Origin of the sequence: Stenotrophomonas testudinis (assembly GCF_024499815.1) — a bacterium.
Lineage (GTDB): Bacteria > Pseudomonadota > Gammaproteobacteria > Xanthomonadales > Xanthomonadaceae > Stenotrophomonas.
In genome coordinates this window covers 1-54804 of sequence record NZ_JAMOKY010000025.1, presented here as the reverse complement: position 1 = coordinate 54804, position 54804 = coordinate 1, and the positions used below count along the sequence as shown (strand labels likewise).

General features: G+C 61.7%; 44 protein-coding genes and 1 pseudogene. 18 read left to right on the top strand and 27 right to left on the bottom strand.

What is annotated here, in order from left to right; translation table 11 throughout:
* Positions 1-232 precede the first annotated feature (232 nt).
* Entirely contained in the window at positions 233-1375 is a 1143-nt protein-coding gene (locus tag NQ204_RS13750) for a YncE family protein (RefSeq protein ID WP_256644165.1), read from the bottom strand.
* A 165-nt stretch (positions 1376-1540) separates the two neighbouring features.
* Positions 1541-2467 carry an XVIPCD domain-containing protein gene (locus NQ204_RS13745; protein ID WP_256644164.1) on the bottom strand — a complete coding sequence of 309 codons (927 nt, stop codon included), beginning with the start codon at positions 2465-2467 and terminating at the stop codon, positions 1541-1543.
* Positions 2468-2767: 300 nt separating this feature from the next.
* Here NQ204_RS13745 and NQ204_RS13740 point away from each other — a divergent pair, with 300 nt between their 5' ends.
* Both NQ204_RS13740 and NQ204_RS13735 read left to right on the top strand, forming a co-directional pair.
* Positions 2768-3079 carry an energy transducer TonB gene (locus NQ204_RS13740; RefSeq protein ID WP_256644163.1) on the top strand — a complete coding sequence of 104 codons (312 nt, stop codon included), beginning with the start codon at positions 2768-2770 and terminating at the stop codon, positions 3077-3079.
* 424 nt (positions 3080-3503) lie between these two features.
* Entirely contained in the window at positions 3504-3683 is a 180-nt protein-coding gene (locus tag NQ204_RS13735) for a hypothetical protein (protein WP_256644162.1), read from the top strand.
* 2 nt (positions 3684-3685) lie between these two features.
* Here NQ204_RS13735 and NQ204_RS13730 read toward each other — a convergent pair whose 3' ends face one another.
* From NQ204_RS13730 to NQ204_RS19685, 7 genes are all read right to left on the bottom strand, one after another.
* Positions 3686-5320 (bottom strand): hypothetical protein, encoded by a 1635-nt coding sequence (locus tag NQ204_RS13730; RefSeq protein ID WP_256644161.1) that lies wholly within the window; start codon positions 5318-5320, stop codon positions 3686-3688.
* Positions 5321-5381: 61 nt separating this feature from the next.
* Positions 5382-6482 carry a hypothetical protein gene (locus tag NQ204_RS13725; protein ID WP_256644160.1) on the bottom strand — a complete coding sequence of 367 codons (1101 nt, stop codon included), beginning with the start codon at positions 6480-6482 and terminating at the stop codon, positions 5382-5384.
* Between the two features lie 55 nt (positions 6483-6537).
* Positions 6538-7584, bottom strand: coding sequence for a helix-turn-helix transcriptional regulator (locus tag NQ204_RS13720; protein ID WP_256644159.1), 1047 nt, complete (start codon positions 7582-7584; stop codon positions 6538-6540).
* Positions 7585-8041: 457 nt separating this feature from the next.
* Positions 8042-10690 carry a DEAD/DEAH box helicase gene (locus NQ204_RS13715; protein ID WP_256644158.1) on the bottom strand — a complete coding sequence of 883 codons (2649 nt, stop codon included), beginning with the start codon at positions 10688-10690 and terminating at the stop codon, positions 8042-8044.
* Positions 10687-12717, bottom strand: coding sequence for a hypothetical protein (locus NQ204_RS13710; RefSeq protein WP_256644157.1), 2031 nt, complete (start codon positions 12715-12717; stop codon positions 10687-10689). Before NQ204_RS13710 ends, NQ204_RS13715 begins: the two co-directional genes overlap by 4 nt.
* Positions 12714-14033, bottom strand: a complete 1320-nt coding sequence (locus NQ204_RS13705; RefSeq protein WP_256644156.1) for a hypothetical protein — start codon at positions 14031-14033, stop codon at positions 12714-12716. The genes NQ204_RS13710 and NQ204_RS13705 overlap by 4 nt, the downstream gene beginning before the upstream one ends.
* Before the next feature lie 211 nt (positions 14034-14244).
* Positions 14245-14988: an XVIPCD domain-containing protein gene (locus tag NQ204_RS19685; RefSeq protein WP_488192364.1), complete on the bottom strand. Its 744-nt coding sequence runs from the start codon at positions 14986-14988 to the stop codon at positions 14245-14247.
* Between the two features lie 83 nt (positions 14989-15071).
* Here NQ204_RS19685 and NQ204_RS13695 point away from each other — a divergent pair, with 83 nt between their 5' ends.
* The 4 genes from NQ204_RS13695 to NQ204_RS13680 all read left to right on the top strand — a co-directional run bounded on the left by NQ204_RS13695 (position 15072) and on the right by NQ204_RS13680 (position 19607).
* The gene (locus tag NQ204_RS13695; RefSeq protein WP_256644155.1) at positions 15072-15833 is read left to right on the top strand and encodes a hypothetical protein; all 762 of its coding nucleotides are present in this window, start codon (positions 15072-15074) and stop codon (positions 15831-15833) included.
* A 37-nt stretch (positions 15834-15870) separates the two neighbouring features.
* Positions 15871-17256, top strand: a complete 1386-nt coding sequence (locus NQ204_RS13690) for an NAD-dependent succinate-semialdehyde dehydrogenase (protein WP_256644154.1) — start codon at positions 15871-15873, stop codon at positions 17254-17256.
* Positions 17253-18671 carry a dihydrolipoyl dehydrogenase gene (locus tag NQ204_RS13685; RefSeq protein WP_256644153.1) on the top strand — a complete coding sequence of 473 codons (1419 nt, stop codon included), beginning with the start codon at positions 17253-17255 and terminating at the stop codon, positions 18669-18671. Before NQ204_RS13690 ends, NQ204_RS13685 begins: the two co-directional genes overlap by 4 nt.
* 69 nt (positions 18672-18740) lie before the next feature.
* Positions 18741-19607 (top strand): hypothetical protein, encoded by an 867-nt coding sequence (locus tag NQ204_RS13680; RefSeq protein ID WP_256644152.1) that lies wholly within the window; start codon positions 18741-18743, stop codon positions 19605-19607.
* Between the two features lie 16 nt (positions 19608-19623).
* On the opposite strand, the gene NQ204_RS13675 is transcribed toward NQ204_RS13680, so the two are convergent.
* From NQ204_RS13675 to NQ204_RS13665, 3 genes are all read right to left on the bottom strand, one after another.
* A complete protein-coding gene (locus NQ204_RS13675; RefSeq protein ID WP_256644151.1) occupies positions 19624-23061 on the bottom strand; it encodes an XVIPCD domain-containing protein in 3438 nt (1145 codons plus the stop codon).
* A gap of 38 nt (positions 23062-23099) precedes the next feature.
* Positions 23100-23729 carry an imm11 family protein gene (locus NQ204_RS13670; protein ID WP_256644150.1) on the bottom strand — a complete coding sequence of 210 codons (630 nt, stop codon included), beginning with the start codon at positions 23727-23729 and terminating at the stop codon, positions 23100-23102.
* A gap of 84 nt (positions 23730-23813) precedes the next feature.
* Positions 23814-24194 (bottom strand): hypothetical protein, encoded by a 381-nt coding sequence (locus NQ204_RS13665; protein WP_256644149.1) that lies wholly within the window; start codon positions 24192-24194, stop codon positions 23814-23816.
* Positions 24195-24357: 163 nt separating this feature from the next.
* On the opposite strand from NQ204_RS13665, the gene NQ204_RS13660 reads away from it, so the two are divergent.
* The gene (locus tag NQ204_RS13660; RefSeq protein ID WP_256644148.1) at positions 24358-24573 is read left to right on the top strand and encodes a hypothetical protein; all 216 of its coding nucleotides are present in this window, start codon (positions 24358-24360) and stop codon (positions 24571-24573) included.
* 78 nt (positions 24574-24651) lie between these two features.
* Here NQ204_RS13660 and NQ204_RS13655 read toward each other — a convergent pair whose 3' ends face one another.
* From NQ204_RS13655 to NQ204_RS13635, 5 genes are all read right to left on the bottom strand, one after another.
* A complete protein-coding gene (locus NQ204_RS13655; protein ID WP_256644147.1) occupies positions 24652-25290 on the bottom strand; it encodes an imm11 family protein in 639 nt (212 codons plus the stop codon).
* 286 nt (positions 25291-25576) lie between these two features.
* Complete coding sequence (locus tag NQ204_RS13650) at positions 25577-26221, bottom strand: imm11 family protein (protein WP_256644146.1); 645 nt, start codon at positions 26219-26221, stop codon at positions 25577-25579.
* 63 nt (positions 26222-26284) lie between these two features.
* Entirely contained in the window at positions 26285-26935 is a 651-nt protein-coding gene (locus NQ204_RS13645; protein ID WP_256644145.1) for a DUF1629 domain-containing protein, read from the bottom strand.
* Positions 26936-26986: 51 nt separating this feature from the next.
* Complete coding sequence (locus NQ204_RS13640) at positions 26987-27616, bottom strand: DUF1629 domain-containing protein (protein WP_256644144.1); 630 nt, start codon at positions 27614-27616, stop codon at positions 26987-26989.
* A gap of 52 nt (positions 27617-27668) precedes the next feature.
* The gene (locus NQ204_RS13635) at positions 27669-28310 is read right to left on the bottom strand and encodes a DUF1629 domain-containing protein (protein ID WP_256644143.1); all 642 of its coding nucleotides are present in this window, start codon (positions 28308-28310) and stop codon (positions 27669-27671) included.
* A 106-nt stretch (positions 28311-28416) separates the two neighbouring features.
* On the opposite strand from NQ204_RS13635, the gene NQ204_RS13630 reads away from it, so the two are divergent.
* The 3 genes from NQ204_RS13630 (at position 28417) to NQ204_RS13620 (ending at position 30305) form a co-directional block, all read left to right on the top strand.
* The gene (locus NQ204_RS13630) at positions 28417-28632 is read left to right on the top strand and encodes a hypothetical protein (RefSeq protein ID WP_207776468.1); all 216 of its coding nucleotides are present in this window, start codon (positions 28417-28419) and stop codon (positions 28630-28632) included.
* 482 nt (positions 28633-29114) lie between these two features.
* Positions 29115-29483: a hypothetical protein gene (locus NQ204_RS13625; protein WP_116863335.1), complete on the top strand. Its 369-nt coding sequence runs from the start codon at positions 29115-29117 to the stop codon at positions 29481-29483.
* A 45-nt stretch (positions 29484-29528) separates the two neighbouring features.
* Positions 29529-30305, top strand: coding sequence for a hypothetical protein (locus tag NQ204_RS13620; protein ID WP_256644142.1), 777 nt, complete (start codon positions 29529-29531; stop codon positions 30303-30305).
* Between the two features lie 224 nt (positions 30306-30529).
* Here the strand turns inward: NQ204_RS13620 and NQ204_RS13615 are convergent, their stop codons facing one another.
* Genes NQ204_RS13615 through NQ204_RS13600 form a run of 4 tightly spaced genes read right to left on the bottom strand, consistent with a single transcriptional unit; the run spans position 30530 to position 37738 of the window.
* Complete coding sequence (locus NQ204_RS13615) at positions 30530-32575, bottom strand: AIPR family protein (RefSeq protein ID WP_256644141.1); 2046 nt, start codon at positions 32573-32575, stop codon at positions 30530-30532.
* A 20-nt stretch (positions 32576-32595) separates the two neighbouring features.
* The gene (locus tag NQ204_RS13610; RefSeq protein ID WP_256644140.1) at positions 32596-33546 is read right to left on the bottom strand and encodes a PD-(D/E)XK motif protein; all 951 of its coding nucleotides are present in this window, start codon (positions 33544-33546) and stop codon (positions 32596-32598) included.
* The gene (locus NQ204_RS13605) at positions 33539-36223 is read right to left on the bottom strand and encodes a Z1 domain-containing protein (protein ID WP_256644139.1); all 2685 of its coding nucleotides are present in this window, start codon (positions 36221-36223) and stop codon (positions 33539-33541) included. Before NQ204_RS13605 ends, NQ204_RS13610 begins: the two co-directional genes overlap by 8 nt.
* Positions 36224-36232: 9 nt before the next feature.
* The gene (locus tag NQ204_RS13600; RefSeq protein ID WP_256644138.1) at positions 36233-37738 is read right to left on the bottom strand and encodes an ATP-binding protein; all 1506 of its coding nucleotides are present in this window, start codon (positions 37736-37738) and stop codon (positions 36233-36235) included.
* Between the two features lie 319 nt (positions 37739-38057).
* On the opposite strand from NQ204_RS13600, the gene NQ204_RS13595 reads away from it, so the two are divergent.
* Positions 38058-39572 (top strand): DNA cytosine methyltransferase, encoded by a 1515-nt coding sequence (locus tag NQ204_RS13595; RefSeq protein ID WP_256644137.1) that lies wholly within the window; start codon positions 38058-38060, stop codon positions 39570-39572.
* On the opposite strand, the gene NQ204_RS13590 is transcribed toward NQ204_RS13595, so the two are convergent.
* From NQ204_RS13590 to aceE, 3 genes are all read right to left on the bottom strand, one after another.
* Positions 39551-40012, bottom strand: a complete 462-nt coding sequence (locus tag NQ204_RS13590; RefSeq protein ID WP_256644136.1) for a very short patch repair endonuclease — start codon at positions 40010-40012, stop codon at positions 39551-39553. The two genes, NQ204_RS13595 and NQ204_RS13590, sit on opposite strands and share 22 nt — an antisense overlap.
* Positions 40013-40533: 521 nt before the next feature.
* Positions 40534-41886 (bottom strand): reverse transcriptase domain-containing protein, encoded by a 1353-nt coding sequence (locus tag NQ204_RS13585; protein ID WP_256644135.1) that lies wholly within the window; start codon positions 41884-41886, stop codon positions 40534-40536.
* A gap of 365 nt (positions 41887-42251) precedes the next feature.
* The gene (gene aceE / locus NQ204_RS13580; RefSeq protein WP_256644134.1) at positions 42252-44939 is read right to left on the bottom strand and encodes a pyruvate dehydrogenase (acetyl-transferring), homodimeric type; all 2688 of its coding nucleotides are present in this window, start codon (positions 44937-44939) and stop codon (positions 42252-42254) included.
* Positions 44940-45575: 636 nt separating this feature from the next.
* Here aceE and NQ204_RS13575 point away from each other — a divergent pair.
* From NQ204_RS13575 to NQ204_RS13560, 4 genes and pseudogenes are all read left to right on the top strand, one after another.
* Positions 45576-46142: a PadR family transcriptional regulator gene (locus NQ204_RS13575; protein ID WP_116863328.1), complete on the top strand. Its 567-nt coding sequence runs from the start codon at positions 45576-45578 to the stop codon at positions 46140-46142.
* 66 nt (positions 46143-46208) lie between these two features.
* On the top strand, positions 46209-47006 hold the full coding sequence (locus tag NQ204_RS13570; RefSeq protein ID WP_116863327.1) for a siderophore-interacting protein: 798 nt from the start codon (positions 46209-46211) through the stop codon (positions 47004-47006).
* Positions 47007-47147: 141 nt separating this feature from the next.
* Positions 47148-47285: pseudogene (locus NQ204_RS13565) on the top strand (SIP domain-containing protein); the annotation flags it as partial.
* Between the two features lie 173 nt (positions 47286-47458).
* A complete protein-coding gene (locus tag NQ204_RS13560; protein WP_108767534.1) occupies positions 47459-47860 on the top strand; it encodes a hypothetical protein in 402 nt (133 codons plus the stop codon).
* Positions 47861-48016: 156 nt separating this feature from the next.
* Here the strand turns inward: NQ204_RS13560 and NQ204_RS13555 are convergent, their stop codons facing one another.
* Together NQ204_RS13555 and NQ204_RS13550 are read right to left on the bottom strand one after the other, a co-directional pair.
* Complete coding sequence (locus NQ204_RS13555; RefSeq protein WP_116863326.1) at positions 48017-48724, bottom strand: YceI family protein; 708 nt, start codon at positions 48722-48724, stop codon at positions 48017-48019.
* Between the two features lie 83 nt (positions 48725-48807).
* Positions 48808-49398, bottom strand: a complete 591-nt coding sequence (locus NQ204_RS13550) for a malonic semialdehyde reductase (protein WP_256644133.1) — start codon at positions 49396-49398, stop codon at positions 48808-48810.
* Positions 49399-49524: 126 nt separating this feature from the next.
* Between NQ204_RS13550 and NQ204_RS13545 the strand changes: the two genes are divergently transcribed.
* The 3 genes from NQ204_RS13545 to NQ204_RS13535 all read left to right on the top strand — a co-directional run bounded on the left by NQ204_RS13545 (position 49525) and on the right by NQ204_RS13535 (position 51728).
* On the top strand, positions 49525-50484 hold the full coding sequence (locus tag NQ204_RS13545) for a mitochondrial fission ELM1 family protein (RefSeq protein ID WP_116863324.1): 960 nt from the start codon (positions 49525-49527) through the stop codon (positions 50482-50484).
* 113 nt (positions 50485-50597) lie between these two features.
* Positions 50598-51089 (top strand): hypothetical protein, encoded by a 492-nt coding sequence (locus NQ204_RS13540; protein WP_116863323.1) that lies wholly within the window; start codon positions 50598-50600, stop codon positions 51087-51089.
* An 84-nt stretch (positions 51090-51173) separates the two neighbouring features.
* Positions 51174-51728 (top strand): queuosine precursor transporter, encoded by a 555-nt coding sequence (locus tag NQ204_RS13535; protein WP_116863322.1) that lies wholly within the window; start codon positions 51174-51176, stop codon positions 51726-51728.
* Positions 51729-51824: 96 nt separating this feature from the next.
* Here the strand turns inward: NQ204_RS13535 and glnE are convergent, their stop codons facing one another.
* A complete protein-coding gene (glnE, locus tag NQ204_RS13530; RefSeq protein WP_256644132.1) occupies positions 51825-54620 on the bottom strand; it encodes a bifunctional [glutamate--ammonia ligase]-adenylyl-L-tyrosine phosphorylase/[glutamate--ammonia-ligase] adenylyltransferase in 2796 nt (931 codons plus the stop codon).
* Between the last annotated feature and the right edge of the window lie 184 nt (positions 54621-54804).

The following is a 54804-nucleotide window of genomic DNA, read 5'->3' as shown; positions in this document are numbered from 1 at the left end:
AGACCTAGAGCCGAACGGTCGTCCGCGCCGGGCTCTCGGCACCTAAGGTGCCAGAGTCGGAAGAGATAAGAGCCGAGCCCATGCTCGGTTCATGCTGTCAGCCAATGGGTACGCCTTCACCAACCGTCTTGGTCGACCGAAGCCGCTGCAACGGCAAAAGAAAAAGGCAGGGTCTGCACCCTGCCTTTTCAAGCGAACAGCCGCCGGACATGGCCCGGCGCTACCGCTCACATTACAGCTGGATGCGCGCCACGCTCTCTTCCGAGCCCTTGGCATCCTTCTCGCCGTTCTTGATGCTCACGAACAGCACGTTGTTCTTCGCATCCAGCGCCAGGCTGTTCGGGTGGGTCGGCACCGCATAGGTGGCCACCTTCTTGTAGCTGGCGCTGTCATAGGCGGTCACCGTGCCGCCTTCGCGGTTGGTCACGTACAGGCGCTTGCGCGGTGCATCCAGCAGGATGCCCAGCGGGCCGGCATCGGTGGGGATGCTCGCCAGTTCCTTGCCGGTGCTGCGGTCGAGCACCAGCACGCGCTGGCCCGGGTGCTTGCTGACGAAGCCCTCGCTGCTCTTGGTCACGTAGTTGCGGATCATCTCCGAGCCCTGGTCGGTCACGAACAGGCGCTTGCCGTCCGGGTCCAGCGCGATGTTCATCGGCTGCTCGGCGGCGATCTTGTGCTGGGCCACCACCTTCTTCGAATCGGTGCCCACCACCACCAGGTCGGCCAGCAGGTTGCTGGTGTAGACGCGCTTGTTGGCCGCATCCAGCGCCAGGCCCGGTGCCTTGGCCTTGCCCAGGCCCGGGATGGTGTCGATCAGCTTCAGCGTGGTGGTATCCACCACGAACAGCACGCTGCCCTCGCCGGAATGGCCGGTGACGTACAGACGGTTGGCGGCGCTGTCGACCACCAGCTCACGCAGGTCATGGGTGTAGCCGGCCTTGCCGTCCTTGCCCACCTTCTTTTCCATCAGCTGCACGGTGCCGATGGCCTTGTTGTTGGCGGTGTCGACCACGGTCACCGAGGTGTCCACGGTGTTGCCCACGTACAGGCGGTTGTGCGCGTCATCCAGCACCACGCCGAAGCCCTTGCGCTCCAGCGGAATGCGGGCCTGCACGGCCAGCGTGGCCGGGTCCAGGCGCAGCACCTGGGCCGGGCCGGCGTTGTCGCCGAAGCCACCGGACGAGGCCACGAACACGGCGTTCTGGGTGGGGCTGTAGGCCAGCTCGTACAGGCCCTGGGCGATGGCCTGGCGCTGCACCGAGGTGCTGGCCGCGGTTGCAGCGGTCGCGTTATCGGCAAATGCCGCCGGGGCGCCGACGCTGAGCGAGATGGCAACGGCCAGTGCGGCCGAGCGGAAAACGGAAAGACGGGGCATGCGAGCATCCTTGAAAGGGCACGGGAGGGTGTCCTGGCTCGCTGGGCCGTTCTGCGACGGCCCGCCCCGCACCTGTCTGCGCGGGGTGGGCTGGCTGGGTTGCGGGGCAATGGTAGCAGCTGGGGGCTGTTGCGTCCGCCCACGCGTGCGTGGCGGCTGCCCGCGTTATTGCTCCTTCAGCCGTAGCGAATCGGCCACATCCGTCTGCGCTGCCACCTCGGTAGGGATGCTGGCGCGGCGATGCGCAGGGTCGTCACGGTCGCCCTGCACGATGAAGATGCTCTCGGCCGCATGCGCATCGCGGGTCGATCGGCTCAACAGCACGTGGTCCACACGCGAGAGATTGTTCTGCTTGGCCAGCACCAGCAGGCTGGCGCTGATGCGCTGGCTGCTGTCATCGAACGTGCGGCCATGCGCGGCATCCAACTCGGCCACCTTCTGGATCAGCTGCGCGAACAGCCGGTGGTCCGGATGCGAGGGATCCAGCAGCGTGCCGGCCACTTCCATCGGGCTCGGCGGCGGCTCGCCTTCAGCGCGGTCGCCCTGGCGGTGATGCTCGGCCTCCCGCTCGGGCATCGGGTGATGGCTTTCGGCATTCAGATCGCTGTCGGGAAACGGTGCCGCAATGCACTGGATTTCCGGCAGGTTGAACAGCACCGCGAACTCGCCCAGATCACTACCGCCATCCAGCGGCGTGGGCAGCGGGTGCAGGCCCGCGTAGTTCAGCGCGGCCCAGACGAAGTCGCTGCAACGGTTGATGGTGGCCGGGCGGTCGACATCAAATTCAAACTCGGCCGGTTCCTCGGCGAAGTCACGCAGGCAGCCGTAATGCTCGGCGGTGATTTCGAGGGTGCGGCTGTAATACGGGTCCACGTGCTCGTCCGCATCGTCGTGGCGCACCTGGGCGTACTGCACGCCCTTCGCGGTTTCACCGGGTGGCAGCCGCGGCGGCGCGAAGCCGTAGCTGTGGGTGTCCTCGCCCTCGGCAACCTGCAGATACATCTGCCCGCGCGGGGAGATGCCTCCGCTCTTCAGCGGGGTGCCCGGCGCAGCCAGGAAAACGGTCACCGTGTAGCGTGTTGCCTGCTCCATGCGTGCTCAGCCTTGTTGGGTACTGCGGTTCTGGCTGGATGATGGCATAGGTGGGTTGAGGGGCAGGTGGAGAGGCCGGCGTGGCCCGAGGCGGCTTGCTGAATGTGTGAACCAAGGAGCATTAATGGCCGCCGCCTGCCCACCCGAACGAACTCAAACGGTTGCCGCGTATAGTTGTCGGGTCGCTGTCGACACAGCTTCCATCGATGGCCCGCAATTACCAGATGGCACCACGCGCTCCTTCTTACGCTTGCCTTGGGCACCCACGCTTCCGCAGCCGTCGCAGAGCCGCAGTTATCGGTGGACACCTTCATCCACGCCAGCGATAACCCTGGCAACGCGCCGCAGCAGCCGCCTGCCACGGTCCATGCGCCACCGCCGCGCACGCCCCCTGACAGCGTATGGGACAAACCTGTAGAGGTCGTGGTGATCGCCGACGTAGCGAGCACCGGGCACGTTGCGGCCGTAAACGTCGTCACCTCCAGCCGGCAGCGGGAGATCGACCGGGCAGCGCTTGAAGCGGTAAGGCAATGGCAGTTTGAGCCCACGCGTGTGGATGGTGAGGCGGTACCGGTCCGGGTTCGCATGCGGGTTAGGTTTGCCCGGCACTGAAGTCGGCTTCAGGCGACGGGCGTCCAGCAGTACTCAGCGCCACATCCAGCTTCCTCAGCCTTCTTGTGAACTGCGCCTATGGCCGGATGACGGCATTGGTTCACTTAGGAGATCGCCAGCACGTGGTACTGCGACACCCAACGTCGCAGCGTCAATCAAAATGAGGCTGTATGGAACGATCTGAGGCAGGGACGCCTCGCCCTTTGGACTGAAGAGGAAGCGTGATGTTCAAGATCATTGGTGCCGCCGTCGTTTACGGATTCGCGCTCTATGGGCTGGGTCACTGGCTGACCGAAATGCAGGATTCACGCAGTGCCGACTACGAATCGCGCTGAGAACCACCATCTGATGACTGCGACTGCAGGAATCGGCAAGCGTTCACGTTGATGTCGACAAAGTCGTCCCACGACATGACCGTTGCATAGTGAAGCTGGAACTGCTGATCGACCCGACAGATGTCGGGTCGATCGTCGTATATCCCGCACTCTCTGGCCACCTCGCAGTAATGCCGGCATACGCCGTCACCGCGATCCAGATATCGCGTCTGCGCTGCCATGTGAACCTGCCGGCAACACAGACCGCAACCCGTGCAGGGGAACGGTGAAGTCACGTCTTTGCCAGCCCGGACAACCAAGCCCGTGTGGTCGCTGCATTGCCGACCTGGAACGGAAGTTCAATACCTCGGCGCTCGATCTCGATTGCCAGCACCAGCGAACGCTCGAACTCTGCGTTGCATGCTGTCAGGTCCGCGGCAAACGCCACCATCGCGCAAGGGTCTACATTCAACTCAAGCGCGGCCAGTTCCATCAGGTAAGTATCGAGCCGTCGATTGGCCTCAACCAGGTCAGCCAAGGTCTGAACGTGGGCGCTCCGTGCCATGAAGTCCCACAGCTTCGCGGCCAGCGGGCTATGCAGAAGCGTCCAGGTCAACCCTAGCGTCACAACGCCGCTGATCAGCGCCGCGACGAACGAGGTCAGAGGGCCACCCACGACGGGGGTCGCTGCCAACGGCCCAAGCTGAGCCAGTACCAGAGAGGCTGCAACGGCACCGGCGCCAACGGTCAACGCCGCGAGGGCTTCCCGCTTCTGATCAACATCCCCCAATTTGCCAGGGTTGATGCACATGATCTTGATGGACTTGACCAGGGCCCCCCACATCTCGCGGATGATCTTGGCCGCATTCTTTGCAGAGCGAGCGAAGATGTTGATGACCGTGGTCGTGATACTGGCAGCAACGCCACCAAGGAACGCGTCACCAAACTCAGTGATGAAGTCACGGAACCGCCGCTGCACTCTCCGCCAGATACCGTGCAGCAGTGCGCTCACTCTGCGGAGAAAGCGCTCAAACGTGAAACTGCGCTTCAAGCCCTTGAGTGCAGACGGCAGCTTTGCTCGCAGCTCAAACCATACTTCGCTCGCAATCAAGCCCAGAACCTGCCTCAATCCCATGCGCAGCCCAACGTTCGCAGACGCATAAGCCGTACTCTTGAGGAAACGACTCCCGGTGTAGTACGCGATATTTACTTCACGCTCGTACTTCTCACGCGCTTCCTCATCACGCTTCCGCATTCCATCGTGGTCAATCTCCTTCAATGTCTCCGTCCGCTTCTCCACTTTGGCGATGCCTGCTTCCAGGGTGCGCGCCTGATGCTGCTGCTCAGGAGTATCGCGCGGCATTGTGGCAAGCTCACGCTTCCAGGAAGCGATCTTCAGTTCATTGCTCTTGATTGTATTGGTGACATCTACAAGAAAGGCATCAACTGGCTTCGCGCCCTTGGACGCGTTGATGGTTTCATGGGTGGACTGCAGGTTGCTCGAGCGATTGGCAAGCTCCACACCATCGAGGCCCGCCAGCACCCTACCTGCATCATGGTGCACCTCTTTGGCCGCGATGACGTGGTCCAACGCGCGTTTGTCATCGGCCCGCATGGTCGTTCCGCGATACGGGTCGTTCAACTCTCCAGCCAGGTGACTCGCTTTATCCGAAGCGCCCTGTCGTTTGTAGTTGGAATGCGTGTGATACGCGGTCGAATCGTAGTCGCCCCGTTCGTCGTACCGCTGCTTCTCAGCATCGGAGGCGTAATGCCCCTGGCGTGCATTGTGAATGGTGTCCACGTCCCCGCCCTGTTTGTCCTGTAGCAGCAGGAAGTCGAGGCCGAAACTGGTGACCAAACTGTTGACGACCGTCTTTTCCAACTGGGGCATCCAGTCGAAGTCGTGGTCTGCATAAGATCTGTGCATGGCGCCATCCAGACAGGCGAAGGTATGAGGTGGCGGATGGAGCGCATCCGCCACAATGGAATTACTGAACGTTGAAGCGCATGGCGCTGTTTCGGCCTTCGGCCAGTGCAGCGTCAACCCCAGTGTCATTCAGGATCATCGAGCCATCCGCATCGGTTTCCATCTGCGGAACGCCATCAGAGCTGACGACCACGTCGCCGTCCTTCATCTTCACCTTGAACAGCGGCGTGGAGATGATGTCCGTCAGGATCGCCGCGACGGCATAGCCATTGCCAATCGCAAGCATGATCTCGTCTTCAAACTTCGCCAGCTCTTCATCGACGTTGCGACCCAGTCGCTTGAGGCTACTGATGAGGCCATCCATGCCCTCAAGAGTGTCGAGGTAGCGCTCAAAGCTGACGCGGATTTCCTCAAGGGCAGCCTTGACCTTGCGCGCGCAGATCTCGGTCTTAGCCAGTGATGCCGAAGCTGCCTCAAGCTTGCGCACGGCATTGTCGGCCTCAATGCTGGCCTGCTTGGCATTCTGCAAGGCCTTTTCGCCGTGGCTGTCATACGCCCAGCCGGCAATGGCCAGGATTGGCGCCGCTACAGCCGCCCCGAGGATTGCCGTACCACCCGCAATCCCCAGACCACCAGCAGCCAGAGACCCACCGCCGATTGCAGCCAAGGTAGCGTTGGTTGCAGCAACGCCAGCCAAGCTGGAAATGGCAGTGCCCGTAGACGCTGCAGCGAAGGTCATGACGCCGCCGTACACGGCAAATCCGGCGGCGACGCCACCCGCTCCTGCACCGGCAATGCTGCCCAGAACGCCAACGGCCGAGTAGGCGTAGGCCTCGATTTTCTGCAAGGTATGGCGCGGCAGCTTGACCTCAAGCTTCAGCTCGCGACTCTGGTTCAACTGCTGCAGAAGTGCCGCCGACAGCGTGGAGAAGCGCTCAAACTCCTTGCCGATGCTGAGCTCAATGTTACCGAGCGACTCAAGCGAATCGAGGGTCTTCTTCTCCTGACGATCGAACTGGTCGCGACGAACCTGGTATCGCGCCCGCGCTGCATCGGCGATGTCGTCCGACTCACTGTGCTTCTTGTACCCGTCGTAAGCCTTCTTTGCGCCGACAGATGCGGCCGCAGCGACGCCGAGACCGATGAGAATTGGGATGGGCATGTCCGTATTTCCTGGCAGTGTTGATGTTGGGTGGTACAGCGAAAACTAAAGTCAGCTAGCTGCCGGCTGGCAGGTATGACGCGGCGGCGTCCCGCACGCGCAGTGCGATTCGGTTGCGCAGCGTTTCGGGTTCGATCACGCGAATGCGGTCCGCTTGAGCAAGAATCCAAGCGACCATCTCCTGGTCATCACGCACATCCACACGCAAGCGCTGCCAGTCGGTGCCCTCCACAGCCTGCAGCTGCTGCTCGGGCCCCAAGGGCGTCTCCGCGAGGGCCCAGGCAAGCTGGGGGTGGACGTCAGCGTGTAGCGTTGCCGCCCCGTCCCCGATTCGGGGGCTGAAAGCAGCAGACTTGAGATAGACGTCCATGTCGAATCCACGATCGTCTGCCCGTTCCTCCAGGACTTCGACCCCGAGAATCCGGTGAAGGGCGTAGTGGCGGAAGTCGTCAAAGCGTTCCACGCGGGCAATCAAGTAGCTCGTTGCACCTCGGGACGCAAGGCCCCCTGGGTGAAGCGTCAAGTCAATTGGCTGACCTTTTGCGCGGCTGAGGTATTGCACCTGCAGCACTTGGCCGGAGAGCAGCCCGGTCGCAACTCTATCCCAAGTCTCGGGAGAAACCTGAGCAGGCAACAGTGCTTTCACCGGCGGCACGACCCTGACGCGTCGTGACCATTGCGACAGGCCGTTGTGATCCATCGCCTGCAGAAGGGCCCGTGACTCGTTGAAGTGCGGCTCCAGAAGGTCGAGGACGGTTGGCGGGAGCATGTGGCGAAGATGTTCCTCGGCCATGTTCATTGCCAGCGCCGCAGCAGGGCTTATGGAAGGAACGGTGGTCTGAGCGCCTGCCGCGAAGGACCAACGATAGGGACGCAGGCGCCTTACGGCCTCGTCGCTGTCTTCAGAGCTGCAGACCAGCTGAAAGAGCGTGCTGAGCTTTCCCGTGAGGTCACGCTGCAGGGAGCGCAGGTTGATATCGAAGCCCTCGGCCCACAGAGCGTCGCGCAACTCCACCGTCGAAATGCTGCGCGGATGACGGGGAATCAGCCGGAGCAGGACGAGATTCCGTGCGAGCGGATCCTTGATTGCGCGTTGGGTCATCGGTTCGTACTGGGCCCGACTTGAGTCGATGCCCCCTGTGGGGAGTGGGAATAGCCTGCGGGTAGCACGCGACAAACGGTGTCGCCTGACGCCGATCAGATCGACGAAGCTGAGGATTCCGCAAGTAATGCTTAGTGAGAGACGCGGGGCTCATGAAAGGGGACGCCACGCAGGGGCGTCCGCTGCAGCACCGGCAGGCAGCAATAGAGATGCGTTGGCCATTGCGGCGCAGATATGCGCTCCCACGCAAAAGCGCTTCCCGAAACTGGAAATGTCCCTTCCATGCACAGCCCCCCTGTGGGCCATTCCATTTTCGCTAGAGTTTACGTCAACAATGCTTCTGGATGAGCAACTCGGAACTAGGAATATTTGCAACCTCCGAGAACTTTGGTCGCAGCTAAAGATCCTGCTTGCGGCGCCGATATGGCGCACCGGTCACTCCAGTCGTTGCCCGCACCTATGGACGTGAGCGGCGCGCCCGCGTCGGCGAGAAGCAAGGTGCTGCCTTTGTGACTCGCTCACGTAGCGCAGCACCCACCAGATTCTCGCTGTCATACTCTGGCAGGATCTCGCCATGTAACTGCGAGCGCAGTGTCTGCCACCTGGACTGCAGGACGGCCCACTGGCGCTCATCGTACGTGCCTTGAAACACCACGGGTAGAACCCGGATTCGCGGCATCTCCCCAGCCACCTCGCGCCTTGCTATCGCCTTTGCAAGCAGCTGTTGCCACAGGCTGCCCATTCGGTCCACCCGGCCAATCTGCTGTTCGACCACGGCCGGATTCCATTCCAGATGCAGCAGCACCACGGTGCGGCAGGCGAGGTGCAGATTCAAGCCTTCGCGCCCAACCTGCGACTGGGCAATCAGCACCCGAGGGTTCGCGGTCTCGCGATTGAAGGCCAGCTGCAGCAACCGGCGGCTACCTGCCGCCGTACCGCCATTCATCTGGCGCGCGAACGTACCGTGCTGGTGGGAATAATCGTCGCGGAGCTGTTCAAATGTTGCGCTCCATGCCTTTTCTCCAAGAGAGAACTCATCCGTTTCCGAATCAGAGTCGTCATTCAGCGGATCCAGATTTGCCGCGGCATGCATGAGCTCAGCAAAGGCATCAGCTAATTCTCTGGCGGACACGTCCTCGACGTTACCGCCCAGATGCTCATCCAATGCGCGCGCCACCACAGCCAGCATTCCAGTGCTGGAAGATGCGTCGTCATCCGCAGCACATTCATCCCCCAGCATCTTCAGCGGCACAGCAAAGCGCGCCCTCAGCAGTGGCGACAGAGTGGCAACTCCCTTCTTGAGCTCACCCAGCAGGCTGCTTCGAAAGCGCTGCCGACTATTCTCCAAGTCCCTGTATCCTCGCTGCAACTTCTGGTCAATTGCCTCCAGATCAGCCTCGCATTGGTAGAGCTGCCTGTGCGCCACCTGCACCGCCGCGCGATCATTGGCATGGACAAGACTCTGTGCCCACGGTTCCCCGTCGGCCAGAGCACGCAACATCGCTCGAGCATTGAGCAGATGCTCCAACGCATGCATCGGCGCGCGGTAGTGACCGAACACCAGCACTTTCTCATGCTTGGCCACGGCCTCAATTGCCTCAACAGCCGCCAGCAAGGCGGGATGGGTATAGGCGGCCCCACCTTCCGGGGCCGCCTGGCTCACCGCATTTTGTAGAACCTTCTTCCACCAATCGGCACGTGCACTTCGCTTTGCTCGGGTGTTGTCGTCGTCAAGCTCTGAAGACAGGGCTTCCGAGTTCAACGGCTCATTATCTTTTGCAGCATCAATGAGGCCACTGATGCCGTGACCGTTCCCCACGGTGAGGCGTTGCCGCTTTGCCGTGCTGTCAGAGACTCGGGTTGAGGTGAATGACAACGCTTCAGCCGCGCACACCGCGCGCATCCACGGCAGCGACATGGTCGCTGGGTCCATCACCACCTTGATCGGACGGATCTCCCGATAGTCCTGTCCAGCGGGTCCGACATGCTTCAAGAAGCTCTGAACAGATGCATCCTCTCGCTTGTCGCGGCGCAGCAGGTAGGGATCGAGCGCGCTGCGATAGGCCTCGGCGGCGGCAAGGTATGCCTGCTCATGGCCTTCGTTCAGAGGCGCCCTACGCAGGGTCTGTACGCTGGCTACATACTGATTGATGACGTCCATGGGCGGGCTGCCAACACCGATGCGCTGCAGGCTCTGCTTCCATTGCGATGCATCAAGCTCGACCGGGGTAGCCGTCATGGCGAGGCAGCGCGCAGACCTGCTACGCAGCAGAACGTTGTTCAGCAGCGAAGACAACAGGCTGTCCTCGCTGCGACTCTTGTGTGCCTCATCAACAATCACCAGATCGAACGCACCCAAGCCCACCCCGCTCACTCGATCCAGATTCGTGCGGAAAGCCGCCTGTTTGGAGTATGTCCCACCATTGGTCGTGCGAACCCATACATCGTGGTCCTTGGCGACATTTTTCAGCACCGTCCGAGCGGACGAGCCTGAACCGTTCCGCCTGAGGCTTGCAACGATCGCATCGGCAGCGCGGCATACCCATGCGAAGTGCTGATGCTTTGCTTGTGTAGCACTGAATGGCCCATGGCCTCGGGGCTTGGCTCCATGTCGTTCCTCACTGTAGCGGGCCAGTGTTTCTGGCAGCAGGCTCCACCGGTAGGAAGAGTCCTGGCTTGAACTCCACCGATTGAAGCTATGCGACAACAGCAGCAGCGGCTCCTGTAGCCAGCCCCCCTGGCCTCCGTGCTCATCCCAGCCACGCAGGAACTGCCAATAGCTTCGCAGCAGCGCCGGAGGCTGTGGCACAGCCAACGCGAACTCCCGTCGCCACTGCTCATCCAAGCCAGGGGGCGCCACAACAACCACTCGTCCCCCGGCGGCAATAACGCACTGCGCCAATGCGACGGCGATCCGGGTTTTTCCCATTCCCACTTCGTCGGCAAGAATTGCGCCATTGTTCCGCAGGCGTACGCACAACGAGCGCAACGCATCGCGCTGTCCATCAATGAGCGCCAACCTCTTTCCCGCTTCCGAATCGGGACTGTCGAGGAGGATCTCGGCCTGCCGGGCCACTTCGTCCCAGTCCATCATTCTGCGCTTCATGCCAGTCCCTCCAGCGGAGCCAGCCCACGGGTTCCCCACGCATCAGCCACCGCGTCAAGCGCGGCCTCGTAGCGCAACCCCTGCTCGCTATCGCCGCTTTCGGCATAGCTGGGACGGAAAGGCGCCGCGTAGAGTGGTGACAGTGGATCCAACCCCAGGGCCACAAACTGCGCAACTACTTGGCTTTGGCTGGTCTGGCACAAGGTCTGCTGGAGCCTCTGGCACCAGCGTGCCCATTCGGCGGAGTGCATCTTTACCTGGCGCCCAGCGATACGTTCCAACAAACCCATCATCTGGCGAATGGCGCTGTCGTCGCCGCCCGTGGCTGGTGTGGCCGGGGTGCGCGGCGCTCCTTTTTTCTTCTCGTTTGCGGGGGGCGGATCGCCCAGCCCATCCTCGTCATCATCCCCTTCCGGGTCGAGCATGTCAGGGAAGGCAAGCAACTGGCTTTCAGCATGATCCAGACTCAGCGCAGCCAGTGGCACGGCCGCAACCCGGCCATCAGCATCCACCACAGGAATCATCGCCTCACGTGTGAGGTCGGCTTCACTCCAGCGTATGCGCACCATCCGCGGCATCTGACCAGTCCATGCGAAACCACCCGCCACGCGCGTGCAGGAGTTGCCATCCTCATCAATCAACTCAATGGCCACCGCCACGTCATCGTCCTGCGGCGGCAACTGCAGGCTGCCATCGCCCTTGCACTGAAGGAAGGCCACAGGTGGTGCGAAGTGTTCGCCCGCCGGCGGCTGCCACGGCTCGCCGGCCGACAGCCCGGGGGCATCTGCATCCATCCGCGCGCCAGCGATAGGCAGCGCGTCCTGTAGGTCAAGAGCCAGCTTTGAGCGCCCGCCCCAGCTCGCCTCGCTGGCAAACAGAACCATGCCGGCCTCGGCATTACCCCCTTCCGGAGACATGCGCAACATCATTCCGGCAGGTGTCAGATTGCCAGAGCCCAGATATACCCATGCATGCGAGAAATGGGAGCCACTCCGATCCTTACGTGCAGCTGCCATGAACTTTGCGTGTAACGCCCGCCGCTCGTAGCCCTCACCCAGCGCACTGGAGACCTGCGCCGCGTGCACGGTCATGGGATGTTGCGCGTGCACCTCCAGGTGCGCAATCGAGTGCGCAATGGCCTGGCAAGCGAATGGATTCACATGCAGTTCTACGCGTGCACTCGGGCTAAGCAACTGCTCATCTTTCAATCGTTCTACGATTTTCAGGGGCACGCTGGCGCACGCGAATGCACCGTTCCCGCCGATGGGTCTGACAGCCTCGAAGAAGCCCGAGCCCATCACCAGGCGGGTTGCCTTGGGCTTGTCGTGAGCAGCAACCGCGTTGACGATGCTGTCGAACAGACTGCTCGATCGGTTGTGAATGAACCGCGGCGTGTATCCGTCTTTTGGGATCTTCCTGGACGAGCAGCTGCTTATCCAGCCCGCCAACGTCGACGCGGCGTTACCGGCGTACATGGGCGGCGGGGCTTCCAGCAGTCGCGCGTCATGCAGGTCGATCAGCCAGCGCAGCCATTGGCGCGCAGCGGAGATGTCCATGCACTCTTGAGCAAGCGCGGGCCCCAACGACTCGCTGTCAACGTCCACCAGACAGGCGAGGTCCAGGCTCTCCTCTGCGGTCTGGCGGGTCCAGTTGCCGGTTGAGACAATCAACCGCACGTGCCACTTGCTCACATCGGTCCGGTGGCGGAACCCAAGCAGTGCAACCTTGGCGTGGAGCAGCCTGAATGGAAGGGCGTTCCTGCTCTCACTTCGTAGTGCCAGATGGGTCAGTCCGGGCACGGCGGTCGGCAGCAGCGCCGGCTGCCTTGGGTCCAGCATGAGCGCAAGGCGCACTTCGCCGCTGGCTTCACGTTGGGGCTTGCTCTGGCCGGTAAAGCGGAATGCCGCTTCGTTGAGGAAGCTGGCGTCGGCAGAGTAGCCACAGATCCAGCCGAATTCGCCTGTATGACCGTCAGGTGCCTCGAAGTGCTTCAGCAGCGAGGGACGTGGGGGTATTTTCTTGCTCACTGTGCCTCCGCCTGGTTCTGCTTCCGGGATGCGATCAGCGCACCCAGCTTGGCGTCAAGATCAAGCCGCAACAGGTAGAGGTTCTCGATGCGGTAGGACACGCCCATGGGCAGTGGCAATCCATTGCGACCGGTCTTGGCAACATCTTCATCAGCGCCCTGCTCGCCCTTCTCCACTGCCGGCGGGTGGCCACTGTAGGCTGGACCGGGGCGAGCACAGTCGTCCACCAAACACAGAACCTGATCGTCACGTTGCAGCAGCACGCGCAGGACACTGGCATCTGCGGCCACGCACGCGCTGCAGAAACGGTTGGCGTCTTCGTCATGATGCTTGAGCGAAAGAAACGCCGCTGCGATTGCCGCCAAGACGTGCAACGCCTGCTTCACTTCGCCTCGTAATGGTTCGTCCATCGACATGGAACGACGCTTCCGCGATTCCAAATCGCGCTCAACCGCATCCAGCACGGCCACTGCAGCATCGCGTACTTCGATGAGCTTGGCGCCAGCGCGGAGGTCCTGCCAGTGCTGGGCATCCAACTCTTCGGGCCCGATCGAGTTGGCCAGTGATTCAAAACTGGTGGGCTTATTGTGCAGCCGGCCCACCCATTGCCAGGCCGCTCGCCTGCGCTCCCGCCCTTGATCGTCAAGCGATGCCCCCTGCAGCAAGGCGCTGCGCAGCTGGCTCCGGGCATCCTTGTCCAATGCCCTCAGGGGGTTGAGCGCTTCCACGAAGCCTTCGCTCTTCCAGCTGAGCTCGCTACCCCTGACCCAGTAGCACAGGTGGTCGATCAGATCGTTCTGGCCAACCGTGATATGCCCGATGCTGGATTCCAGGAACGCGTCAGCATCCACCCCCCGCCTGAACCCGCTGAAACGAGCACTGTCAGAGGTTGCCAGACCCAGCGAGGGCAAGGCCTGAGCGGTTGACATGCGCATGGGCTGTGAAACGTAGTATCTGGACTGACTCGCACGCTGGAAGGTCGGCGCCGTTCCATCGCGTGAGAGCTTGTTACGCCCCCGCATGCGCCAGTCTTCGCTCCACTTGTTCGTGCGATAGCCGACGCTACAGGCCACGGCTTCAATGGCATTGGCGACTTGAATGTGTGTCTGGTTGACGTTCCATACCTTGAGCCGTTCAACCACAGCCATTGCCAATACGTTGTAAAGCACCTGCCGGCCATACCAAACGCCACCTAGGCCCGGCACGGCCAGCTCATTGAACCGGCGTACGGCCCGGCCGAGCCCTAGCGTGCGGGTACGGCGATTGCTGGGCACTCTGTCGGGGCCAAGCAGGCCCCAAGTACTTCCTGTCTTCATTCGTTCGTCCTTGAATCTGCAGGTCACGTGGCATCACGCTACGTTATCGGATTGCCGCGTCAGTTCTTGAGCGCCCCAGCCACGAACGCCAGGCCTGCTTGCCACCGGCCATCGCGAGGCCGGCACTAATGTCTGCCTACTCGTCCAGGTGCAATCCGCCCCGCATGACACGCAACGTGGGGTAGCAGCTGCAAGAGTACTTGCGTGCCGCTTAGCCCCCTCCGCTCGCAGCCCGTATCTGAATCTCATGCTGCACGCGCTGGTCGTCCAGCTGCTGCTCCATCTGGTTGGCTACCGCACGCTGCTGCGCTTCCCGGCTGACCACATCAAACTGCTGCATCGATTCTTCCGCTGACGTCTGCGCAGCCACTCCCGTGGGCATGCTCGCGCGATGGTGTGCCGGGTCTGCAGGCTCCCCCTGCACCAGGAACAACGTATGGCCTGCAGGATGCTCAGCGGTGGCATTGCTGACCAGCACGTGGTCCACCCGCTCCAGGTCGTTGTCCTTGGCCAGCACGGTCAGGCTGGCGGCCATGCGCTCGCTGGTGTGGTCAAAGCTTCGGCCATGTTTCGCATCCAGCGCCTCGATGCCCTGGCGGACCTGCTGATACAGGGCATGGTCGGGATGATCTGGCTGTGCTGGACCAAACACGGCGTCCACAGGATGCGGCGTGGCGACCTTGGCATCCGTCCGTGGCTCAGCCTTCGCCAGCGCCCCATCTTCGGCGGCGGCATTCGATTGGACGGCGTCCTTACTGCGCTGGCTCTTCGAGCTGATCCACAGGCTCCACAGCTTTGTTCTGCGCAGCGGGTGCTTGGACCGGATGCTGGCGAGCTGGCGCGAAGCTGCTTGCCAAGCGACTGCGATGAGGTCCGGATGGAACCGGCAGACACACCCGGCATCCACAACACAGCGTGATGCCCCGCCCCTAACAACCCCATCACCCGCTTTCACGCCGCTGCAATAGCCGCCTCCGCACGATCAGAGCCCCCACCCAACCACCGCGACGGCCACCGCAGCCGCGCCCTCTGATCCCGATGCAGCAACTCGCCAATGATTTCTGGAACCTGCGCGGCACCTTCAAGGTGGCCGGCCTGCTCGACGTCGGCACGCAGCTCTCCGTGGTGCGCCGTAGCAATGGCCGCTTCCTCGTGCTGGACAGTTACACCCCCACTGAGACCCAGCGCCAGGCCCTGCTGGGCCTGACCGCCGGCGGCACGCTGGTGGACGCCATCATCAACGTGCACCCGTTCCACACTCTGCACTGCGAGCCTCTGCACCAGCTGCTGCCGGCTGCGCGCCTGATCGGCACGCGTCGTCACCTGCAACAGGCACCGCACCTGCCGTGGGATCCGCACGTGATCGAAGACGTGGAGACCCAGGCCGACTTCGCCGATGACCTCGATTTCACCGTTCCCGCCGGCCTGGAGCTGGTACCGGCCGACGACAACGTGCATGCCAGCTCGGTCCTGGTCCGTCACCGCCGCAGCGGCATCGTCCATGTTGACGACACCCTCAGCGTGCTGGCCGCGCCGGGCACCCTCGGCAAATGGTTGCCGCAGTCCGGTTTGAAGTTCCACCCCACGCTGTCGCGCGCACTGCAGCCCCGGGCCGGCGCCGCAGACGCGTTCGAGCGCTGGGCGCGCGCATTGGCCGAGCGCTGGGCCGGCACCCCGTATGTCTGCGCGGCCCATTCGGCCGTGCGCGAACTGCCCGCCGATGGCTGGCGCGATGAAGTGCTCAAGGCCTTGCACCACGTGCAGGGCAAATTGCGCCGCCATCGTCACCGCTACGGCTGAAACCCCCTCCATTCCCTCCCCCAAGGCAAACTTCCCCATGAGCGACCACCCGATCAAGACAATCAACCCGCTGACCGAACAGGTGCTGCACACCTACGCCTACATGTCCGACGCCCAGGCAGCAGACACCGTGAAGGCCTCCCACGAAGCGTTCCTGCAGTGGCGCCTGCGCAGCCTGGAAGAACGCGCTGAAGTGATGTCCGCCATCGCTCGCAAGCTGGAGGAGAAGAAGGAAGCGTTTGCCCAGCTGATGACCGACGAGGTCGGCAAGCTGATCGGTGACAGCCGCAGCGAAGTGGACCTGTGCGTGGCCATCTGCAAGTACACCGCCGAGCAGGGCCCCAAGGTGTTGGCCGATGAAGAGCGCCCTTCGGCCAATGGCGCCGGCATCGTCACCCACCAGCCCATCGGCGTGGTGTACGGCATCCAGCCGTGGAACTTCCCGGCCTACCAGGCTGTGCGCTATTCCATTGCCAGCCTGATGGCGGGTAATGGCGTGCTGCTCAAGCACGCTGAAAGCTGCACCGGCAGCGGCCTGTTCCTGCGCGACCTGTACGAGGAGGCCGGCCTGCCTAAGGGTCTGTTCGGCGTCCTGCTCATCAGCCACGACCAGTCCGATGCCATCATCGACCACGACCTGGTGCGCGCGGTCACCCTCACCGGTAGCGAAAAGGCAGGCCGCACCGTGGCCGAGAAGGCTGGCAAGGCACTGAAGAAGACCATGCTCGAACTTGGCTCCAACGATGCCTATCTGGTGCTGGACGATGCCGACCTGGAGCTGGCAGTGAAGACCTGCGTAAAGGGTCGCCTGTTCAACAACGGCCAGACCTGCGTCAATGCCAAGCGCTTCATCGTGACCGAAAAGAACTACGACGCCTTCGTCGAGGCCTACGCCAAGCAGTTTGCAGCGATCCGCATGGGCGATCCCAACGATTCAGACACCCAGCTGGGCCCGATGGTGTCCAAGGCCCAGCGGGACACCCTGCACGAGCAGGTCAGCAAGAGCGTGGCCCAGGGCGCCCGCCTGGTGGTCGGTGGCGAGATCCCTGACCGGACCGGCGCTTTCTACCCGGCCACGGTGCTGGCTGACGTTGCCCCGGGCCAGGTCGCCTATGAGGACGAGCTGTTTGGACCCGCCGCGGCCATCATCAAGGCCAAGGACGATGATGACGCCATGCGCATCGCCAACGACAGCCGCTATGGCCTGGGCGGCGGCATCTTCAGCCGTGATGTGAAGCGCGCCCGCGAGCTGGCGACCACCTACTTCGATACCGGCATGGTGTGCATCAACGGCTTCAACGTGGCCGGCCCCACCCTGCCCTTCGGCGGCGTGAAAGCCTCCGGCTACGGCCGCGAACATGGCCCCGAGGGCTTGAAGGAATTCGTCAACGTCAAAGCCATCACCCTGCCGGCGGCCCAATGAGCACGCCCCTGCACTGTGATGTGGCGGTGATCGGCGCCGGCACGGCCGGCTTGGCAGCAGAGCGGGCCGCGCGCCGTAATGGCGCGTCCACGTTGCTGATCGATCCGCACTTCAGCGGCACTACCTGCGCCAACGTCGGTTGCATGCCCTCCAAGCTGTTGCTGGCGGCCGCCACGCAGGCCGAGCACGTGCGCCGTTCAGACCTGTTCGGCATCCACGTGGACGGCATGACCATTGATGACGCGGCAGTGATGCGCCGCGTGCGCGAGGAGCGCGATCGTTTTGCAGCGCTTACCCGCAAGCAGATCGACAAGCTCGACCCAGCCACGCGGCTGACCGGTCGTGCGCGGTTTGCCGGGCCGACCACGCTGGAACTGGAGGACGGCCGACGTATCGAGGCACGCGCCATTGTCATTGCTACCGGTTCCGCGCCTGCCCTGCCGCCGCCGTTTGAAGCGCTGGGCGACCGCGTGCTGACCAACGAAAGCCTGTTCGAATTGGAGCAGCTCCCCAAGCGTGTCGCGGTAGTGGGCACCGGCTCGCTGGGGCTGGAATTTGCCCAGGCCCTGGCCCGGCTGGGCGTGCAGGTCACCCTGCTGGGCAAGGAGACGACGCTGGCCAAGGTGCGTTGCCCGCGCGTGCGCGATGCACTGCTGGCCGTGCTGAAGCGCGACATCGAGGTCCACCTCGGCGTGGACGTGCAGCCCGAACGGTCCGATGAGGGCGTGCATGTGCGCTGGAGCGGCAAAGACCAGGCCGATGGCAGCGTGAAGGTGGACTTCGTCGTCGCCGCACTGGGCCGTCCGCCCAACCTGGATGACCTGGCCCTGGACAAAGCACAACTGGCGTTGGACAAACACGGCGTGCCCTGCCACGACCGCGAGACGATGCGCTGTGGTGACAGCGCCGTATTCATGGCGGGCGACGCCGCCGCCGACCTGCCCCTGCTGCATGAGGCATCGAGCGACGGCGCCATTGCCGGCCGCAACGCCGCGGCGATGCCAGCGAAGATCACGGTGAAGCGTCACGTGCCGCTGAGCATCACCTTTACCGATCCGCCGGTTGCCACCATCGGCCAGTCTGAAGAAGAAGGCGCCGTAACGGGAACCTCCGATTTTGACGACCAAGGCCGGGCACGGGTGGAGGGGGTCAACGAGGGCACCCTGACCCTGTATGCGGCAGCACCCGAGGGCAAGCTGATTGGTGCAGACCTGGTGGCGCCTGCAGGCGAGCACCTGGCCCACCTGCTGGCGTGGGCGGTTGAGACAGGCTGCACCGCGAGCCGACTGCTGGAACTGCCGTTCTACCACCCGACCATGGAGGAAGGGTTGAAGCAGGCCCTGCGCAGCATCTGCGCGGCAACGCCGATTGCGCTGCCGGCTGACCATGATGCGGGGGCGCCATCGGGGGGGTGATGCGTCCAACCAGCGCGTCAACCGCGGGTTGGCTATATTTGCCCATGTCATGAGCAATGGATTGACCCCATGAACATCGCTCCATTTGGCCTCCGCTGTGCCATTGCGGCAGCGCTGGCACTGAGCGCCACTGGGTGTATCAATTCCCCCTCGGTGGAATCGCCAAGCAAGGAGGCTGGAATGCCGGAAGATCCCAACGTGCGCCGCACGATCAAAGGGCACACCTACACCACTGAACCTGTGGAGGCCACCGTCGGACCCCACCGTTTCATGTTCCCCGCCAACTACTACGACAACCAGATCGGCCCCTACTTCGATGGCAGCGTTGGCCTGACGCTGCTTTGGCCAGACCTGGGCCCCGCGTTACCAGGCACCCGCCCGGATCGTTCGATGGAAGACTTCCAGCGCTCCGTGGTCATTGGCCTACAGCATATTGATCGCACCCCAATCAGGGGCCTGCTGGAGCGCTACACCAGTACGGAGCAGACATCGACGCCGACGTCCGTGCTGCGCAATGACCCGACCGAACGGCTTGACCTGCGGATACCCCAACCAGAGCGCTTCGGCTTGGTGCCCTATGCAATCAACGACGCCTTGATGCCGGCGTTCCAGAAAGCGCTGGAGCAGGAGACCCAAATGCCCCAGCCCCGCAATCTGCGCATGGAGAAGGACTGGTACGTCGCTCGAAATGGCGAAGGCGAACTGACGACATTCATCGAATGCGAAAGTGAAGCCCACTTCCCTGACGGCCTCACCCTCTCCGGCAATCGCCTACGCGACACGGAAGACGGCCGAGTAGCCGGCTGCACCCATTATTTCGTTGATGTTGAAGACAGCATCGCGATCACGGCAACGTATCCGCGCGTCATCCTGAAAGACTGGAAGAAGATCGAGTCTGCTGTGCGAACTTCCCTGTCCCGATACAAGAAATCATGAGCCTTGGGGTGGGCCATCAGTAACCACCGCTCGCAGCCCGTATCTGAATCCCCTGCTGCACGCGCTGGTCTTCCAGCTGCTGTTCCATCTGGTTCGCCACCGCACGCTGCTGCGCTTCCCGGCTGACCACGTCGAACTGTTGCGCCGATTCTTCCACTGACGTCTGAGCAGCCACTTCCGTCGGCATGCTTGCGCGGTGGTGTGCCGGGTCTGCTGGCTCCCCCTGCACCACAAACATCGCGTGCCCTGCAGGATGCTCGGCGGTGGCTTTGCTGACCAGGACGTGGTCTACCCGCTCCAGGTCGTTGTCCTTGGCAAGCACAGTCAGGCTGGCGACCATGCGCTCGCTGGTGTGGTCGAAGTTTCGGTTATGTTTCGCATCCAGCGCCTCGATGCCCTGACGGACCTGGTGGTACAGGGCATGGTCGGGGTGGCCCGGCTGGGCGGGACCGAACAGGGCATCCGCAGGAGGCGGCGTGGCGGCCTGGGTATCCGTCCGTGGCTCAGCCCTCGTCGGAGCCTCCTCCTCGGCGGCTGCAATGGATGGGACTGCATCGTCGTGCTGCGCTGTCTCCGCCGGCCGCTCATCCACAGGCTCCGCGGTTCTGTTCTGGGCCACAGGTGCCTCGGCCATAGCCTCGTGCACAGGCGCGGCTGGTGGTATCGACTGTTCCTCAAGAGCGTGCTCGACAGCCGGCACAGGAGTCGGCTGCGGCGGGGGCTCAGGCGCCACTGGAGGCGTGCGCGGACGCTCAGGCTCATGGCTGTCGTGGGTTCGGGTTTCCTCTGCATTCTGTGCATGTGCGTGATGAGGAGCGTCATTCCGTTCAACGCCAATTTCAGCAGGTGGCTCATGCAGTGTTCGCGCTGCGGGCGCCGCAGGCGGTTCAGCCACTTCCCGCGCACGCTCCTGCGCTTCGGCCTGCTGCAGCTCCGGCTCACGCGGTGGCTCGGGCTCGCGACGCAGCTCGCGCGGCCCCTCCCGCCGGGAAATTTCAGGGGTCTCGCGCTCGGCCGCAGGCGCGGGCACCGCCACAGGCGGCACGGCTGGGGCAATGGCCTCTGAGGGACCAGGCACACGGGTCTGGACCTGCTCGCGCTGGGCGTCTGCCAGCGCTTCGCCGGCCTGCGTAGCAACCGGGGCACCCCGTTGAATCTGCTGGGCCGCCGCCAATGCGGCCTGGCCAGCATCCACCGTGGCTGCGCCTTGCCGGTTGGCTTCCTGCATTGCCTGTTGATAGGCCTCCTGCTCGCGCGGCGACAATGCTGCAATACGCAACTCGGGCGAATCAGGCACCGGGGCCTGCTGGGCGGCACGCTCGCGCACTTCCCGCCACGCCGCCCGCAGCTCCTCGGTGGTCGTCGTCGCCACCGGATGGGCAACACCATCGGCGCCCACTTGGTAATGGGTAATCGCACGGGACTCGCCCGCATTACCCTCAACCGCAGGCGCAAGCTGCTGCATCGTCGCGCCGGTGATGCCGTGCTGGGCGCGCGTGCGCGCCGTCGCCAGCTCGATGGCCTCCATCCACTGCGGGGAGGGCGAGATGCCAGCAGAGGCGTAGCCATGCCGCACCTCGTTCCGGTTCATCTCGGCATTCGTAGGTGCGGGGCGTGCTTCAAGCGCGGCGAGGGTGCGGTCGAGAACCTCAATCGACGGCTGCTGGATCTTGCGCGTTGCCTCCAGTTCCAGCGCCATGTTGCCCTGTGCTACGCGCCCCTCGTGGGACCACGTTCCCGCTTCGTCGCGCTGGTAGAGCACGTTGTCCGAACCAAGAATGGCGTCCGGCCGCGCGCGCGCCGCTTCGACCGCATCGGGCACCAAAGGCACAAAGTCGCTTGCACGCGTGGCGGCACGATTCTCCAGGTAACTTGCTGCGATCGCCGCCTTGCCATGGGCGATGTTGTCCTCGATGCGCTGCACGGCCTGCTGGTTCAGCTCTGCAGCGCGTTCGGGTGTCGCTGTCTGGGTTTCGTAGATGCCGCGATCATTTGCACCGACCACATCGGTCTTGATCTGGCGGGTCCACTGTTGGGTCTGAGCATCGCGGTGCCAGTTTGGGTTACCGAAGCCATTTCCTTCATCGCCGCGGGCAGGAAGGTTGAAAGGATCCTGAGGTGCCGGCGCATCCTTCAGTGCCAGCTCTACTGCGCTGACGCTGGCCTTCGCACCCAGTTCGCGCGCCTTTTCATAGCTGGCGCCGACACTGTGCTCGGTGGCAACCCCAGGGCCGGTAGCCGAGTCCTCCATCCTGGCCTGGCGCTGCCAGTTGTTGCCGTCAAACCTCCACTGCACGCCGGCATTGTCTTTCTGGTGATACACCGCGCGGTTGTCGAGCAGGTCGGCCCCCTTGTCGAATGCCTTGCTCATGAACAACGCATCAGCCGCGACCACCGCCGCCGGCACGAAGCTGGACGTGCCGATCACGGAGGCGGTTGCCATGCCTCCGAGCCAGCCACCGCCACTGCGTGCAACCGCGTGGTTGAATTCGGACTGGGCGGCCGTGCCGTTGCCCTGCTGCAGGTGCTCGGATATACGGCGCGTGGTGAGGATGGCATCCGCGCCGGAGGCGAGCAGGCCGCCGGAACGCACCAGTTGGCTGGCGGAGGCTTCGCCGATGAGGAGGTCCATGGTTACGAAGCCGCGCTGCGAGACGGGCTTGTACTGCGTTGGAGATGGCGCAGTCAGATCGTAGATTCCTCCCCGCGCGGGCCCGATGGATGGCAGATCATCCACTAAGGCGTGCCTAACGCGCGCGTTGGTCGCATCCGACAATGTTAGGCGCCCCGCCTGTTCTGCCTCTGATATCGCCAGGCGCATCTCCATTCTGCCTGCCACTTCGCGTGCAAACGCGTCCCGCTCACCCGGGCCGGCAACCAGGTTCCTGGGGCTGCTCTGAATTTCTTCAATGATTCGCGCTACACGCGGATCGGAATGAATGACTGCCGCCCATTCCGACTCCATAGGCGCCATTGATCGCAGCGCCTTGAACTGTTCCGCGTTATCCATGCGGTACTGCGCGTGGCTGGATATCGTCCGGCTGTTGATCGCATTAGCTTGCTCTGCAGTCATCCCGTCCGGCGTGGTAGCAAACGCATCTCCATTTATAAGAGCGAGTTTGACGGTGTCGCGAAAATCAATTACCTGCTCCGCGACAGTCCGCAGCGCTGCAGCATCCTTTCTTTTTACTGCAGCAGTGCCTGCCGGACTATCCAGGATGTCATTCAGCACGTAATTTATTTCTTTCGTATAGGAACTTCTCGTCCGACCTCGATGTGGAGAAGTATCGAGGTCATCCGCGAGCTCACCTTCAAACGGAAGGTAGAGACGATTGAGCGACTCATCCTTGGCCAGGTATCCCGCCTCGACAAGCTTCTTGACGAGAGGATGATCCCTGAACACCACCTGCTCAAAAACATGATGGCTTTGTAGGATTGGGTTTTTTGCAGGCATCGGATTCCGTTCCCAAGAGGACGATGATTGCTTTTGAACTAGTAGCCCGCAGCGTCTTCAATCCACACACCGCGCGGATTGGTCACCGTCCCGAATCCATGCTCGATGAGCGCGTCGCGAAGCACTCTATCGCAGTAGATCCGACTACCCGAATGGATATCCATGAACACATGTATGCCAGCAACTTCCGTTGCTTTGAAGGACAACTTGCCACCACCGGAGAGGCTGTAGTACTTGCCATTCTGGTAGCCATCAAGAATCTTCACGCTTGAGGCATCCTCGTCAATCGCGTCCAGAATTCTTGTCACCTCACACAGGTAGTGCGGCTCGCCCTCTGATCCATCCTCTAGCTGGAAGGCGCACTTCGCGAAGGCGAATCCTTCTGCATCTACTTTCTCCATTACATCCTTAAGGGGTTGAGAGACCAACCAGTAGCCGTTGAACCCGCCTTGCAGATCCAATGGCATGTCACCAACCTGGCTATCGAAGCGAAGCTTCGGAACAACACTCAGTGATGCAAGCCCGCCAATTTCAGAGGGCTCGCTCATGTAGGTCGGCCAAGGGATTTCCTCCTCATTGTCCAACTCAACCCCGTGGCCACGGCCAGACGCCCCCATGTCCGGTCCGAGCACGTAGAAGCAACCTTTAGGCGGGTCAACTTTATTCATGTGTTCCTCATTCATTTTCTTCTTTCACTGCTGTTTTAGCTCAGGCAATCATTGCCAGGAACGTGTTCGCTTACTACAGCGCCCCTACACAGCCAACATCAGGTCCCCATTGATCAGCGCCACCTTTACGGTATCCCGCAGCCTGAGCACCGCTTCCAGAGCACGGGCCGTTGCAGCAGGATCACCCCGCATCGCGCCTTGACCGTCAGGCGACAGCTCGATCATGGACAGCTGCTCCACCATCCCCATCGTGTAGGACTCAAGCGGCTTGGCAGCGTACTGCGAACAGCCCAGCTTGGCCGCCAGCTCCCTGTCGAGCGGAAGATAGAGCCTGTTCTCGGGAGCATTGACCTCGAACTCGCCCACCGCGTGGAGCTGCTGCAGCAGGCCACTCTGCGAAAAAATCGTGGGATCGATGATCAGTTGCAGGTCAAACAGCCCGTCATTGTCTTCATTGGCAGCCATGGCGTTCCCTCGCTGTGGGTGTGATGCATCCGTTGCGGTAAGTTCTACGCCGGTCCGCGCCTACGGGCAATCAGAACCCTGTGAATTGCCTCACAGGTTTGGAGTTCCGTCCCAGCCCATGAGGCACCCCCACGTCATCCTCCCCTTCCCCCAGGAGGATGACATGACCACGATCGACGCAGAGTGGCTGGAAGACTTTGACCGCGCCCTGCTGAGCCTGTTTGCCATCAGCCACGGCGAGGCCGGCATGGATGCCTACATGCTGGGCTGCTATGCCGATCTGGAACCGCGCGAAGCAGCCATGGCCTACGGCAACGACTACGACCTGGCCCGCACGCCGTTGCTGTGGCCGGTGCCGGGATTGGTGCTGCACAATTAAGTAGTGACGCAATCTGAACACTTCCAACGTAGGCAATGCAAACGCCAAGCCCCCTCCTGCTTGCCAACTACTTGTCAGCTAGATATCCGACGCATCAATGAACCACAGGCCATCCGCACCGCTGTCGACGGCTATGCCAGCTGCAGCGACCGCTTCCCGGAGAATCTGATCGCAGAACACTGTTCCGGTGTAGGGAGTCCTGAACACGTGCGCAGCACCCAGCTTGTTGCGGTCGAATGTAATGCTGGCACCGCCGCCCAAGTCGTAGAATTTTCCATTTATGAATTCTTCTGACGTATCTATCAGAAGAGTAGAGGCGGCTTCATCAAGCGCGTCTATTACCGAAACGACAGTGCAGAGATAACGCGCTTCACCTTTGACACCGCCTTCTACCAAGTAGTGAACCTCAGCAAAGGCGAAGGCTCCGGGGTCGGTAGACCTCATGACGTCATGGAGCCGCTTCGAAACCAGCCAGTACCCACTGAATCCCGGCTCGAGATCTTTCGGGGGCGGGCCATCGCTTGGGTCAAACTTCAAGCAAGGAACCTGTCTCAGTGGCGGAATGCCTCCCTCTTCAGGCAGCAAAACAAGTCGGGGCGGTGAAAGGAGACGGTCAAGATTAGTGAACGCAACGCCACAGCGTGGCCCGCTGACTGTACCTGCTTCGAGGAGGAAGAATTCCCCGCGGCGGGGTCCCTTCTTTGAAGTCGGCTCCATGCTCTGTCCAAGTCCCTCCAGCTGCAGATTCCGAAGGAGAGCATACCCCTCCCTCCGCCGCGATCAAGCTGACAACTCGCCATGTGGATGGTCAGCTCTCCTGGGATGTTGGATTCTCTGTAATTCCTACGTTGGTCCCGCGCTATGCGGACTGGCGCCCAAAGGCAACCAAACGCCCGGAGAAGTTCAATTGGCGAGGTCAGAAAGATGTGGGTGCTTCAAATGTTAGACACATTTGCCCTACTCGCTCCTTGCCCAACTTCACGAAACTGAAGGTCTTCAACGATCAAATGCGAGCAGCATCAATGAGCCGAACACCTCGCGCGGCGCTGCCAAAGCCAAACCCTGACGCGATCAGCGCATCTCGCAGCACTCTGTCGCAGAAGACGTCTGCGGTGTAGGGCGTCATGAACACATGCGCCGTCCCAACGACGCTTGAATCGAAGGCCAAACGAGCACCACCCGAAACACTGTAGTGCTTGCCATTCGGGTATCCCTCTGTCAGAACCTTGACCTCTGAGCAGGCCAGATCAATCGCATCGATCACCCTGGTCACCTCGCAGAAGTAGTGTGGCGGCGCCTGCGTCCCGTCCTCAAGATGGAAATCGCACTCAGCGAAGGCGAAACCATCGGGATCTGCAGATTGAAAGAGTTGCTTCAGAGGTTCGGAGACAAGCCAGTAATCGGTAATGCCGCTCTGCAGATCCTTCGGCATTTCGCCTAGCCGAGGGTCATACCGAAGGCGCGGCATCACTCTCAGGCTTGCAAGCCCGCCGCTCTCTGGGGGTGTACTCAATCCGACAGGAGGCGGTATGTCTTCTCCATTCTCGACCTCGACGCCATGCCCACGGCCGCCGCTTCTGAAGTCAAAGCGAAGAATGTAGAACTGGCCCAGCGCTGGTGATTTCTCGTGCATCTGTTCGAACCCCATACGAAAGCACATCCCAACAGCTTGATTTACGGTCCCCAGAAGCCACCTCCAGGCGGATCCACTCTACTCATGTTGGTCTCCATGGCTGCTCACCACATCGTGGAACCACAGCCCATTCGACACACCCTGCTCGACTATCCCCGCCGCCTCCACCGCCTCCTTGAAAGCGCGATCGCAGAAAACACCTTCGTAGTAGGGCAGGCGAAACACGTGAGCGCCGGCAACAACGTCCTGCTTGAACGCCAGCCGCACATCGCCAGTCAGGCCGTAGTACTTACCCTCCTCATAGTCATCACTGACGATGATCTTCAGCTGAGAAGCCTGCTCGTCCAGGGCATCAATCGTCCGTACAACGTCGCAGAGGAAGTGAGGTTCACCCATCGCGCCATCGGCCAATCGGTAGTCGGTTTCCATGAACACGAATGCGCCCGCATCCACGTCCTCCATCACGCCACGGAGCCGCGCGGATACGAGCCAGTAACCGCTCATGCCCGCCTCAAGATTCTCGGGCGGCCACCCCTCGCTTGGCTTGTAGACCAATCTAGTAATCTCGCGCAGCGGCGGGAAGCCTCCGCTATCAGGGCGAAGCAGGAATGCCGGCGGCGTTTTCAGTAATGACTCGTTCTCGAACACAACGCCATGCCCCTTCCCAAGGCGGCGTGCGTCCGGTCGCAGCTCGAAGAACTCGCCTCGTTTTGGAGCATTGGCTGTCATCAAATTCCGCGTCCTTCAACCCACGAAGCGTCTCTTTTCAAACCAGCACCACTACACATCTGCAGCGTCGACGAACCACAGGCCACGCGAGCTACCTGCCCCGCCGATGCCTCTCTGGCGCACCTCGTCCCTCAGGCGTCGGCTGCAGAATACGAGTCCACCGGAGTACGGCGTGCGGAACACCTCAGCTTGGCCAATAGCGTCCCGCTTGAACGTGAGGCTTGCCCCGCCGGCGAGGTTGTAGAACTTGCCGCCGACATAGTCGCTGTCGCGGATGATGCGAAGACGTGAAGCCTCCTCATCCAAGGCGTCGATCTGTCGGGTGACTTCGCAGAGGAAGTAGGTCGGCCCTTCGCTGCCGTCGGCCAAGCGGTAGTCACATTCCACAAACTCGAAGCCTTCGGGATCGATGTCGGCGAATGCTTCGCGCAGGCGCTCCGAGACCAGCCAGTAGCCGCTCATCCCGCCTTCAAGGTCCTCAGGGAGGCTGCCCTTCCTTGGCGAGTGCCGCAGGCGGGGGCTCTCTGCCAACTCGGGAAATCCGCCGCCCTCGGGCCGCAGGATCAGCCGAGGCCGGGTGCGAAGCGTCGTGATGTTCTCGAATACGACGCCGTGCCCCTTCCCGCCTCGGGTGGTATCCGGCATCAGCAGGAAGAACTGCTCGCGCACAATGTGACTCATGTTTGGTAGCTCCATGCTGCGGATCCAGTGTTGGACGCCTGCTTCACCATGATCAGATGGCCGCCGCGTCGATCGTCGTGATACCACTGGTTCGCGCGTCGGCGGGAATCCCAGACGCGCGCAGGGTATCCACGAAGCAGCGGTCAACAACGACAAACGTACTGAATGGCGTCAGGAACACGTGCGCATCCATCAACACCTCTGGCCTGAAGGCCAAGCTCGCGCCTCCGCCAATGGAGTGGAACTTTCCGTTGGCGAAATCGTCGCCCACCTCGATATCAAGCCGGGAGCGGACTTCGTCGAGCGCATCGAGCTCGCGCACCACATCGCACAGGGAGTGCTCCGGGCCGGGGGAGCCATTGGCCAGAAGAATGTCGCACTCCGCAAACTTGAATGCGCCGGGGTCCACAGCTTCCATTGCCTGGCGCAGTCGCTGCGATACGAACCAGTAGCCGCCGAAGCCTCCTTCCAGGTCGCGAGGAGTGGGCCCGTTGCGAGAGTCGAAGATGATGCGGGGGCGCTCGCGCAAGTTGGGAGATCCCCCGCCATCCGGCCGTAGGATGAGGCGGGGCGGGGTCAGCAATGCCTGGATGTTGTCGAATTTCGCGCCCCGGAATGGACGGTTGCTTTCGAGATCGGGGGCGAAGATGAAGAATTCGCCTGCCACCGGTCCCGCTGTCTCTTTGGACTCCATCGCCTATCTCCTTGGCACGGCTGCAGTGCTGCCCGGACAGCTTACCTCCCGTCCCAGCCCATGAGACACCCCCACGTCATCCTCCCCTCCCCCCAGGAGGATGACCATGACCCCGATCGACGCCGAGTGGCTGGAAGACTTTGACCACGCCCTGCTGAGCCTGTTTGCCACCACCCGCCGCGAAGCCGGCATAAATGCCTACCTGCTGGGCTGCTATGCCGATCTGGAACCGCGCGAGGCAGTCATGGCCTACGGCAACGACTACGACCTGGCCCGCACGCCGTTGCTGTGGCCGGTGCCGGGATTGGTGCTGCACAGTTAAGCAGTGACGCAATCGCCCCGCTTTCTGCGAAGGCAGCGAGAATCGGCTGTCGCAATTGGAACGACGCGCTGCTGCAAACCGTGCATTTCCAGGCGTGTTCGGGCGGTTACTTAACACCGCCCGAAACCATTGCACCGCAAAGCATTCGCGCTGTGTCTCGCATGCAACAATGCCGTAAGCGTCAACACCTGCGGCCTCCCAGCGCTGCGGTTTCTTGGCATCTCGCAACCGTGCGAGTACACCTTGGCATTGCCACCTGACACGGGTGGCGCGGGCGTCGAAAACCCGTGTATGTGCCAGTTGTTTACGCTTGTCAGCCGGCGTCACCTTCGTGTGGCGCCGGCTGGCAATCCGTTCGCGTTCCATGGCGGGCGGTGCGTGGGGGTCTTCGGACCCGCCGGTTTGGCACATATCGGTTTTCGAGCCACGCATCGTCCGCCACCTTCATCGGTGGCTGCTGTCTTCCTGCACGGAGCACTGCCATGAGCGCAACGAAACTCCCTGATCTGCACACCCAGCGCGATCCGGCCAACACCGATCACGAGGATGACCTCACGACCGATCCCAACGGGTTTGTCGCCACCCTGCGCCGCATTGGCGCGGGCGCTGCCGCAGACGGCCAGCCGTGGCACGAACGCAACCTGAGCATCGGCCGCTGCCTGCAGTTGGCCGACGCCGATTGCACCCTGGCCGCCCTGCGCGCCGTGGGCGAGATGGCCCTGGCCAACGAGCGCACCCGGCAGAACGCCGCGCCCGAGCAGTGCATTGGCGATCGGCACATGGAAGGGCTACTGATGGCCGTGGTGGCGTTGACGACGCTGGCCAGCGAGCGGGTGCATGGGCAGCGGTAAGCCCCTGCTTTGGTACCCGCTCGATCATACGCAAGGAGTTTCACCATGACCCGCACACCGGCACGCCGGCTGGCCTGCGCCGCGATGGTGGCCGTACTGGCTGCCAGCGGCTGCGCCCGCCCGCCCTCCACAGAGATGGATGACGAGTTCCTCGCCCTGCTCAACGGTACCTACGGCCCCCGCACCGTGGGCGGCCGCACCTACACGGCGCAGCCGGTGGAGGCCAACCTGGGCCCGCACCGTTTCATGTTCCCGGCCAATCTCTACTACAACCAGATCGGCCCGTTTGCCGGTGGCGGCGTGATGCTGGCGGTGTTCTGGCCGGACTTCAATGCCGCGCCGCCGGGGGACCACCCGGTGCGGTCAGTGGAGGATGGGTACCGGCAGGTGACGATTGAGCTGCGGTATGTGGGCAGCGCGGGGGCGGCGGACTACCTGGCGCGGGATCTGAACGAGCGGGTGGCGCTGCCGCCGCGCTGGGGGCTGACGCCTTATGCGGTGAATCGGTCGTGGTTGTCGCGGGACACGTGGGAGGTGGCGCCGGATTGGTATGCGGTACGGGATGGGGCTGGACGGGTGAGGACGTTCATCAGCTGTCACCCTTGGGAGTACATGCCGGATGGGGTGATGATTGAGGGTGGGAAGCTTGTAAGGTCCAGTGGGGACCGGGTGGCGATGTGCCGGCATTCGATGGTGGATGTGGGTGGTGGCGTGGGGGTGGAGATGAACTACGCGCGGGTGCTTCTGGTGGACTGGCAGCTGATAGAGGAAGCCGTAGTCAAGCTCATTCGGCGTTTCAGCTTGAAGCAGCAAGAAACCTGAGGGCATACATTTGGCACCAAGCCGCACGCCGATCTGGGCAAGACTCCAACTCATCCTCTGCGATATTCTTCGCAGCGCAGACCGTTCCACAAGTGCGCCGTAGACCATCACTACGGCACTCACTAGCCCAGACTGAGTAGTCGCTTACTTCGCGGAACGCAAGAAGCGTCTGCTAAGAAAATTGCTATCGGCCGATTTTTGCCTCCAATTTCACGAAGCACGTATTAAGCGAACCCTTTTGAAACAGCACACTTGAATGCTTCTTGTAGTTTCTCCAATCGAAAACCACGAGGCGCAAATTCAGATGCTATTGCCGCCCACTCAACAATACTTGCCTCGCCGTCACTGAGCGCACCCTCGACTTCATTCCAAACTTGGAGACGCTTCCAAGTTCCGTCCTGCCAAAGCTCTCTCGCCTGATCCTTCCAAGGGCGCCGTGCACGCCGATCAGTGGCCGCGGGAATGGCCCACGCAAGCACTGCCGGAGAGAGATTGATAGCACTCTCCTTTACACGAACCCAGCACGCCTCCCGCTTCACCCACTCGGTTACAAGCCGGTTGCGCACCTGTTCTTCCGGGATTTCCATTAGTAATGGGAGCAACTTGCGCGCAACGCGCATGGCCTCTTCAACGAAGGTCTTTGGAGCTCGCTGACTCTTCCAGACCTCATTATAATTTGGCTGCAAGCCGACATCACCCATTCTTGCACTGATCAATGCGAGTGTGTAGGAGGTCAACGGTCTTACGATAGACCCTGGATACCAGTCCTGCCCAGGAATGGCTGCGTCGATTGCACGAGTTAGAATCGCGCGACCGACCAGGCGCTGAAAGTATCTTTCATCAAATAGCGCCGGATCCTTAGCCCATGCCTGCATAACGGATTTTCCAAAATGCCCGATGTTCTTTTGGGCACCTTGACTTACATAATGCGGACTCCCCTCGAAGGTAGAGTCAAATCGTGCAACGTCCGTCTTTGTAAGGACCTGCTTTTTTGGATTCAAAATTTGCCAGAACTTTGCCTCAAGGGGTTTCTTTCTCTTCAACTCAACCTTATAGCTGCCTGCGGTGCGCTCGAAGTACCAGTATGTATTTCCCTCATTCGGAGCACCCGGAGGCGCGAGAGTCTGGCGAGAAATGGACTCAATTCGCTTAAAGTACGCATGGCCTGCAAATAGATCAGACGCTGAAACTGCGTTCTGAGCATTTGCAAAGCGTGCAATATTATGAACAGAATCCTCAAATCCATCCTCAGGAAGCTGAGAAAGTTTCATCTGGACTCTTACTCTCGAAAGGTCCACTCCAGCCTTGCTTGCCCAGTACAGAGATGCAGTCGTCTGGCCCCCGTTAACGATCTGAAGACCTTGAACAGAAGAGACCTCTAAGGCCCCATCGACCAAACGACTAGACAAAGCCGACACCGTCACAGTCAGGCCATTGTTGTAAGCAAAGAACATTCCTGGCTCAACCTTCAAGGTCTCACGAATGCCCTTATTGACCTTTCGAGTGTCTCCAAGGAAGGCTCGAACGTTCTGCTCCAGGATCCTGCCACCAAAGCGATCATAAAGGCTAGCAAGGATGGAACCAGGGAGAATACACATGTACGACTCGTACCGCGCCTCGTCGTCCATACCCGCTTTTAGAGCTGGAATGCCTTGGCCGTACTCAGAGGGGAAGTCGATCACAATTTCCTCTCGCCCACTCGTCGAGGCGTCCATGCGAGCAAGCCTTGCGACATCCCAGAGATGCAACTCGACCTTCTGGGGCCCCAAGGATAATTCAGGCATCCGCCCAATCGACGCGCCCAATGGCCTGTCAGATATCAAGTAGATGCAGGCTTTCGTCATCTCTCCATTTGTTGTAAAAGAGAAAATTTCATTGCATACGGCATGAGCTGCATGACTTTCATCCCAAGAATTTGCGAGAGCTTCGTGCGCGCTCCCCTCCAAAAACTTAAACGCAGCTGTGACCGCTCGTCGTGCCTCATCAGTGAGAATTGGCTCCGGCACATCTTCGCCGGAGAATATTGCCACGACGAGATTTAGAACGCCGTCAACTGGGGAAAAACTGTAAGCATCCAATTGAACGGCAGAACCACGGGACATTTTTCCCGAGACCCTACAGACGTTGTACTCAGTAAATTCCTCTCCGACTTCTAAAATCGCGCAAGCACGATCTACGAATCGCGTGGCGGAATACCCCATGCCAGCGGCCTGCTCAGCGCCGATCTCGCCGAGAAGGGCCGAGCGAAATGAGGTCACATCTTCATCCATGGCCATTTCCTTCATCGCCTCTAACTGACAATTTCCTCAACAGATACAGCGAATGAAGCCAAGGACGACAAGTCCAGAACGTAACTAGCTCCAACTACTCGCGCATCAGTTTCCGATCTCAGAATGCGGGGAAACCCATCCCCAACCAAATAACTGGATACTCCAGCAACTTGGTATTTGGCGACGTCGTACTCATCACGTCGCACGTATCCTCGCTTGAGTAGTGCAACTTCCAAGCGGTCTTCCAGAGCCAAACTGTGCGCCCTGGCTGTGGCCAGAACGTCAGCGCACAACTCATTCAGGCAACGGCCACGATCACCTTCCACCTCGACGAGCTCGACCGCGACTAGGTACAGAGCCAAGTGACTGGCCTCGAGCTGCTCTAGCGATGATATCGTCACGCGCTGACGCGTTCCGGAGAGTCTCGTTTTGATCTCAAGAAGCATCCCTTCGCGCGCAAAATCTTGGGGATGGTCTTCAGGCGCTACCCAAGAAGCAACTGCCGACTCTGCGCCGACGGTTCGCATCAATCGCTCAAGTATCATCAACTCTCCTATCACTCCCCTGACCTCATGAGGCTCCATCGCATCCGTCCGGGTCCGGCTCATGAGCACATGCCAGTGCTCTAAGCGGCGAAAGAATTGACGTGCGGCCCCCTCTCGAGAGTCACTGAAGGACGAGTAGGCAATGACGTCTCTACACAGGGTCAGAAAGACATCTTGGTCACCCGGCTGCCTGAGAAACATGCGAATTTCGGGGACACTGTCCTCAGATGACGTGGAAAGATCTACGCCACGTAGCTCAGGAAGGCTCTTTGGAATCCATCCGGGCGCGACGTCTCGCAAAACCAAGCCAACAGCTCCTCCTTGTGCGCGAGCCCAGTAATAGTCAAGGGGATGATCTTGGGCTATGCGCTTCCCAACGATCTTGTCAGGCATCCCGCCAAGTGATGACCAGGGATCCTCATTCATCGACCAAGACATCTTCGTCCTCATACTCATCTTCTCGCGACCCGAACAGCTCCCTGTACGCAATCAAGTTCGCGGTGTAGAGCACCAACTTTTCCTTTTCGCCCGCGGCGAGTCCGGGGAAGCTAAGCCCGTACGCGGCATGTTTCTGCCCGCCATCCTCCACCGCTTGGAAGAGATGGAGCATAAGAAGCGGCCGTGATCGCTGGGCCCTATAGATGTGGTCTGGGATGTTGCTGGTCTTCCCTTTATGAGCGGCCAATGCAGCTGCCACTTGTGAGTCACTCAGTCCCGCGCGTTCAATACCTCTCGAAGCAACTCGCCGCTTCGTGCCGGAGATAAGTAACGCTCTCTCGAATCGTTGGGCATTCCCTACAGTAACGCTACGACTTTGCAGTCCCAGCGCCAGACCATGAACGTCCTCCTTGAGTGCCTCGGGCTTAGAGCTGGAGACCAGAATCACATCCCACTCGGAGAAGCCTCGCTCCCGCACGTACTCAATCAATGGAGCACGCTGCATGTCCAACTGACCCGGATGAACACCGAAGCTAGAAATGAAGTCCAGTACGCGCTCAGACGCCACTTCACTGAAGAGATGACTAGGACGCGCCCCGCTTCCATAGGGCAATGGTTCGCAACCATCAGCCAAAATTTTGCCAACGAGAACTTCGACCGCGTCGACATTCGCCTTTCTAGCAAGCCCGGTGGCAATGATCGCCGAGGTCTCAACCATTTTCCCGGAAAGTGATATCTCACGAACAATCTGTTCGGTGTTTTGCATCTTGTTTCGCGCGGTGACCAGGAGCGTCCCAGGGTGGCTACGAACAGCAAGACCAAAGTCCATGGGGGTCAGACCATTGAGCTCCATTCTTCTAATCTCGTCCCTAAGCTCTTCAGTCGCGCCTGCAATGAAACCGTACCAATCGGAAGCCTCAGGCGTAAGGAACAAGCGACAAAGATCCATGTACCCATCGCGATATCCGAACCATCGCCCCATTTGAAGGAGTGTGTCGTACATCTGAGTGTTTCGAAGGAAATAACTGATGGTTAGACCCTCCAACGTAAATCCGCGAGAGAGCGAATTTCCGCCCACAGCGATTACATTGAGCCCGCTTTCCGCGTGCGCTCGGTAGTCGAGCTTTCCGGATGACTTGGAGGCGTTGACCTCGACCACAACCATCCCGGCAGCGGCCCTATGGAGTTGAGCTTGAATGCTGGACCAATCCTCATCAGCTCCGACGTAGAACTTGTTCCAGGTAGCGTGAAGCGAGCGCATGAATGGATCTTTAAGTGCAGACGCCTCTGGCAATGCAAACCGGTTCTGAATAGCGGACTGCACTTCGATGAGATGACTTGCGATATTTCTTGCTACCTCACTCTGGACACCGGTGAATCGAGATACATTCACTAGCATCGAGTGATGCTTACTACCTTGCCCCCTAAGAACACGAATTGCCTTTGACAAAACAAAGCAATCGATGGCCTCTACTAGACTATGGTGTAGCCCCTCTACTCGCCAGCTAATCTTATGGGATGGAGGCAACCAGTCATCGGTCCCCTCCAGATCGACAGTCAGCCCAGCAGAATCCCCTCCAAAGAATGAGTGGGGGCCAACATAGTTCGTAGGTGCCTCCAGTCCTACAACAAATTCTCTAGGAAACAGATCCTTTCCTTGTGAAGCGATCTCAGCATCAGGATCTATAAAAATGTTCGCAAACGGAGTTGCGGTGTACCCAATGTATGCATTCCTAGTGGACAACCCCAATAGATCACGAATAAGACTGTTGATCTTTTTTGGTGCATTAGGATCCTTCGACGTATCTACAGATGCGTTGTCCGCTTCGTCATCGATGACAAGCATCGGAAGTGTGAGCCCGCCTTTAGAAGCACTTGTGCCACGGATCCAGTCGATGAGGTTGTTCAGAATTGAGGGATGCTTCTTGATCACAAGAATTACAGGTTCACTGCTATTCTGCAGCGGATTCCCCCACCCATCTGCTCTCGCCCGATTAAAATCGTGCGCGCGACTGGTAAAAGCAGTCGCGGTAAATGCCGGATTAAAATTTCCAACGCCGACCTGCTTGGCATTAACCTGCCGACTTAAGATTTGATCGCTGTCGCGACCCACGAAGCCCAAGTCCACGCGCTCTTGCGTCTGGGACCTAAGGTTGTTGTGCACACCGGCAATCAGCACAACCACCTTATATCCTGCATCAGCAGCCTTGTTGATAACGCCAAGATAGTTGGCTGTCTTACCGCTTTGCACATGACCGACCACCAAGCCTCGACGAGACCACGTTCCTTCGATCTTCGGGTCACCAGCCAAGTCAACAATCGAATCAGTTACGCCTGATATTGCGTTCACGACAGTCTCAGACATGCCTCCAGAAATGAGGTAGTCCCGATAGCGCTTCCAATACCGGAAATCTATCTGATGCGCGCGGCCGAGCAACCAAGGCTTGTGGCCAGGAGCCTTAACCGTGTGCGATGGCCCGAGCACAACTTCGAACTCTCGCTCGATCTGTTTGGCTATCTGAGCGACCTCTGCGTCGGAGATTCTTGGAAATATGAACGACAGCGCGGCAATCCCTCCCACAACCTCCAATATTTCCGGTGGGCTGTGGGCCACACGCTGCGCCATCGCCGCTCGGGAGAGTGTCAAAACCTGGTCGTAACTCATGTCCTGTCCTTAGTCTTCGATAACTCGTAGCTGCTCTAGCGCACGCCTTGCGCCCGACTGACCTGCGAAAACCGGTGTCGCCAATATGACTTCCGCGATTGAGCGCGGGAGGGTGTTCTTTCCTGGAGCGATCGCCTCCACATAAGTGGCTAAAATCTGCGTGATCTCAGCACCATCTAGCGACTGCTGAGCTACGGTCTTGGGTGAAGATGCGATGTCTGAAAATACCGACTCCAGTGGAAGCGTTGCTTCAATCGCGAGCAGTGCGGCGTCAACATCTGCCCGTGAACCCGCGGCCTTCCGAAGCGCCTCAATAATGGGGTGGTCGCGACGAACCTCGTATCGAATCGCACCTCGTTCTTCCACCCTTTGCCACAGCGGCATGCCTGCGCCTGTGGCTTGGCGACGCCCCCTATACGTGTAGGGCCTGCGAGCAGTCTCAGTCATGCCCTCTATCAACGGCCTTAAGCGTCTCCGAACCGCTGAAGGCAGCCGCATTCGCGATTTTCGAACGTCTATGCTCCATTCCGAATCAAGCGATGTAGGCACGTCGACTTGCACCCGGAGTAGCTTAGTTAGCTCGGACTTCCTAACAAGACCTAACCACGTACCTCCGGCAATTAGACGTCCAGCACGGTATACGTAAAGCCCTTGGGTCTCAGCCAGGCTCGACCCCAACTCAATCGCGCTCATCTGCTCAGGACTGAGACGCTGGTGATGGGGAAGTGTGAACGCTTGAACGGTCACAGCAGAACTGGCCATTCTTATTGTCTCAGTTTCATGCGGGTCAGAAGATGGAGACATATGCCGCGCGAAGGGGTCGGCCGCCATCACTGGAGAGCCATTGAGACGCAGTGTGACCCCGCCAAACAATGACGCTCCCTTTTCCTGAGCGAGGAACCTGTGGAACGTAAGTGCCAAGTGCGATCTAGCATTTGCAAAAAGATCATTTAACGCAACGAGGGCATCATCAGGGCTGTTTTCGTACGGATCGAGGCGATCCAAGCCCTGCCACACCACCAATGTCCCTGTCGATGGGAGCAAGTGGATCATTGGGATTTCGTCGATCCCCGAAGAATCCAACACCTTAAGAAGCCACTGATCCTTCTCAAGCACCAAGTCTAGATCCCAACAGCGGGCAGACATTTCCCCGTCTACGCTTGAAGCAACGGTAAGACGTCTGCACTGACTGAAGGAAGCGGTTTTCAGCCCAAGGCCAAAGCGCCCCAAATCTGTTTCGACTCTGAAATCGCGAGGACTTTTACTGCCATGCTGCATGGCATCTGTCAGCTCAGAGGGCCGCATTCCACGACCATCATCGAGTATGGCCAAGAATGGCGAGCCGTCCGAATGAGTATCGTTAAATATTTCAATCAGTTTTGCACCAGCGGAAATGCTGTTGTCCACAATATCCGCAAGTGCACTCTCAAAGGAGTAACCGATATCCCGCATCGATTCCAACAATCTAGCCGCACTGGGTTCGACCCAGATGTGCCCCGGAAGCAAATCTCTCATTACCCATCCTTAGCAATCTTGCCTGCATACACCCAGAGCCAAGCTCCGCCGCCACAGCCAGCCACTTCGATCCGACTATACCCGATACCGTGACGCTTTCCGCAGTCTTCGTTACCAAATCCCATCATTCCTAGGCCGAGCACCGTGCCGGTAATTTGACTCTAGCCAGCACCATCCAAAGCGAGGCTCTGTTTTGCTGACGGCTTGGGATCAGTTCGCCAGTCCAAGCGAGGCTGAGCTTGAAAAACTCCCTACCGCATGCGATCCTGGCAGTAATGATGCGACGCAAGATGCGCCGCCAATTACATTGTGAATCAGCATGCAGATCCCTGTTGTAGATGTGTTTGCAGGCCCCGGCGGCTTGGGCGAAGGTTTTTCCGCCTACGTAGCCAAGGGCAGGCCCAAGCACCAGCCGTTCAAAATTGCGATCTCAGCTGAGATGGAGGCCAACGCAGCGAGAACTCTTCGCCTGCGAGCTTTCTATCGACAATTTCCTCTGGGAAAGGCGCCCATAAGCTACTACGACTATGTCGCCGGCCGAGCAGCCCAACCATGGACCGAGAAGACTGAGCAAGAGTGGCTTGCTTCTGGCGCAGAGGCCAGGCAGCTTCAGCTCGGACTTGCTGAACATGATCTCGTGCTGCATGACCGCATCCGCAAGGTCGCCAGCAGTTCCGACCCCTGGATCCTAATTGGCGGCCCCCCTTGTCAAGCGTATTCTCTAGTGGGACGGGCACGCAATCGCGGGGTTGCCGGCTACAAGGCCGAGGATGACCACCGACACTTCCTATACAAACATTATCTCAAGATTCTCAGAGATCACCGACCCGCGGCGTTCGTAATGGAGAACGTCAAGGGGATTCTTTCGTCGAAGGTAGGGGGTGAGCTAATGTTCCCCAAAATCCTCGACGATCTCCGCGCACCCGGCGGGAGAGGCGGACCTCGCTACAACGTCATTCCGCTAGTGCGAGACGGGGAAACCGACCTTTTCGATGATGAGGATGGGCGTAAGTACATTTTGAGAGCGGAAGAGCTGGGGGTACCTCAGGCTCGTCACAGGGTAGTGCTTCTTGGTGTAGCTGAAGACATCAAGCTTACTCACGCCAGATGGATGAGTTCATCCAGTGACGAGGTGCATCTTGATTCGGTCATCAAAGGCCTACCAAGACTGAGGAGCGGTGTAACTAACGTCGATGTTGACGATTGGTCATCAGAAGCTAGGGAAATCCTATTACACGCTGCCAGCCTTACAGATGACCGCCGCGTGTCAGATGAGCTTCGTCAGCAAGCCTTACGTGTTCCTCAGACTGACTTCGGCTCTGGCGGGAGATCGATGCCGAGAACTGCTGGATGCAATCAGGTTCCCAGTCATTTAGAGGCTTGGCTTATTGATCCGAGGCTCGGTCATTTGCTTAATCACGAGGTTCGGCAGCACATGTGGATGGATCTTGTTCGCTACGGTTATGCATCAGCATTTACCCTAGCCCACAAGCGTTCTCCGCGAGGTGCTTCGGAGTTTCCAGAGTCCATTCATCCGGATCACGCAAATTGGACGACGGGGAAATTTGTAGACCGCTTTAAGGTTCAAAGGTGGGATGCACCCAGCTCTACAGTGACCAGCCATCTCCAGAAGGACGGGCATTACTTCATTCATCCCGATCCAACCCAACTCAGAAGCATCTCTGTCCGAGAAGCAGCGAGATTGCAAACCTTCCCGGACAATTACTTCTTTGAGGGAGCGCGAGGAGCACAGTTTCGACAGGTAGGGAACGCTGTTCCACCATGGATGGCCAACCAGATCGCGGACGTGGTCTACTCGATCTTGGGGCATTGATCTGCAGAGAACTCTGCACGCGTCGCGCCGGACGTAAGGAATTTCGATAGCTCGGCCAGAGTCTGCTCTGGCCGCAGCCTGAGGCTACACTCCCACACTACGGCGATTCGCCAGCCAGCTCTCGTGAGCTCTTGGACTTGTCGCTCGTCCCTCTCACGATTCCCTTGCAGCTTGCTCAGCCAAAACTCGGGACGAGTGGCTGGCAGAGTCGCGTATCGGCATCCGTGATGCATGTGCCAAAAGCAGCCGTGAACGAAGATGACCGCCCGGTACTTGGGCAATGTCAGGTCGGGCCGTCCGGGTAGATCGCGTTTGTGAAGCGCGTATCGAAATCCTCGGCTGTGCAAGTATCTTCGAACCACCCATTCGGGCTTTGTGTTCTTGCCCTTGATACACGACATCATCTTTGAACGAATGGCACCCTCAACTATGTCTACCACTGCACATACTCCGCGCAAAGATCAGTGACTTTTGCATTGTAACGGGATGATGGATGCAGCCCGGGCACCGCAAGCCACATCTCCTCTGCGGCCCAGCTGCGCCAATCGCAGATGCAGTCTCTCTCGCGTTGAGCAGTGAAAGGGCACATCGCAGTTTCGCTCACTCAGTTTGCCAGGCCAGCTCGCTCCCGACTCGCTGGGCCTTGACTCGGCCCGCCTTGTTCGACAAGGGAAATTATCACCCTAGCTCGAAGCCCACTGTGGGAATGGCCTTACTTCAGAGTTTCATGCCGTAATCGGAAACAGGCACCCACAATAAAGCCGAATCACAGACGCCATGCAGTCGAGCACACCCCACGCTTCCTCATGCGCTACCGAGATGATCGGAAACCCTACTACAGGACGCGCGGGACCGAACCATCCTCGCGATACTTGCGAGGATTTAATCAGCACCCGAGGAGATCAATGTAGATCCGCGCCAAGCGAGATTCGACGCCTCACTTTGCTACCCAAGCAGAAAATCAGTCTCTATACGCATACATGCTTGAACGAGGATCCATTACGTATGAAATTCCGTGTTCTTTCATTGCCTTGCGCATAGCCCTACTTAGAAGAAAGAAGCTAGGCACTTCGACAAGCCTTTTCCCCCCAATACGATGAGAGTCCAGCGCCTCAATAAAGCTTCTCTCAGATACGTTATATGGAAAATTGGCACTAATGCTAGGATAGCCATGTCTTGCGAAGAGGCGCGCCCTCAACTTGAGAGTTCTGTAGAGCATCGACGCTAGCCAGCCATCTAGAGAACGAAGTTGCTCATCATCGGTCACAAGTGGATAGAAGCTCATTACACCGCGAAATCTTATTTGACCACCGCCCCTGCTAAGATATCCATTTAGAGTTGACTTGTTAAGCCCCCCCCAGATGTATCTCCGTATTTGCATCATCGCAGTGACAAAGTCATCGTCGCGCAGCAGCGGGATCCTCACCGATCTAAGCCGCGCAGGCTTTAGTGGCTGAACCAGATTGCGATACGCAAGATAAGAGAGACGCTTCTTGATCTTATTTTCCGACGATTTCTTGATCCCAAGACAGCTCGTCGATACCGAGTAACCTAGGAACTCGAAGCTATTCTTAGCCTTAAACTCTGCCTTGCCGGGAAAGTGGGTCAGCAAGCTGATTCCCTGAGATTTTTCAAAATTAACCGAAACCTCGGAGATCTTTGAAAATCTTGTTATCTCATTTGCCGCTCTTGAAATGGACTCATAGCTGTGGCTGCATATCACCGTATCGTCCGCATAGCGAGCGAACTTGACGCCCAATCGTTCCAGCGACTTATCCAAAGAGAGGCAAGCCACGTTTGCCAGGAAAAGCGATATAGAAGTTCCCTGCGGAATACCTTTCTCCGGCAAGAGAAATCTCTTTATTAGCCAAATATCCTCATCACTTAGCATAAGCCCATTAGATTTTAATTGACTATCGAGATGAGCGTGCGAGATGTTTCCAAAGAAGTCTGAGAAATCGAACTCGGCAACATATAGGCGGTCAAATTTGGAAATGTCTTCGTAAAGATCTTGTATAGCGAAGTGCACATTGCGATCTTCTCGGTAGGCATAAGAAAACGCACTGAACCTATGCCTATTCTTGTGTAGAAGCCTTTGATAGAGAAGCTTTGATACTACGGCGTCGGGAATTTCATATATCCGAAGCGTCCGTTCACCGCCAGAAGATTTAGGAATTTTCTTTTCGTGCGGCGAATGAGGAACGTAAGTCTTGTCAACAATTTTTCGAAATATTGAACGGGCAATTATTTTCGCTCTTCCCTGGCAGTAGAAGGGATCGAATCTATTACCCAGCCTCCAGTAGTCGGGCTTCATCACGACCTTCGGAGGAGCGACTCCTAACCGTTTCCGAACTCGCGTGAGCTCAGCGTGGAGGCAATTGTGATAGGTCTCATATCGAACGATGAGCTTCCTGCACTCAACGACGATCGCGTCCGCAAGTTCCTTTTCGCTAATCATCAATAATCCCCATTAAAAAACCCGAGCAAGCTCGGGTTCACGGTACCAACCAAGTAAAGTAGGTTATCAGGTGGCCTCGGCTCGCGCGTTGGCCCCGACGGCATGATGCCTTAGATCAGTCCCGCTAGCTCCCTTGGAGCATTCCTGATTTTTGCCTACATTGAACGAAGTTGCAATCCGGAGGGTGAGTGCAGCAAGCGCTCACCCTCCGGCAGTCTCAATCAAACCCCAACAGGGTTAGCCTTCTCCGGATCAATCTTGTACTGCTTGATCGCCCGGGCCACATCCTTACCCGTCATCTTCCCGTCCTTGGCCAGCGCCGCAATCGCGGCATGCGCGATGTAGTACCGGTCAACCTCGAAGAAGCGACGCAGGTTCGCACGGGTATCCGAACGACCGAAGCCATCCGTACCCAGCACGGTGTAGCTCATCGGCACGAACGCACGGATCTGGTCCGCATACGCACGCACGTAGTCGGTGGCGGCAATCGCCGGGCCCTGGCGGCCTTCCAGCAGCTCGGTCACGTAGGCCTTGCGCTGGTCGCCTTCCGGGTGGAAGCGGTTGGCACGCTCGGCGTCAAAGCCATCGCGGCGCAGCTCGTTGAAGCTCGGGCAGGACCAGATATCGGCGGTCACGCCGAAGTCCTTGTCCAGCAGCTCGGCGGCGGCAATCACTTCACGCAGGATGGTGCCCGAACCCAGCAGCTGCACGCGCAGCTCGCCCTTCTTCGGCTTGCCGGCGTCGGTCAGCAGGTACATGCCCTTCACGATGCCTTCGGCTGCACCTGCCGGCATTTCCGGGTGGGTGTAGTTTTCGTTCATCAGGGTCAAGTAGTAGTACTCGTCTACCTGGTCTTCCATCATGGCCTTGGTGCCGTGCTGCAGGATCACCGTCACTTCAAAGCCGAAGGTCGGGTCGTAGCTGCGCACGTTCGGGATGCCGCCAGCCACCAGGTGGCTGAAGCCATCTTCGTGCTGCAGGCCTTCACCGTTCAGCGTGGTGCGGCCGGCGGTGCCACCCAGCAGGAAGCCGCGGGTACGCATGTCGGCGGCCTGCCAGGCAATGTCGCCCACGCGCTGGAAGCCGAACATCGAGTAGTAGATGTAGAACGGCAGCATCGGCACGTTGCTCACCGAGTAGCTGGTACCGGCGGCCATCCACGAGCTGATGGCACCCGGCTCGCTGATGCCCTGCTGCAGCACCTGGCCGCTCTGGTCTTCGCGGTAGAACATCAGCTGGTCGGCGTCCACCGGCTTGTACTTCTGGCCGAACGGCGCGTAGATGCCGATCTGGCGGAACAGGCCTTCCATGCCGAAGGTACGGGCTTCGTCGGCCACGATCGGCACGATGTGCGGGCCCAGTTCCTTGTCGCGCAGGGTGATGTTCAGGCTCTGCACGAAGGCCATGGTGGTGGAATAGCTGCGCTCGCCGCTGCTCTTCAGCAGGCGCTCGTAGGTTTCCAGCTTCGGTGCGTTGAAGCTCTTGTCGGCCTTGCGGCGGCGCTGCGGCAGGTAACCGCCCAGGGCGCTGCGGCGCTCCTGCAGGTATTGCACTTCCGGCGAATCCGGGCCCGGGTGGTAGAACGGCACCTGGCCATCGGCCAGCTGCGCGTCCGTCACCGGAATGTTGAAGCGGTCGCGGAAGTGGCGCACCGCGTCGTCGTCCAGCTTCTTGGTCTGGTGGGTCGGGTTCAGTGCCTCACCGGCGCTGCCCATGCCGTAACCCTTCACGGTCTTGGCCAGGATGACGGTCGGCATGCCCTTGGTGTTCACGGCCTGATGGTAGGCGGCGTACACCTTGTGCGGGTCGTGGCCACCACGGTTCAGGCGCCAGATGTCGTCGTCGCTCATGCCGGCGACCATCGCAGCGGTTTCCGGGTACTTGCCGAAGAAATGCTCGCGGGTATACGCGCCGCCGAAGGCCTTGCAGTTCTGGTATTCGCCGTCGACGGTTTCCATCATCAGCTTCTTCAGGACGCCATGGGTGTCCTTGGCCAGCAGGGCATCCCAGTAACCGCCCCACAGCAGCTTGATGACATTCCAGCCGCCGCCACGGAAGACGCCTTCCAGTTCCTGGATGATCTTGCCGTTGCCGCGCACCGGGCCATCGAGGCGCTGCAGGTTGCAGTTCACCACGAAGATCAGGTTGTCCAGGCCTTCACGGCCGGCCAGGGCGATGGCACCGAGGGTTTCCGGCTCGTCGCTCTCGCCGTCGCCGATGAAGCACCACACCTTGCGGTCGGACTTCTCGATCAGGCCACGGTTTTCCAGGTAGCGCATGAACTGCGCCTGGTAGATGGCGGCCAGCGGGCCCAGGCCCATCGACACGGTGGGGGTCTGCCAGAAGTCCGGCATCAGCCACGGGTGCGGGTAGGAGGACAGGCCGCCGCCGTCGACTTCCATGCGGAACTTGTCGAGCTGCTCTTCATTGATGCGGCCTTCCAGGAAGGCACGCGCGTAGATGCCCGGGGCGCTGTGGCCCTGGATGAACAGCAGGTCGCCCGGATGGCTGTCGCTCGGGGCGCGCCAGAAGTGGTTGAAGCCCACGTCGTACAGGGTGGCGCCGGAGGCGAAGGAGGCGATGTGGCCGCCCAGGTCGCCCGGCTTGCGGTTGGCACGCACGACGGTGGCCATCGCGTTCCAGCGGATGATCGAACGGATGCGCCATTCCAGTTCCGCGTTGCCCGGGCTCTTGGCCTCCAGCTGCGGATCGATGGTGTTGACGTATTCGGTAGTGGGCGAGAACGGCAGGTACGCACCCGAACGACGGGTCAGTTCCACCATGCCTTCCAGCAGCTGATGCGCGCGCTCGGGGCCCTCGACATCAATGACGGCCTTCAACGACTCGATCCACTCCTGGGTTTCCACAGGATTGGTGTCGTTGTTCAGCACTTCGTTCAACCAGTTCATTAGCGCTCCCATTACCGCACGCACGCGCGCGACTGTTGTATAGATATCTAGACCGCAAAGTGTAGCGCACCAAGGGCTTGCGTCGTTTGGCTACGCTGCCGTATGGAGGCAGGCGGCCCATGTCCGCACAGGCTGTCCCGGGCCAGCGCCGGGTGGGACAAGTGGGCTTAACCCTCTGTTTTTTCCGCCGTATCGACCTGCGCCGGCTGTCGTTTACGGGCTGCTGCGTCCACATGCAGGACGCAGTGTTACCACCGCGCATGACCGCCGTGCGGCAGCCCGGCCGCGCGTAGGCCTTGTCTGACGGTGCCTGGCTGAACTCCTGACAACCCGTCGCGTATGGCTCTGGACGCTGCCGCGCCCGCCGCGCACCGTGGCCGCGAGCAGGCCCCTTCCCGCGCGTTGGCGCGCTGTCTGCCCGCCCCGTCCGACGGGGCACCCCTGCGGTTGCTGTTGCGTGGCCTGGCACGGATGCCGGGCCACGCAATGGTGGCCTGCAGCGCGCGCACGCCCTGCCCCAACCCCTTGCGCTGCCTGGCCCCGTGGCCCGATCCGCACATCGGTGTGGCCGAAACCGTACTTGTCTGGTGCGGCTTATCGATATATCGTTTGCACACTCGCTACCGATATATCGAAATGGCCCGGACCTCTACTGCCAAAGCGCGCAAGGAAGACGATGCGCCCGCCGTCCCCCGCCGCAACGGCCAGCCGCGTGTGCTGAGCCGGGGCGACCTGCGCCTGCTGGTGCTGGCGCTGATCGGCGAACAGCCGCGCCACGGCTACGAGCTGATCCAGCACATCAGCGGCGTGTTCATGCAGGCCTACACGCCCAGCGCCGGCACGATGTACCCGCTGCTGGCCAGCTTCGAGCAGGCCGGCTGGGTGGAATCGGAAGAAGAGGACGGCCGCCGGGTGTTCCGCATCACCGCAGCCGGCGAGTTCGAGCTGAAGGTGCAGCGCACCCAGGTGCGGCTGGCCCAGCGCCGCGCCTTCGACCGCGCCCGCGAGATCACCAAGGCCTCGCTGCCGCCGCCGCTGGCCACCGCCCTGCGAGAGTTCAAGCAGGCGCTGGTGCGCCACCACGGCCGCTGGAGCGAGGGCGAGGCCGAAGCGGTGGCCGAACAGCTGTCGCGCGCCTCGGCGCTGCTGAACGGTGCGCTGGGCGATGGCCCCACCCCTGTAACCCCGACCGAGCCAGACTGAAGCCCGCCAGGTCGTTCCCCCCCGACCCGCGCGCGATGCCGCGCGCTTACCTGCACAGGTACTGCAATGACCCAACATGAAAATTCGCGCCTGCGCCTGGATGTGCGCTTCCGCCACCTGACCGTGCTGCGCACCGAGACCGTGACCCCGCACATGCGCCGCGTGGTGCTGGGCGGCGCCGACCTGGCCGGCTTCGATTCGCCCGGCCCGGACGACCACATCAAGCTGTTCTTCCCCAACAGCAGCGGCGAAATGGTGCTGCCGGTGATGACCGCCGAAGGCCCGCGCTACCCCGAGGGCAAGGAGCACTCGGTGGCGCGCGACTACACCCCGCGCTGGTGGGACCACGAGGCCGGCGAGCTGGCCATCGACTTCGTGCTGCACGACCAGGGCATTGCCGGGCCGTGGGCCGAGCGTGCGCAGCCGGGCGACACCCTGTCCATCGGCGGCCCGCGCGGCTCGTTCGTGGTGGCCGACGACTACGACGCCTACGTGCTGATGGGCGATGAAACCGCGCTGCCGGCCATCGCCCGCTGGCTGGACGTGCTGCCCGATGGCGCGCAGGTGCAGGCGTATATCGAAGTAAGCGACGAGGACGAGCGCCAGGACCTGCCGCAGTACGAGAACGTGCGCATCCACTGGCTGGAGCGCAACGGCTTCCCGGCGGCCAGCAGCACGCTGCTGGAAGACATGCTGACCGACTTCGAGGCCCCGGACGGCGACACGTTCTACTGGATCGCCACCGAATCGCGTCGCGCCCGGATGATGCGCAAGTTCATCGAAGGCCACCTAGGCGTGCCGCGCGACTGGATCCGCTCGACCGGTTACTGGAAGGCGCACCCGGACGAAGCCGACGGCGATTGAAACCGCGTGGGGTGGGTGCCGTGCCCTGTAGAGCCGAGCCCATGCTCGGCTTGCCCCTTCTGTAGAGCCGAGCCCATGCTCGGCTGCTTTGGGCGAGGCAAGCCGAGCACAGGCTCGGCTCTACAGGAACGCACGGCAACGTTCTACTGGATCGCCACCGAATCGCGCCGCGCCCGGATGATGCGCAAGTTCATCGAAGGCCATCTGGGCGTGCCGCGCGACTGGATCCGCTCGACCGGCTACTGGAAGGCGCACCCGGACGAAACCGACGGCGACTGACCCCGCGTGGGGTGGGTGCGGATCGTTGGTCCGCACTGCCCTGCCCTGTAGAGCCGAGCCCATGCTCGGCTGCTTTGGGCGAGGCAAGCCGAGCACAGGCTCGGCTCTACAGGAACGCGCGGCAACGTTCTCTGCCACAATCGCGCTCCTTTCCCGCACCTGTGAGGCCCTCCATGGGCAAACTGACCCTGGCCGGCATCGACAAGCTGCGCACCCGTTTCGCCGATGACGCGGCCTGCGACACCGCCCTGGCCGCCTTCGCCGACCCCGCCGCCGCACGCGCACCGCTGCGCGAGCTGCTGGAGGCCGAGCACCGTTATCTGCAGGCCGAATTCGAAGTGGCCCAGGTGGCCGACATCCTGCGCCGCGACCAGAAGTACGCCCCGGTGGGCCGCCCGTCGGTGCATATCGTGCAGCTGCGCAAGCAGCAGGCCGCCACCAAGCAGGCCGCCCTGATCGCCCGCAACGTGGTGGCACAGGCCGCGCAGACATTTGTGCGCGTGAGCGGCATGACCGTGAAAGCCAAGCAGAGCCCGAGCGAAGCGTGCGCCGCGTGGTTGATCGCGCAGCGCTGAGCACACATACCCGGTAGTGGCCAACCTTGGTTGGCCTGCGGGTGGGTAGTGCGCCAACCAAGGTTGGCATCTACCAGAGCACCACCCCCGCCCCAAAAAAGAAGGCCCGCTTTTCAGCGGGCCTTCTGCCTTCTCACGACGAGTGAGCGGGTTGCATCAAGCCGCCGGCTTTTCGCCGGTGGCTTCGGTGGTGATGCGGATGTTCACTTCATCGCTGACGTTCGGGGCGTAGGCGCCGACGCCGAAATCGCTGCGCTTCAGGGTGGTGGTCGCATCGAAGCCAGCGGCCGGAACCTTGGCCATCGGGTGCTCGCCACCGCCGTTGACGGTGACGTCCAGAGTGACCGGCTTGGTGATGCCCTTGATGGTCAGGTCGCCGGTGACGGTCAGCTTGTTGGTGCCAGCCGCTTCAACCTTGGTGCTCTTGAAGGTGGCATCGGCAAACTTGGCGGCGTCGAAGAAATCGGCGCTCTTCAGGTGTTCGTCGAACTTGGCGGTGAAGCTGTTCAGGCCGCTCAGCGGCAGCTTCACTTCCACGGTGGACTTGGTCACGTCGGCAGCGTCATACACCAGGGTGCCTTCGGCGTTGCCGAAGTGCGCGCTCGGGTGCGAGAAGCCGAAGTGGCTCCACTGGGCCAGCACGTCGGTGTGGCTCGGGTCGAGCTTGTAGGTGCCCGAGGCGATCTGGATCGCTTCGGCAGCCGGAGCAGCCGCAGCGGCATCAGCGGCCGGGGTGGCAGCCTGCTCGGTGGTGGCCGGCGCGGCGGCATCGGCCGCCGGGGCAGCGGTGTCGGCCGGCTTGGAGCAGGCGGCAATGGCCAGGGTCAGGGCCAGCGGCAGCAGCAGTTTACGGGTGGCGCTCATCTGAGGAACTCTCCGGAATCGTAGGGTGGGTACAAGGTGCAACAGAGGCCGCCAAGGTGACGGCCCGAAACCGATACAGCGACTTACGCGATGCGCGCCGCTTCGTCGAACGACAGGCGCGGCAGACGGGGGAACAGGCCCGAGGGGTCACCGTAACCCAGGTTGACCAGGAAGTTCGACTTGATGTGGGTGCCGGCGAAGAAGGCTTCGTCGACCTTGGCATTGTCGAAGCCGGACATCGGGCCGGCATCCAGGCCCAGCGCGCGCGCGGCCAGGATCAGGTAGGCGCCCTGCAGGCTGCCATTGCGGAACGCGCCTTCGTGGCGGCCTTCACGCGGGCCGTCGAACCAGGCCTTGGCATCGGTGTGCGGGAACAGGTACGGCAGCTTCTCGTGGAAATCCTCGTCGAAGCCGACAATGACGGTGACCGGTGCGGCCAGGGTCTTTTCGTGGTTGCCTTCGGACAGTGCCGGGGCCAGCTTGGCCTTGGCCTCCGCCGACTTCACGAACACGAAGCGCGCCGGGCTGCCGTTGGCGGCGGTCGGGCCCCACTTCACCAGCTCGTACAGGGCGTGCAGCTGGGCGTCTTCCACCGGCGTGTCGAGGAAGGCGTTCTGGGTACGGGCAGTGCGGAACAACTGGTCCAGTGCAGCAGCGTCGAGCGCGTGGGACATCGGTGGATCTCCAGGGCAGCAAAAGGGAGTCAGTGCCCGCGGGCGACGCGGGGCGAAAAGACGATCAGGAGTGTAGAGTGTCGCGACTGTTGCAACACCCAGCAGGGCTGAAACGAATTAATGCCAATGGTGAAACGATCGAGCGCGCCGTGGACGGTCACTGACGGCCGTGCCGGCAATGTCCGCCAGGCGGTCGCGCTGGCCTCGGCGCTGCGCCAGGGCACCCATCGCCCGCTGGTCCTGCAGCCCCGTGCGCCCTGGCGCTGGCTGTCGCCGCGGCGCCTGCCCGGTGATGTGAACGGCTACGGCCCCGACTTCGCCGAACTGGCCGCGCAGGCCCCTGCGCTGGCGATCGGCTGTGGCCGCCAGGCCGCCGGTGCGCTGCGCGTGCTGCGTGCACGGGACACCCGCACGGTGCAGATCCTCGACCCGCGCCTGCCCTCCCGCCATTGGGACCTGGTGGTGGTGCCCGAGCACGATGCCCTGCGTGGCAGCAACGTACTCACGCTGATCGGCAGCCTGAACCCGGTGGACGATGACTGGCTGGCGCTGGGCCGTGCCGCATTCGCCGACTTCGGTGCCCTGCCCGGCCCGCGCACCGCGCTGCTGGTGGGCGGACCGACGCCGCTGGCACCGTGGGACGAGGCGTCGATGGTGGCGGTGTTCACGGCACTGGCCGAGCAGATCCGCAGCGAAGGCGGCAGCCTGCTGGCCACCACCTCGCGACGCACGCCGCCGGCACTGGCCGAGATCCTGCGCGCCACGTTCGCGCACCTGCCGCATGTGATCTGGGGCGATGGCGGCGACGGCGTGAACCCCTATGCGGGCCTGCTGGGCTGGGCCAACCGGGTGGTGGTATCGCCCGATTCGGTGAACCTGCTCTCTGAAGCGAGCGCCACGCGGCTGCCGGTGATGGTGGCCCTGGCCGACGCCGCGCAGGGGCGGCTGGCCCGCTTCCAGCGCCAGCTGCACGAACGCGGCCGCCTGCAGACACACTGGCTGGACTGGCAGCACGACCACATCGAGCCGCTGCGCGAAACCGCGCGGGTAGCGGCCGAAGTCAGCGCGCGCCTGAGCCTCGGATAATGCCGGCCGCTGGCCGGCAACCACACGCGCGCCTACCAACGCTTTACGCCGCGGACGCTATGATCGGCACGCGGGCCCGCCCAGGGCCCAGTCGCTCCATGGAGGAATTGACGATGCGCACCCTGCCCTGCACTGCGATTGCCCTGGCCCTGGCCGTCGGCCTGCTGGCTGCCAGCCCTGCCGATGCGCGGCGCGTCTACCGCTTCGTGGACACGCAGCAGCCTCCGGTGTCGCTGGATATTTCGCCGGGTCTGGCCCAGACCATGGCGCAGGCCGATGCGGCCGCCGCCAACCCGCAGCCCGGCCAGCCGCCGGTGGCGGCGTCCAATGGCGTGCCGCCGCCGATGCAGGTGCGCTCGATCGGCACCAACGTGGATGGCGAGCGCGAAGTGTTGCTGGAGCAGGCGGGACGACCGGGCAATACCGCCGCCATCCGCTGGCCGAACCAGGCGGGCGATCCTTCGGTGCTGTTCCATGTCGGCCAGACTGTGCAGTTCGACCCGACCCCGTCGGAAGGCCACAACGGCCTGATGGCCCGCGATCCGCAGGGCAGGCCGCTGACCCACATTCCCGCCCCCAACCCGCCGGCACAGGGCGGTTACTGAGCCGGGCCAGCTGAACGGCGGGTTTTGGCTTTGCTGCGGGCCCGGCGGATAATGGGCGATCCCCCTCGTTTGCCCTGGCTCGCTATGTCCGTGCGTCCTGACCCCGTGTTTGCCCCGCTGACCCCGCGCGCCCTCGTGCTGGCAGTGCTGGCCATGGGCGCGGTGGTGCTGCTGTCCAACGTGCTGGTGCAGTACCCGATCAACGACTGGCTGACCTGGGGCGCCTTCAGCTACCCGGTGGCGTTCCTGGTGAGCAACCTGATCAACCGCCGCTTCGGCCCGGGCCCGGCCCGCCGCGTGGCGTGGATCGGTTTCCTGCTGGCGGTGCTGCTGTCGGTGTGGGTGGCGACGCCGCGCATCGCGATCGCCTCGTGCTCGGCCTTCATCGTGGCTCAACTGCTGGACATCACCGTGTTCGACCGCCTGCGCCGTGGCAGCTGGTGGCGCGCACCGATGGTGGCCACCACCTGCAGTGCGACGGTGGATACGACCCTCTTCTGGTCGATCGCGTTTGCCGGTTCGGCGCTGCCGTGGGTGAGCTGGGCCGCGGGCGATCTGGCGGTGAAGCTCGCCATCGGCGTGTGCCTGCTGGCCCCGTTCCGCGCGTTGTTGTGGAAGATGGCGCCGCTGGCCCGGTAGGTGCTCTGCCAACCAAGGTTGGCATCTACCAAAGCGGATCACCGCCCGGCCATTGCCCTGGTAGGTGTCAACCTTGGTTGACACGCTTTAAGCGGGTCAGGCAAACGGCAGCTCAGCCGCCACACACGCCGCACTGATCACCGCACACGCTTCTTCAATCGCCGGGGTCGTCGGTGCCAACCGCGGGCGGCGGTCCAGCGTGCAGGCCAGGCCCACATCCAGCAGCGTGGCGTGTGCACCATGCAACGCGCGCGCAGTAGCCTCCGGCAGGAACCCCCCAACCGCCAGCGCGTCGATCAACGACGGCGTGTCGCGCGGTTCCAGCAGCGCCGGTACCTGCGCGCTGCGTGCCAGCACGCCGGTCTGCAGCAGGAACTCCAGATCGACCACGCCACCGGCGCCCTGCTTCAGGTCCAGCCGCGCGGCATCGCTGCGGTCCAGTTCGGTGCGCATGCGCCCACGCATCTTCAGCACGTCGGCATACAGCGTGCCGTGGTCGCGTTCGCGGCCCAGGGTCTGCGCGCGCACCTGTTCGAAATCGGCCAACAGGCTGGCGTCGCCGGCTACGCCGCGCGCGCGCACCAGGGCCTGGTGTTCCCAGGTCCAGGCACGTTCGCGCTGGTACTCGGTGTAGCTGGCCAGCGAGGACACCAGCGTGCCCTTGCCGCCATCCGGGCGCAGGCGCACGTCGATGTCGTACAGGCGGCCGGCAGCGGTGACCGCGCCCAGCAGGGCCATCACCTTCTGCGCCAGGCGCGCGTACCAGCGGCCCGGCTCCAGCGGGCGGGCGCCATCGCTGGTTTCCACGCCGGCGGGATGATCGTGCAGGAACACCAGATCCAGATCGGAACCGAAGCCCAGCTCCAGCCCGCCCAGACTGCCGTAACCGATGATCGCGAAGCGCCCGCCGGGCACGACGCCGTGCGCGGCGTGCATGTCTGCCTCGGCCAGCTTCAGCACGGTGATGACCACCGCCTGTGCCAGCTCGGCCAGCTGGCGGGTACTGTCCACCGCGCCCTGGCGGCCATCCAGCGTGGCCATCGCCATGCGGAAACTCAGGGCAAGCCGCGTTTCATTGAGCCAGCGCAGCTGCGATTCGGGATCCTCCACCGGCAGCACCTGCTGGCATTCGGCCAGCATGCCGTCGAATTCGGGCATCGGCCCGGACACGCGCACGTCCAGCAGTTCGTCCAGCAGCAGCGGGTACGCGGCCAGGCGCTCGGCCAGCAGCGCGCTGCGTGCGAGCACGTCCACCAGCCGCGCCAGGGCGCTGGGTTGTTCGTCCAGCAGCGCCAGGTAACTCGTTCGACGCAGCACCGCCTGCAGCAGGCCAAGCACCCGCTTGAGCGCGGCATCGGGCTGCGGCGAACGCGTGGCGGCGTGCAGCAGCGCTGGCAGCACGCGATCCAGGCGCGCGCGCGCGGCATCGGACAGCGACTTCACGCCGGTGCTCTGGGCGAAATCACGCAGCGACTGGTCGGCGCCGTTGGCATCGAGGAAACCGGCTTCAGCCAGCAGTTCGGCATTGCTGCCTTCGGGCAGGCTGCGCCAGTAACTGGCCAGCGCATCGGGTGCGGCCTGGCCCTTGCGCGGGGCCAGCAGCGCGGCGAATTCGGTGCTGACACGCTGCTGCTGCACGGCCAGTGCCGCGCGCAGCGCATCCCAGTCGGTGTAGCCCAGGCCGAGGGCGATGCGCTGGCGATCCAGCGGGTCGCTGGGCAGCACGTGGGTCTGTGCATCGCGCAGCATCTGCAGGCGGTTTTCCAGGCGGCGCAGGAACAGATAGGCCTCGCGCAGCGCGGCACCATCGTCCGGCGCGATCTGGCCGGCGTTGACCAGCGCCTGCAGGGCGACCAGCAGGCGCCGCTCGCGCAGCACCGGCTCACGCCCGGCGCGGATCAGCTGCAGCGCCTGGCACAGGAATTCAATTTCGCGGATGCCACCGGCACCGCGCTTGATGTCTTCGTGCAGCTCGCGGCGCGCGACTTCGGCGGTGATCGCCGCCTTCATCTCGCGCAGGCCATCCAGCGCGGTGAAATCCAGGTAGCGGCGGTAGACGAACGGGCGCAGGGTCTGCAGCCATGCTTCACCGGCGGCGATGTCGCCAGCCACCGCGCGCGCCTTCAGCCAGGCATAGCGTTCCCAATCGCGGCCCTCGCGCTGGAAGTACTGGTCCATCGCTGCGAACGACAGCGCCACACGGCCGGCGCTGCCGAACGGGCGCAGGCGCAGGTCGACGCGGTGGCTGAAGCCATCGACGGTGGTGTCGTCCAGCAGCTTGGCCAGGCGCTGGCCAAGGCGGGCGAAGTACTCCTCGGCGGCCAGCGGGCGCGGGCCATCGGATTCGCCGCCCTGCGCGTAGGCGTAGACCAGGTCGATATCGGAACTGAAGTTGAGCTCGCCACCGCCCAGTTTGCCCAGGCCGAACACCACCAGCTGCATCGGCTGGCCATCGTCATCGCGGATGACGCCGTGGCGCTGGGCGAATTCCTGCTGCAGGGCGTCCAGCGCCAGGCGCAGGCAGTCCTCGGCGAGGGTGGTGGCGCCGGCCAGGGTCTGCGGCACGTCGTCCAGGCCGGCCAGATCGCGCCAGACCAGGCGGGTGGACATCGCTGCACGCCAGCGCCGCAGCTGCGCCTGCCAGTCGCTGGGCTGCTGCGGGTCGAGCACGGGGGGCGGCAGCGGCGGGCAGCCAGGCTGGGCCAGGTGGGCCAGCAGCGCCGGCTGGCGCACGAGGGTATCCAGGGCGAAATCGCTGGCCACCGCCAGGCGCGCCAGCGGCGCCTGCAGCGCGGCGGGGATGGGCTCGGGCAGGACATGGGCCAGACGCGCCAGCGCGCGGTCGACCAGGGGCTGCAGGGTGGCGGGCAGTGCGGCGGGGGCGAGGGTCATGGCGTGATTGTATCGACCCGGCTGCGGCGCGACCCGGTAGTGCCGGCCGCTGGCCGGCAGGGGTACGCGTAGAGTCGAGCCTTCTCGACCTGCCTTTAAACAACACTATACCAACCTTCACACTAACCGGAATTCACCCTGCCTATTTAACTTTTGGATCACGCCAAAAAAAATCCCGCCTTCC

Coding starts and splice junctions, on each gene's coding strand:
- NQ204_RS13750 (WP_256644165.1), bottom strand. CDS start 1,375: ATGCCCCGTCTTTCCGTTTTCCGCTCGGCCGCACTGGCCGTTGCCATC.
- NQ204_RS13745 (WP_256644164.1), bottom strand. CDS start 2,467: ATGGAGCAGGCAACACGCTACACGGTGACCGTTTTCCTGGCTGCGCCG.
- NQ204_RS13730 (WP_256644161.1), bottom strand. CDS start 5,320: ATGCACAGATCTTATGCAGACCACGACTTCGACTGGATGCCCCAGTTG.
- NQ204_RS13725 (WP_256644160.1), bottom strand. CDS start 6,482: ATGCCCATCCCAATTCTCATCGGTCTCGGCGTCGCTGCGGCCGCATCT.
- NQ204_RS13720 (WP_256644159.1), bottom strand. CDS start 7,584: ATGACCCAACGCGCAATCAAGGATCCGCTCGCACGGAATCTCGTCCTG.
- NQ204_RS13715 (WP_256644158.1), bottom strand. CDS start 10,690: ATGAAGCGCAGAATGATGGACTGGGACGAAGTGGCCCGGCAGGCCGAG.
- NQ204_RS13705 (WP_256644156.1), bottom strand. CDS start 14,033: ATGAAGACAGGAAGTACTTGGGGCCTGCTTGGCCCCGACAGAGTGCCC.
- NQ204_RS13695 (WP_256644155.1), top strand. CDS start 15,072: ATGCAGCAACTCGCCAATGATTTCTGGAACCTGCGCGGCACCTTCAAG.
- NQ204_RS13690 (WP_256644154.1), top strand. CDS start 15,871: ATGAGCGACCACCCGATCAAGACAATCAACCCGCTGACCGAACAGGTG.
- NQ204_RS13685 (WP_256644153.1), top strand. CDS start 17,253: ATGAGCACGCCCCTGCACTGTGATGTGGCGGTGATCGGCGCCGGCACG.
- NQ204_RS13680 (WP_256644152.1), top strand. CDS start 18,741: ATGAACATCGCTCCATTTGGCCTCCGCTGTGCCATTGCGGCAGCGCTG.
- NQ204_RS13675 (WP_256644151.1), bottom strand. CDS start 23,061: ATGCCTGCAAAAAACCCAATCCTACAAAGCCATCATGTTTTTGAGCAG.
- NQ204_RS13670 (WP_256644150.1), bottom strand. CDS start 23,729: ATGAATAAAGTTGACCCGCCTAAAGGTTGCTTCTACGTGCTCGGACCG.
- NQ204_RS13665 (WP_256644149.1), bottom strand. CDS start 24,194: ATGGCTGCCAATGAAGACAATGACGGGCTGTTTGACCTGCAACTGATC.
- NQ204_RS13660 (WP_256644148.1), top strand. CDS start 24,358: ATGACCACGATCGACGCAGAGTGGCTGGAAGACTTTGACCGCGCCCTG.
- NQ204_RS13655 (WP_256644147.1), bottom strand. CDS start 25,290: ATGGAGCCGACTTCAAAGAAGGGACCCCGCCGCGGGGAATTCTTCCTC.
- NQ204_RS13650 (WP_256644146.1), bottom strand. CDS start 26,221: ATGGGGTTCGAACAGATGCACGAGAAATCACCAGCGCTGGGCCAGTTC.
- NQ204_RS13645 (WP_256644145.1), bottom strand. CDS start 26,935: ATGACAGCCAATGCTCCAAAACGAGGCGAGTTCTTCGAGCTGCGACCG.
- NQ204_RS13640 (WP_256644144.1), bottom strand. CDS start 27,616: ATGAGTCACATTGTGCGCGAGCAGTTCTTCCTGCTGATGCCGGATACC.
- NQ204_RS13635 (WP_256644143.1), bottom strand. CDS start 28,310: ATGGAGTCCAAAGAGACAGCGGGACCGGTGGCAGGCGAATTCTTCATC.
- NQ204_RS13630 (WP_207776468.1), top strand. CDS start 28,417: ATGACCCCGATCGACGCCGAGTGGCTGGAAGACTTTGACCACGCCCTG.
- NQ204_RS13625 (WP_116863335.1), top strand. CDS start 29,115: ATGAGCGCAACGAAACTCCCTGATCTGCACACCCAGCGCGATCCGGCC.
- NQ204_RS13620 (WP_256644142.1), top strand. CDS start 29,529: ATGACCCGCACACCGGCACGCCGGCTGGCCTGCGCCGCGATGGTGGCC.
- NQ204_RS13615 (WP_256644141.1), bottom strand. CDS start 32,575: ATGGATGAAGATGTGACCTCATTTCGCTCGGCCCTTCTCGGCGAGATC.
- NQ204_RS13610 (WP_256644140.1), bottom strand. CDS start 33,546: ATGAATGAGGATCCCTGGTCATCACTTGGCGGGATGCCTGACAAGATC.
- NQ204_RS13605 (WP_256644139.1), bottom strand. CDS start 36,223: ATGAGTTACGACCAGGTTTTGACACTCTCCCGAGCGGCGATGGCGCAG.
- NQ204_RS13600 (WP_256644138.1), bottom strand. CDS start 37,738: ATGAGAGATTTGCTTCCGGGGCACATCTGGGTCGAACCCAGTGCGGCT.
- NQ204_RS13595 (WP_256644137.1), top strand. CDS start 38,058: ATGCAGATCCCTGTTGTAGATGTGTTTGCAGGCCCCGGCGGCTTGGGC.
- NQ204_RS13585 (WP_256644135.1), bottom strand. CDS start 41,886: ATGAAGCCCGACTACTGGAGGCTGGGTAATAGATTCGATCCCTTCTAC.
- aceE (WP_256644134.1), bottom strand. CDS start 44,939: ATGAACTGGTTGAACGAAGTGCTGAACAACGACACCAATCCTGTGGAA.
- NQ204_RS13575 (WP_116863328.1), top strand. CDS start 45,576: ATGGCCCGGACCTCTACTGCCAAAGCGCGCAAGGAAGACGATGCGCCC.
- NQ204_RS13570 (WP_116863327.1), top strand. CDS start 46,209: ATGACCCAACATGAAAATTCGCGCCTGCGCCTGGATGTGCGCTTCCGC.
- NQ204_RS13560 (WP_108767534.1), top strand. CDS start 47,459: ATGGGCAAACTGACCCTGGCCGGCATCGACAAGCTGCGCACCCGTTTC.
- NQ204_RS13555 (WP_116863326.1), bottom strand. CDS start 48,724: ATGAGCGCCACCCGTAAACTGCTGCTGCCGCTGGCCCTGACCCTGGCC.
- NQ204_RS13550 (WP_256644133.1), bottom strand. CDS start 49,398: ATGTCCCACGCGCTCGACGCTGCTGCACTGGACCAGTTGTTCCGCACT.
- NQ204_RS13545 (WP_116863324.1), top strand. CDS start 49,525: ATGGTGAAACGATCGAGCGCGCCGTGGACGGTCACTGACGGCCGTGCC.
- NQ204_RS13540 (WP_116863323.1), top strand. CDS start 50,598: ATGCGCACCCTGCCCTGCACTGCGATTGCCCTGGCCCTGGCCGTCGGC.
- NQ204_RS13535 (WP_116863322.1), top strand. CDS start 51,174: ATGTCCGTGCGTCCTGACCCCGTGTTTGCCCCGCTGACCCCGCGCGCC.
- glnE (WP_256644132.1), bottom strand. CDS start 54,620: ATGACCCTCGCCCCCGCCGCACTGCCCGCCACCCTGCAGCCCCTGGTC.